The organism is Sphingomonas sp. PEI4, from assembly GCF_056679955.1.
Genome location: NZ_JBWXPI010000002.1, coordinates 113956 through 171626 on the forward strand (window position 1 = coordinate 113956; position 57671 = coordinate 171626).

Genomic DNA, 57671 nt, shown 5'->3' on the forward strand with positions numbered 1-57671 from the left:
CCGCGACCCCTCCGCGCTCGCCATGTACCTTCCGACCGGAGGCACGACCGCGGCTCCCAAGCTCGCGCGCCTGAAGCATCGCGGCATGGTCATGGCAGGGTGGATCGGCGGCGCGTTCATGGGCGCGCGGGAGGACGAAGTCATCGGCCTCGGCATGCCGCTGTTCCACGTCGGCGGAATGCTGATGCTGGGGCTGCGGTCGGTCGTCTTGGGACAGACCGTGCTGCTGCTCAGCCCCACCGGCTTCCGCGATCGCGGCATCGTCGCCAACTTTTGGGACATCGCCCGTCGCTTCCGCATGACGTCGGTGATGGCGACGCCCACAACCGCCGCGACAATCTACGCGTCTCCCGAAGATCACGACGGCCATTCGATCCGGACCTTCACGTGCGGTGGCAGCACGGTCCCGCTAGAACTCGGCAATGCGTTCCGGGCGCGCTTCGGCATCGATCTGCGCGAGGTCTGGGGCGCGACCGAATTCCACGGCTTCCTCGGCTGCCAGCCCAACGGCCCGCCGCCTTTGACGGGATCGGTCGGCCTGCGCACCCCGTGGCACGACGTTAAGGCAGTCGAACTTGACGAAGACAACCGGTTCGTGCGCGAAATGCCGCCGGGCGAGCAGGGGATAATCGTCGGCGCCGGTCCGTGCCTCGCGGACGGCTATGCGGACCGGAAGTTCGACGCTGGGTTCTTCGTGAAGGACGGTCCCGACGGCCGCATCTGGGGCTCGTCTGGTGATCTCGGACGCGTCAACGCCGAGGGGTACATCTGGATCGACGGCCGAGCCAAGGACGTGATCATCCGTGGCGGTCACAACATCGATCCGACCATGATCGAGGAGGCACTGAACAGTGCGCCAGGAGTCCTGCTGGCGGCCGCAGTCGGCTACCCCGACGCCAGCAAGGGCGAGCTGCCGGTAGCCTATGTGCAGCTGCGGCCGGACGCCGTACACGCGGCCGAGGAGCTGCTGGAGCATTGCCGGGCCCGCATACCGGAGCGCGCTGCCTGTCCCGTGGCGATCTTCCTGGTGGAGGTGATGCCTCTCACCGCAGTCAGCAAGATATTCAAGCCCGCGCTCCGTGAGATGGCGATCATCCACGCAGCGACGAACGCGGCGATTGTCGCCACCGGGATCGCGCCGATCGATGTGACGATCGTGAAGGACGGTGGAAGACCGCACGTCCGCGTCACGCTTCACTCGTCCGCATCGGCCGGGATGGTGCGCGCGGCTCTCTCAGGTTTCGGGTTCGCAAGCACGATTCACGTTTCCGACCAGGTCGGGGTGTGACGGCCACTCGCCATCACGCATTCTGCCGCCTCTGCCTCAACGGATGCGCGCTGCTGGTCGACGTCGAGGACAACCTCGCGGTCAAGATCGGCGGCGACAAGGACAATCCCGTCTACCGAGGGTTCACCTGCGTCAAAGGGCGTGAGCAGGGTCGCCTGCTCGCGGACGAACGCCGTCTTCGCCACAGTCTGAAACGCCAGCCGGACGGCTCCTTTCGCGCCATCCCGGTCGAAGATGCGATCGGTGAGATCGCGGAGCGACTGATGGAAATCGCTCGGCGTCATGGGCGGGCGGCGATCGCGGGCTATCTGGGCACCTACTTCGCTGCGTCCGCGGCGACGATGCCGTTCTTCGGGGGGTTCATGAGCGCGATCGGGTCACCGATGGCATTCAGCCCTGGCACGATCGACAAGCCGGGCAAAAAAATAGCCTTGGCGCTACACGGAGGATGGGCCGCCCCCGCGGTCGGATTTGACGATCCGGAAGTTATCCTGCTGCTCGGTTCGAACCCGCTGATCACCTTTACAGGCTTTCCCTACGGCAATCCCGGCAAGTGGCTCAACGAACGGCTTGCAGCTGGAACGCGGCTGATCGTGGTCGATCCGCGCCGCAGCGACGTGGCCCGCCGCGCCCATGTCCATTTGCAGGCGCGTCCTGGCGAGGACGCCGTCATCGTCGCTGCAATGATCCAGGTGATCCTCGCGGAAGGACTCCACGACCAGGCGTTCGTGGCGGAGCACGCGCGCGGGATCGATACTCTTGCCGCCGCCGTAGCGCCGTTCGCACCTGAGGCGATCGCCGCGCGGGCCGGGGTCGACGCGGACGACCTCAAGGCCGCAGCGCGGCTTCTTGGGAGCACGCGGCGCGGCTACGTCAACGCTGGCACCGGCCCCAATATGTCGGGTCGAGGCACACTCGTCGAATACCTTCTCCTCTGCCTGACGACCCTATGCGGTCACTGGCTTCGGGAGGGAGACTTCGTCCGGAACCCCGGAGCTCTCGCCGCCACGCTGCGCCCCCGCGCCCAAGTCCTCCCGCGGAAGCCCGCTTACGGTTTCGGAACCGACATGGGCGTCCGCGGACTTTCGAACACCGCAGCGGGAATGCCTACCGCGGCGCTGCCGGATCGGATACTGGCGGCGGGATCGGATCGGGTGCGCGCGATGATCAGCTGCGCCGGCAATCCGGTCGGCGCGTGGCCCGACCAGCCGAAGACCATCCGGGCGATGGAACGCCTCGAACTTCTCGTGCAGATCGATCCATGGATGTCCGCGACCTCCCGGCTTGCGGACTACGTGATCGCGCCACGGATCTGGCTCGAAGTCCCCGGAACGTCGCAGGTGCTCGATTGGCTTACGCGAAACGGCACAGGATACGGACAGGCAGATCCCTATGCCCAGTACGCTCCCGCTATCCTCGCCCCCCCACCCGGTTCCGATCTCATCGAGGAATGGCAATTCTTCTACGAGCTGACTCGCTCTATGGGTCTGGCGATGACGATTTCCCCGGACCTTGGGCCCGACATGATGCCAATCGAAGTCGACATGACGATCCGGCCCACGACCGACGAGGTGCTCGCGCTGCTTTGCCGCAATGCCCGGGTGCCCCTCGATACAGTTAAGGAGTTCCCCGGGGGAGCTCTCTTTCCAGGTGATCCGGTCCACGTTGCGCCTGGGGAATCGGACGAGAAGTTCGACCTCGAACGACCTGAAATGATGCGCGATCTTGCGGCGGAACAGGACCGTGCCACACTCACGGCGCGAAAATTTCGCCTGCTGTGCCGACGCATGATGCACGTTTACAACAGCTCGTTCGTCGGCGCCCTGCCGCCATCGTCGCGACCAAACAATCCCGTGTTCGTATCGCCGAGCGACCTGTCGGTACTGGGACTGGCCGACGGCGACCCGGTGTACGTCGTTTCGGATGCGGGCCGCGTCCCGGCCACCGTGATGACGGACGAGACGCTGCGTCCAGGTGCCGCATCGATGAGCTTCGGTTTCGGCGGACTGCCGCACGACGATCTCCGCTTCCGCTCAATCGGTAGCAACCCTTCCCGGCTCATTCGCAACGACGACGTCTACGACGCGTATTCGGGTCAACCGCTGATGTCCGATGTTCCGGTCGACATCGTGCCGTTCACCGACGGATAAGTGCCACGCGAAGGTATTCGCCACGTGCAGGCTACGAATCGAGGCACCGCTCGAGATTTGCGGTCGCGTCGGCCGCATCGGCGTGCTTGATTCGCGCGAATCGGCGCGCACTATTTGCCGTGCCGGCGGGGCGCCCACGCCACGACAGCACCACTTCGCCGCAGCGGCCCTAAAAAGGTCCCGAGCAAAGATTGTACACCAGTGAACTGAATGCTAGGACGCGAACGTAGGATCGAATGCCCAGCGCCAAGCTGGCGTCGAGAACGGCGGCAAAACCGGCGGCGGAGAGATGAATGACAAAGCAGTGCATCGTTGCCAGGCGATTTTCGCCCCTTCCTGCCAGACGAGGTCGCCTGCTATGACGACGGCGGTGAAAACGCTTCGGGAAAGTGGCGTCGTCATTACCGGTGGCTCGTCGGGCGTGGGCCTGGCGTCGGCGATCTCGTTGGCACGAGAGGCCGTGCGCGGGATCGTTCTGATCGGAAGGACGCAAGAACGGGGTGACGAAGCGGTAAGACTAGTCCGCGGAGCCGCGCCGGAGTGCGAAGTCACGTTCGTCGTCGCCGACGCCGGCACGCTGAAGGGAGCGGAGTACGCGGTGCAGCAGGCACGCGTGATCTTGGGCGATATCGACGTGCTGATCAACTCGACTGCCTCCAGCTACGTGCCGGATCTGCTCGTTCGGACGGATCCGGCGGACATCGAGCCCATCCTGCTGCGCCAGGTGCTGCCTCCAATGCTTATGACGCGGCTCGTTCTACCAATAATGCGCGAGTCCGGAACGGGTTCGATCATCAACATCGCCTCGGATGCCGCCAAGACCGCGACGCCCGGAGAAACCGTTGTGGGCGCGGCGATGGCGGCTATCGTCATGTTCTCCCGGACGGCTGCGATGGAGGCGAAGCGCGACGGCATCCGCGTGAACGTCCTCACACCCTCGCTGATAGAGGGGACGCCTACCGCCGAACTGGTGACCCGGGGCGGCTTTAGCGCGAAGCTCTTCGAGAAGGCGGCGGCGATGGCGCATCTGGGTGTCGCCGATCCCACCGATCTGGCCAACCTGATCGTCTTCCTCGCGGGTCCCGGGTCGCGGCGGCTCACGGGCCAGGCGATCAGCGTGAATGGCGGCATCTCTGCTGCGTGAACCGCCGATAAGAATCAGAAAACATACGAGGAGAGCGACGATGGCCGACTTGGAACTCAGGCTGCCCGATCCGCATATGGTGATTGGCGGCACGCGCGCCGGAGCCCGATCCGGGCAGACCATCAAGGTAGAGGATCCGGCGACCGGCGAGACGCTGACCGAGGTTCCCGGCGGCGACGCGGCCGACGTCGATGCCGCGGTCCGCGCCGCACGCGCTGCGTTCGAAGCGAAAAGCTGGGCTCGGATGCGGCCGCTCGACCGCGGCAGACTGCTTGAATCGATCGCACGCGCGATAGAGGAAAATGCTTCGGAGTTGGCTCTGCTGGAAAGCTTCGACAACGGCAAGGCCTATGCGCACGCGCTGGCGTTCGATATCCCTGCGGCGGCGGACACCTTTCGCTACTACGCCGGCGCCTGCGCTCGGCTCGAGGGCAAGGTCAACGCGATTTCGGCCGACGGCAAGCAGTATCACAGCTACACGCGCCGCGAGCCGCTCGGCGTGGTCGGCGCAATCGTACCGTGGAACTTTCCACTGGTCATGGCAGCGATGAAAATCGCGCCGGCGCTCGCTGCGGGATGCACCATGGTGCTCAAGCCGTCGGAGGTTACGCCGCTGACGGCGCTGCGTCTTGCCGAACTCGCGCTGGCAGCGGGCCTGCCGGAGGGCGTGCTGAACGTCGTCACGGGCTACGGGGACGTCGTGGGCCAAGCGATGGTCGAGCATCGTGGCATCAACAAGATCGCCTTCACGGGCTCGACCCGCGTCGGCAAGCACATCCTGCGGACCGCCGCGGATCAGGTGAAGCCGGTCACGCTCGAGCTCGGCGGCAAATCGCCCAGCCTGATCTTCGCCGACGCCGACCTCGACGCCGCAGGCCTCGGCGCGGCGCTTGCGATCTTCTTCAATTCCGGTCAGGTATGCGTAGCCGCCTCGCGACTGTTCATCGAGGAATCCGTGTTCGATCGCGTCGTCGAAGCAGTGTCCTCCGCCGCGAAAAGCTTTCAGATCGGACATGGGCGCGATCCCGGCACCATGCTCGGGCCACTCGTGTCGGCCGCGCAGCGCGACCGCGTCATGAGCTACATCAACAAGGGAGTCGCCGAAGGCGGCGAAGTCGTGACCGGCGGCAAGCGCCACGGCGACAGCGGATACTTCGTCGAGCCCACAGTGTTCGTGAACACGAAGCCCGACGCGACGATCGTACGTGAGGAGATCTTCGGCCCCGTCGTCGTCGCGACGCCGTTCCGCGACATCGATCAGGTCGTCGCCCAGGCCAACGACACGCCCTATGGCCTCGCAGCGAACATCTGGACGCGCGATCTTTCACGCGCTCACCTTACCGCAGCGCGCCTTCAGGCGGGAACCGTCTGGGTCAACTGCCATGCGATGATAGATCCGGCAGCGCCGTTCGGCGGATTCAAGGAGTCCGGTCTCGGCCGCGAGATGTCGGACGAGGGGCTGCACGCCTACACCGAGACCAAGACGGTCACCGCGCTGCTGGGAGATTGACATGACGGAGCTTCGGAACGCGCAGGCGGCGGTCGTCCGCGAAAAGGGCGGGCGGTTCGAGATAGAGGACGTCGAGGTGACTCTCTCGAAGCCTGACGATGTGCTGGTGCGGATCGTGGCGGTGGGCATCTGCCACACCGATGCGATCGTGCGCGATCAATACTATCCCTTCCCTCTTCCGGGCGTTCTCGGTCACGAGGGCTCGGGGATCGTCGAGCAGGTCGGCGCAAACGTCGCCGAAGTTGCGCCCGGCGATCACGTCGTGCTGACCTACATGAGCTGCGGCGTCTGCAAGACGTGCCGCAAGGGCGAGCCGACCTATTGCCAGAATTTTTTCGGATTGAATGTCGGCGGCGCACGTGCGGACGGCAGCACGGGCACGTGCGATCACGCCGGCCATGCACTGCATGACCACTTCTTCGGCCAATCCTCGTTCGGTACCTACGCGCTTGCCGACCGGCGCAACGTCGTCAAGGTCGATAAGGATGCGCCCCTCGAATTGCTCGGGCCGCTGGGATGCGGGATCCAGACCGGCGCAGGCGCGATCCTCAATGCGCTCGACGTCGGCGCAGGCGACAGCGTCGCGATATTCGGGGTCGGCGCGGTCGGGCTAAGCGCAGTGATGGCCGCGCGCGTTGCGGGAGCGACGATCATCGTCGCGATCGACCCGACGGATTCGCGGCGCGAACTGGCGATGGAGCTCGGCGCCACCCATGCGATCGACCCGACGGCCGAAGATCCCGTAGCCCGCGTGCAGGAAATCACCGGCGGCGGCGCCGAATACACTTTGGAGACAAGCGGCCGGCCGGAGGTGCTGCGTCAATCGATCGACGCGTTGGCGATCCGCGGCACCTGCGGAATCGTCGGCGCGCCGCCGCTCGGGACTGATGCGAGCTTCGACGTGAACATGCTGATGATACCCGGCCGCACGATCCGCGGCATCTGCGAAGGCGACAGCATCGCGCACGTCTTCATCCCGCAGCTGATAGAACTGCATCGGCAAGGCCGTTTCCCGTTCGACCGCCTGGTCCGCTTCTATCCTTTCGCTGAAATCAACGAGGCCATGGATGACGCACTGGCCGGTCGCACGATCAAGCCGATCCTGCGCCTGCCCTGATCCGTCGCCTTTCAATCTTGCTCAAACGACCAGGAGCTGTCCATGATCACCGCCGCCGATGTAGACTATCATCATCCAGAGGACGCCGACCACACCTATGCGGAAACCAACTGGTTCTGCTTCAACATCCCCGAAGAGCGGTTGCTTGCAATCATCTACACGGTGTCTCGTAAAGGGGTGCCAGCAATTTCGTGCGACGTGGCGATCTATGGAGCTCTTGTAGACAACCGCGCGGAAAGCCTGTATTTTGACTCGCAGCAGATGCTGCCTGCACCGGAGAAGCTGTCGAAATACACGCTGGCGAGCGGGCTCAGCGTAGAGGCAGTTAATCCGCCGCGCGACTATCGCATCGACTATGTTGGCTATGATGACACTGAGATCCACCTCGACTTCAAGGGTCTGATGGAGCCATTCGACATCCATGACCCTGAACACAGCCCGAAGGCCGCCAAGACCGTCGTCGACCAGCACGCTGGGGCGGGAATGGGTTCGGGCTATGGGGGTCATTTCGACCTGACGGGGCACTATACCGGCACGCTCAAGCTGCGGGGGAAAGAGTACAAGGTCGATTGCATCGAAACGATGGACCACAGCTGGGGCTCGCGGCCTGAGATCCACGTCCCATCGATGGGCTGGTCCCACGCGCACTGGGGTCCCGATTTTGCGATCAAATGGATCAACAAATGGGATCCCGAGGCCCCGCTCGACATAGCGCAGACGCTTGCGCACGGCTACGTCATGGAGGACGGCGTCGCCTACGGCCTGACCGACGCCAAGTATCTCACGACCCGCATGGGCGCGACGATCACGTCGATGGAGGTGGAGGTCACCGACAAGCGCGGAAAGTTCTTCCGCTTCGTCGGCACCGCCCAGGCCGGTGGTCCTTGGATCTGCTACATGAGCGCCCTCGTTGGGGCGTCGCTGATGCGATGGCAGCTCGACGACGGCCGCGTCGGGCATGGTCTCGCTTCCGAAATCCGGTCCATGCAGACCATGACGCGGATGTACGGTCGCCGCTGGAACGAGCCGTCGGCACACCTCACCGCATAGGCTTCATCAGAGAGCAGGGGCTCCGTCAGAGAGCCGGGAGAGGAATGAAGTATGACCGCTCACAAAGACAAGCCTTCTCCCGAATGGATCGGGCAGATGCGACGCAAATTTGTCACGGAACGCAGCGTAGACGCCGCGATGACAAGCAAGCTCGAGCGCAGGTCAGGCGCGGCCTTCGTGCCACTGACTCTAAACGCGATCGTCGCCGGACTGAAGCGTCTGATCGAAGGATCCGGTGCGTCGGACGTTGCTATCAGCGAAGCTCGCTGGTTGTCGGGCGGCGCTTCGAAGCTGCAGGTCGCCTTTTCGCTGGCTCGCGACGGCTTGCCGATCGAACGGATGGTCCTCCGAATGGAACCGGCGGAATCGCTTCACGAGACCAGCCGATTGCGCGAATTCCAGATGGTTCGTGCATTGCAGACGACCATGCCAATCCCACCGGTCTATTGGGTCGATCAGGAGGCTCGGTACCTGCCCTATCCCGGCTTGGTATACGGCTTCGCGCACGGCGTCACGAAGTCGAGCGACGCGCCTTCGGGGGTATCGGGTCTAGGCACTCGGATGCCGGAAGCCATTCGTGGTCGATTGGGCGGGCAGTTCGTGCGAGACTTGGCAAAGCTCCACACCTTCGATTTCCGCACTGCCGAATTGCCAGACTTCGACATCCCAAAGCCCGGAACGGAAAGTGCGCAATGGGCCGTTTCGTGGTGGGACCGCGTATGGGAAGAGGATTCGGACGAGCAGCTGCCGCTCGTCTCGCTCACTTCGGCCTGGCTGCATCGCAACGCTCCGTCCGTCGATCATCTTTCGGTGATTCACGGGGATGCTCGCGTGGGCAATTTCCTCTTCGATGAGAAGACGCTCGACATCACTGCCTGGCTGGACTGGGAACTGACGCGGATCGGCGATCGACATCAGGATCTGGCGTGGAGCACCAGTCGCGCCTTCGGCAGCTTCGCGGAGGACGGCAAGACCTTCCTCGTATCCGGTCTCATGCCGGAGGAGGATTTCTTCGAGGCCTACGAGCAGGCGTCCGGCTTGGCCGTCAATCGACGTTCGCTACACTACTATCAGGTCTTCAACGCCTACTCGATGGTCGCCATGACGCTCGGCACAAGCTACCGCGTCGCGCGGAACGGGAAGTCGCACCAGGACATCCTGCTCACGTGGCTGCTCGGCGTCGGCTACATGGTGCTCGACGACATCCGTACGCTTCTCGCAAAGGAACTGTAAGATGCAACTGCGTCCCGACATCCAGATCCCTAGCATGATGAAGGCGATGGTCGAGGTGATCACGCCCGCCATCGACCCTACCAACGAGCTCGCGATGCAGCAGGCGCAGCTGATGGTGGGACATCTCGCACTGATGATGCAGAACATGCCGCTGCAATACCGGGCCGACCGAGACGAACTTGACCGCCTCGTCGCCTATGCCCGCGACATCCGGGGAATGGGAGAAGGGGACGAAGCGCTCGACGCCGCGATCAACAGCGCGGCAGATGTGCTCGATCGCGGCCGAGCCGCACCCGACGAGCTCGTGGGCGCCATCCACGGCCTGACCGCAGCATTGGACGAGCCTATCCGATCTTTGGCGGACAACGACGACGCAAAGGGCCAAGAGGCCTTGATGCGCGCGACCTTGGACATGTCGGAGGTGCAACTGCTGCACGCGCGCTCCAGCCTACTGATGCAGGGATGGGAGCCGGAACCCGGCCTCGTGCCCGCAATCGAAACGCTACTGGCTCCCATCACCGTGAGGCCCGCCGATGAGCGATAGCACCGAGCACGCCGCACCAGGCCGACGCCTGCCGCTCGATGGTGCCGTCAACTTCCGTGACATCGGCGGCTATCGCGCTCGGGACGGTCGCGTGGTGCGATCGCACCGCGTTTTCAGATCCGATTCTTTAGCCGAGCTGACATCAGGCGATCTCGCCAGGATCGGCGCGCTGGAGCTCTCGACCATCTGCGACCTTCGGCACGAAACAGAACGATCAGCCAAACCCAACCGGTTCCCAGCATCCGCCGAACCTACGACGCGAGCCATCGGCTTCCTTGCGCACCGAGCCTACGAGATGGTCGCTGCGGCCCACGGCGCCGATGCCGACCCGGAAGTCCTCCGCGAAGATATCCGAGAAGCGTATCGTCACTTCGTCCGCGAGCAGGCGGACACGTACCGCACCATGTTCGAACTGCTGCTCGATGCCGACAACCTGCCTATGCTCGTACACTGCACCAGCGGGAAGGACCGGACCGGCGTCGCAATCGCACTAATCTTGATGGCCTTGGACGTTCCTGAAGAGACGATCATGGAGGACTACATGCTGAGCAACATCTATCGCCGCGACCTAGCCTACATGGGCGAAGGATCAATCAGGCCGGAGATGCTGTCAGTGATGATGGAGGTTGATCCCGGTTTCCTGGCGGCGGCATGGAGCGCAATCGACGACGACTGGGCCTCTCGCGACGACTTTATGACCCAGCGCCTAGGTCTCACTGCAGAACGCCGACTGGCTCTCCGCTCGATGTTGCTCATAGCGCCGAATGAAAGCCCAGAGCCGCTCTAGGACGACGCTCCGGAGACTCCACCAGCCTGCGCAGCTCCGCGTCTCAATCCGCGAGTGCGGCCGATCGAGCGGCCTCGAAACGTCGCATGTGCTTTCGCGGATACGGCTCACGCTCGTGCCGACGTAGGGGTCGAAAGGACCATGAACAGTGGCCAGACCGGCACAGCGCGGATCGATCGCTCGACCGTCTACCTGTGCCAGAATCGAGCCCCGCTGACGAGCAATCCGCACCGTTCGTCATCCGCGGGCGCCGGCGAATGAGATGGGGCCACCGAGATAGGCAGGGTAGCCGATGCTGGCCACTATGGCGTAGTCGATGAGCCGCCGCTCGGCGGCTGAGCGACCGGTCCCGAACGGCATGACGGCGGCGCTGATCCGTGCAACTGCAGCGCGAGCGGAAGCGCCTTCGGCAGTTTCGATCCAGTAGCCCTCGTGCGTCCGTTGTCGCTTCGGCGCACCAGCGCCGCCGAACCCCGCCGCGGCGAGCGCCTCGGCATCGTCGATGCCCGCGAGTTCGGCGCGCGCCGCTTGAACCGCTTCAGCTATAAAACCGGGCAGCGCGTCCTTGCGTCTCAGCCGGTCATATTCGGTCTTCGCGAGAAACTGCGTCTGGATCATGTCGCGCGCCTCGGGGCGCTGGATGAGTCCGGCGAAGATTGCCATTTCGGTCCGGATCGCGCCGTCGAAAACCTGTGGTAGTCCGAATTCGACGCAATCGAGGATTGCCAGCGGTGCCGGATAATGGCCAAGCGTCGCTGCGAGGACCGCCTTGCGAACCGGGGCGATGCCCGCTCCAATCGCCACCGTCGTGGGAACGTCTCGGTCGTCGCGATCCCAAGGCTGGATCGCCTGCGGATTGCCGAGCAGCCACGCCTCCGCCGCCGCGATCTCCTCGCCAGCGGCGACGACGACATCGACCAGCCCGGCCACTTGGGCCGCGTCGCCCGCCAGCTTCGCGCCATCCAGCAGGATCGGCATCGCCGCTTCAAGTCCGACCAGCCGCGGCAGGCGCTGCGTTCCTCCGCCGCCGGGCAGCAGACCGACGAGCGACTCGGGCAGCCCCATAGCAATCTTGGGATCGTCGACCAGCACGCGGTAATGCGCCGCCATCGCGAACTCGCAGCCGCCACCAAGCGCGAGTCCCGCGATCGCCGCCGCCACCGGCTTGCCGCTGGTCTCCAGCAGGCGCAACGCCGTGCTCAACCGAAAGAAGTGCGCGAACGCGACGTCGAACCGGCGCTGCGGCGGCGCCGCCATGATCATGTCGTAAGCTACGCCGAGTTCGTTCAGGTCGGCGCCAGCGCAGAACGCGTTGGCCTTTCCAGACCGGATCAGCACGCCGGAGACGTCTGCGGTCGTCAGCCAATGCGCAAACGCGCCGATATCGTCGATAGCGGCGTCGGAGAACACGTTCATTGTCCGCCCTGGGCAGTCGAAGATCAGATGGACCAAGCCGTTGTCGGCGAAGTCGAGGCGGAATTGGGTCAGCGTGGGCGCGTCGGTCATACGGGGGCTTTCGGTTGGAACTTGCGGAACTTGCCGGCATCGTCGCGCACCGGCGTGGATTGCAGGGTCAGCGCGCGCGGCCATTTGTCGCGGACGAGCCAGTCGGCGAGGAACGCACGCAGCGCCTCCAGCGTCATCGGCGCTGTGGTCTCCACTACTGCGTGGACGCGCTGGCCGAGATCGGAGTCCTCCTCGCCATAGACGGCGCAGGAGCGCACCTGGGGATGCCGCAGCAGCGCCGCCTCGACCTCGGCTGGCCAGATATTAACGCCGCCCTGGATGATCAGGTCGGTGCGGCGGTCGGCGAGGAACAGGTAGCCATCGGCATCGACATGCCCGCAGTCACCGACCGACTCCCAGCCTTCGGCAGTCGCGCGGCGATCCGCGCCGATATAACGGTAGCTCGACTGGGGCCCGCCTGGCGGCATCGCGAACACCTCGCCGGTTCCACCGGCTCCAACCTCGTTGCCTTCCTCGTCAAGAATGCGGAGCCGCGCACCACCGATCGGTCGTCCGACCGAGCCGGGCCGTTCGAGCCACTCTGTGCCGCCGATCCAGCAGCGCACCAGCCCTTCGGTCGCCCCATAGATTTCCCAGATGTGGTCGGGTCCGCGCCAGTCAATCCACGCGTGTTTCAGCCAGCCTGCCATCGGTGCCGCGGTATGGACGACCATCCGCCAGCCGGAGATGTCATGCGCGTCGCGCACGTTTGCCGGCAGCGTCCATATCCTATGGAGCATCGTGGGCACCATGATTGACCAGGAGACATGCTCACGTTCGATCAGCGCTAGCGCACCTGCAGCGTCGAACCGGTCCATCGTGACGACCGCGCTTCCCTTCCATAGCGCAAAGATAGCGGCGCTGAAGGGGGCGTTGTGATAGAGCGGCCCCGGAACCAATACGATCGCGTCGGCAGGAATGCCGATGAAATCGGTGCTGTCCGGGAAGCCCGCGGGCCGGCCGTCAACAATGACCTTGGGCGTGCCGGTGCTGCCACCGCTCGTGCAGGCCTTCCAGGAGGCAGCGACGTGGTCGAATGCGATCGATGGCGCGTCCGCAACCAGCACGTCCTCGGGCGTCAGGAACAGGCTGGGTTGCATCACCGCGAGGATGGCCTCGCGCTCGAACACGGGCAGCTTGCCCGATATCGGCGCCGGGGTCGCCCCGGCGCGGTAGATGCCGAAGGCGAGCGCAATGAACTCGGGCCCATTGGGTAGCGAGAAGGCGACTAGATCATCCGCGACGACGCCGCGTGCGACGAGCGTGCGCGCCCACGCCGACGATCGCGCATCGAGATCGCCGAACGTCCAGCGCGCGTCGCCGTGGACGAGTGCCAGGCGATTGGGCGGATAGCGCGCGGGAACATTGGCGAGCGGCTGCATCAGAAGCCAACCTTGTCGCCGCCCTTGAGGCTGAGGATCTCTCGGGCCTCATCCGGCGACGCGACTTCCAGTCCCAGCCCCTCGATGATCCGCCGCACCCGCGTCACCTGCGCGGCATTGCTCGGCGCGAGCACGCCCTTGTCTAGCCACAGATTGTCCTCAAGCCCGACGCGGACATGCCCGCCCATCGCCGCCGCCTGCGCTGCGACCTTCATCTGGCTCGCACCCGCCCCGAGCACCGACCAGCGATAGTTGTCGCCGAACAGCCGGTCAGCGGTGCGCTTCATGTGCAGCACCTCTTCCGGATGCGGGCCGATGCCACCGAGCAGCCCGAAGCAGGTCTGGATGAACAAAGGCGCCTGAACGAGGCCCTCGGTCCAGAAATAGTGAAGATTGTGCAGGTGCGAGGTGTCGTAGCATTCAAACTCGTATCGCGCGCCGGTCGCGTTCAACGTGTCTAGCGCGTAGCGGATGTCCTTGAAGCTGTTGCGGAAGACCAGATCGTGGCTGCCCTCCAGCATCGCCGGTTCCCACTCGTGCTTGAAATCCTTGTAGCGCTTCAGCATCGGGAACAGCCCGAAGTTCATGCTGCCCATGTTCAGGCTCGCGACTTCCGGCTTCCAGTGCTCGGCGGGCTTCACGCGCTCCTCGACCGACATGTAAGGCGATCCGCCGGTCGTGAGATTCACGACGACGTCCGACGATTGCTTGATGACCTTCAGAAACGGCTCGAACGCCTCTGGGCTTTGGTCGGGTCGGCCATCCTCGGGGTTGCGCGCATGCAGGTGGACAATCGCCGCGCCGGCCTCGGCCGCGCCGAGTGCGCTCTCGGCAATTTCGGTGGCGGTGACGGGCAGGTGCGGCGACATCGAGGGAGTGTGGATCGATCCGGTGATCGCGCAGCTGATGATTACCTTCGCCATTCGGCATCTCCTAAAGGTTGCGGGCGTAGGCCGCCCAATGTTCAGTAAGTGCATCGCGCATCGCCGGCGCGGCGATCGCGATCAGCGCCTTGGCGCGCGCTTGATGGCCGCGGCCGCGCAGGTCGGCAGCGCCGTGTTCGGTCACGACGACGTCGACGTCCATCCGGCCGAGGGACACCGGCCCCGCCGCCTTGCCTGGCGCGACGATCCGGCTGACGGTGCCCTTGCCAGCGCTCGACGGCAGCGCAACGATGCGGGTGCCGTGGCCGCGCGCTCCGCGCGCATAGTCAGACGCGCCGCCGGGGCCGGACATCAGGCCTTTCGGGGTCAATTCGGCATAAACTTGGCCGAACAAATCGACTTCGATTCCCGAGTTGATCGTAACGAGATTGCCGATGCGGGCGAGTACGTCAGCATTGTGCGTGATCGACACCGGGGCAAAGTTAAACGCCGGATGTCCGAGCGATGCGTATAGACGCGCACTGCCGATCGCAACTCCGACCGTCGCGTCCACCACCGCGCCAGCTTCGACCAGGTCCAGCAGGCCGTCGCCGAGCAGGCCGGTGTGCGCCTTGAGGTCACGCCTTCCGCGAAGCGCACCGAGGACGGCATCGGGAATTTTGCCGAGTCCCGTCTGCACCGTTGCGCCGTCGCGGACGAACGGCGCGACGTGTGCGGCGATCGCACGCGCGACCGCGTCGGGCTCCCCCGCCGACATCCCCGGCAATGCCTGGTCCGCCTCGACATAGGCAGTGAGCGCATCGAACGCGATGCCCGGATCTCCCGGCGTACGGGGCATCGAAGGATTGATGTGCGCGATGCGCACCGGGATTTCGCGCCATAGTTCGGCGACGAACGCGACCTCGGTGCCGAAGCTGCACATCCCGTGCTCGTCCGGTGGCGAGCACATGAAAAGCGCTGCTTGCGGTTTTCGGTGCCGGATCTCCACCAAGACGTCCTGGTAGCAGAGCGGCAGGAACTCCACTCGCTCTCCTTCGGCCCGCAGCTCGGGCGTCAGGAAAAAGGTGAGCACGCGCGAGGCTGGTCCTGCCACCCAGGTTCGCCGGTTCAGGCCGCCGACGAAAATGCCGCAGAACGTCATCGCTCCCAACGCCGCCCCGGCCATCTCCACCGCATCGGCAAGGATCGTGGATTCCGCCGAACAGGCCGAGACCAAGGTCAAACCGTCGGGCGGCAGGACGGCGGGGAGGTCGCAGGGATCGATGCGCTGCGGCATCACCTCTATCCGATCACTTCACGTATTTGTGGAAGTCGGGTTTGCGCTTCTCGGTGAAGGCGTTCACGCCCTCCTTCGACTCCGCAGTGTCGTAGAACAGCTTGACCGCGTTCAGCGCCAGCTGACTGATGCCTCGGATATTCTCGCTGTCCGCGTTGAACGAGCGCTTCGCGAGCGCAAGCGCGGTCGGCGACCGCTCGCCAATTGTTTCCGTCCAAGCGTTGACTGCATCGTCGAGTTCGGCGGCAGGCACGACCTTGTTGACGAGGCCCATCTCCATGGCCTCCTGCGCGGTATACTGCTGGTTGAGGTACCAGATCTCGCGCGCCTTCTTGTCGCCGACATGGCGTGCGAGGAGCGCGGTACCCCAGCCGGCGTCAACCGATCCCACCTTCGGCCCGACCTGACCCATCTTGGCGGTGTCGGCGGCGATGGTCAGGTCGCACAAGGTCGCGAAGACGTTGCCGCCGCCGATCGCGAACCCGTTGACGCGCGCGATCACCGGCTTGGGAATGTCGCGGATAATTGACTGCAACTCGTCGATCGGCAAGCCGACGATGCCGCGCCCGTCATACTGCCCCTCGTGCGCGGACTGGTCGCCGCCGGTGCAGAACGCCTTGTCGCCGGCGCCAGTCAGCACGACCGAAGACACGCCCTTGTCATCGGCGGCCAACTTGAATGCGGCGATCAGTTCCTCAATCGTCTTAGCCCGAAACGCGTTGTACAGCTTGGGACGATTGATGATGATCCAGGCGGCGCGGTTGCGCTTCTCGTAGATCACGTCTTCGAAGGTGGTCGGGTCAATCATTTGAAACTCCTGTTCTCTCGTATGCGATAAATGGCGCTTGAGCGTGCGACGGGCTCACCGTCCACGGTCATGATCGCCTGAGTGAAGAGCATCGTGCGCGTCCGCTTGACCAGCGTCACCGAAGCCTCGACCCAGCCGCCCAACGGGGCAGGCGCAAGGTAGTCGATCGAAAGGTTGATGGTTGGGATGATCTCTCGCCCCTCGCCGAGCACGACGAAATACGCCATCAGCTGAGTGTCCGCGAATGTCGCCATTGCGCCGCCGTGACAGACTCCGAATGGGTTCGTGTGACATTCAGCCACGCGGAATCCCATCCTATGCTCGGTCCGGTCTACATAGACCTTGCCGAATGCTTCGCCGAAACCAGATCCTACATCGAGCAATTCGAAACGTTCGGGCACGACTTCAACCATGGGCTGATCAGATCATGTTCATGCCACCGGCGACCGAGAAGGTCTGGCCGGTGATGAAGCTTGCGTCGTCGGACGCCAGGAAGGCAACGATGCCCGCATAGTCCTCGGGCTCTCCCATGCGCTTCAAGGGAATGCCGCGGACCATAGCGTCCTTCCACTTCACTGCCTGCTCGCCCTCGCCGAGCACGCTGGCCATCATCGGCGTGTTGGTCGGTCCCGGGCAAACGACGTTGAGCAGCACGCCCTTCGACGCGAGTTCACGCGCGACCGACTTGGTGAAGCTGATTAGCCCCCCCTTGCACGCCGAATAGACCGCCTCGTTGCTGGTGCCGACCCGGGCGGCATCCGACGCGATGTTGATGATCCGCCCGGCGCGGCGCTCGACCATCTTGGGCGCGACAGCGGCATGGGTGTGGAGCGGCCCGTAGAGGTTGATGCGGATGATCTTGTCCCACAGCGTCTTATCGGTGCTAAGGAACGGCGCGGGCTGATCCCAGCCGGCGTTGTTGACCAGCGTCCAGATCGGGCCAAGTTCGGCTTCGACCTGGTCGACTGCGGCGTTCACCGCGTCTTGATCCCCGACGTCGAGAGCGTAGGTCTTCATGGTAGCGCCCGCGCCCGCAAGCCCAGCGGTCTCCTCGCCTGCCTCGGGCTTCAGGTCGAAAATTGCGACTTTCGCGCCCTCCTCGGCCAGTCGCAGCGACAATGCGCGGCCGATACCCTGTCCGCCGCCGGTGACGATCGCCACCTTGCCTTCTAATCCACGCAACGCAATTCTCCTTAGTCTTCGAGTTCGTCGCTGCCCGCCATGGCGCGCAGCGTCTTCTTGATCTGAAGCATTGTCTCGACGGTCCCGATCAGCGCACCGTCGTCGATGTCGGCGATGATCTCCTGCTCGACCTCCTGGATGTTCGTCCGGATGGTGCCGAGAAACCTCGTGCCTGCCGATGTAAGATAGACGCGCTTGATCCGACCATCGCGCTGGTCGGCGCGCCGCTCGACGAAGCCCGAGGACTCCATCCGGTCGAGCAGGCCACCGATCGCGACCTTGGTAAGATCGAGGTCGGCAGCGAGCGCAGTCTGCGTCATCCCGTCGCGGCGTCCGAGGAACGAAAGCACCCACCACTGTGAGCGCGTGATGCCCACGGGCTTCAGCGCGCGATCGATGACGACCCTGCGCAGGCGGGAGACGTCGTGGATTAGGAAGCCGAGACGGACGCTGGTCGTGAAATCTTTGGGCACGGGGACACCTGCAACGGTTGGATCTCTCCAGCCGGTATCGGAATTCGGTCGCGTCCGCGCCAACATATTCACGATCAGGCGGCCTTGCGCGGCTTCAGCCGGCCCTTGAACATCTCTCGCGAGATGATCGTCTTCATTATTTCGATCGATCCCCCGGCGATCTTGACGATCCGCGCATCGGCATAGGCGCGCGCGATCGGGTATTCCCACATGTAGCCCCAGCCGCCAAATAGCTGAAGGCACTTGTCCGCGGTCTCGCAGTGGAGTTCTGCCGTAGTCATCTTGGCCATCGCCGCCGTGACCGCGTCGAGCTTGCCGGCCATGAACAGCTCGATGCACTTGTCCGTAAAGACGCGCGCCATGACGCTGCGCGCCTTCAGGTCGGCAAGAACGAACTGGGTGTTCTGGAAATCGGCGATCGACTGGCCGAATGCCATCCGCTCGGCGGTGTAGTCGACCGTCCACTCGATCATCACCTCGATTACCGTCGCCGACCGCACCGCCTGGGCAAGCCGCTCCTGGGACAGCTTGGTCATCATTAGCGCGAAGCCGTTGCCCTCCTCGCCCAGCATAGCGGAAGCGGGGATCCGCATGTCCTCGAAGAACAGCTCCGACGTGTCCTGCGCCTTCATTCCCAGCTTATCGAGGTTCTTGCCGCGATTGAAGCCGGGGGTTTTGGCGTCGACCAGGAACAGCGACACGCCCTTTGCGCCCGCAGCGCTGTCGGTCTTGGTCGCCAGAACGATCACATCACACATCTGGCCGTTCGAGATGAACACCTTTTGCCCGTTGACGATGAAGTCGGCATCGTTGTCGCCGGTCGCGGCGTTCGAATCACGCACCGCGCGGGTGCGCACCGCCTTCAGATCACTGCCCGCGTGCGGTTCGGTCATACCGAGCGAGCCGATCGCCTCGCCGCGCACCATTCTCGGCAGCCATTCGCGCTTCTGCTCGTCGCTGCCGAAGGTCAAGATGTACGTCGCGACTAGATCGGTGTGGATCAGGAAGCCGGGACCGCTGGCGCCCACACGCCACAGCTCTTCGTAAACAACCACGTCGAACAGATAGTCGAGCCCGAGCCCGCCATACTCCTCCGGCACGGTGCAGCCGAGCAGCCCCGCCTCGCCCGCCTTGAGCCAGAGCTCACGCGGCACGATGCCGTCCTCCTCCCACTGCGCATGGAATGGGACGATCTCCTTCTCCACGAACCTGCGGACGGTCTCCCGCCACATCTCGTGTTCTTCGGTGAAGATGCTACGTTCAATCATATCACACTCCCGCGTGCACGCCGTAACCGGCCGAGGGAGGCGATGCGGTCGAGCTCAGCAGCTCCAGAGAATTCAGTGTTGTCCACAGGCCCCTCCGATGTGGATCGTTAAATCACGATCTCACCAATAGTGAACCTGTTTACAAGTCGCGGCGTTCCTGTCAACAATGCGCCGTCAGAATAAGCGAAAAGGCGAGGATGCAGGACAGATTCATTTCGGAGATCGGCGGCTACCTGCCGATCCTGCGGCTCGACCGCGCAGCAGCCGCCAAGGCGCTGAAGTTCTCGGGGTTGGGCGCGCGCGGTGCAGGTCGCCGTGCCGTTGCCGGCTGGGACGAGGACGCGCTGACGCTGGCGGTGGAGGCCGCGCGCGCGCTGACGCCGGCCGAGCGCTTCGTGTTCGCCTCCACCTCGGCGCCGTTCTTCGACCGGTCGCAAGCGACGCTCGCCGCGTCCGCGCTGGGCCTGCCTGACACGCTGCGCACCAACGACGTATCGGGCTCGCGGCGCTGTGCGGTGAGCGCGCTGCTCGATGCGCTGCTCGGTTCGGGCGAGGCGATCGTCGCGGCGGGCGAGCGGCGCCCGACCCGACCCGGCAGCGCGCAACAGCTGTCCTATGGCGACGGCGGCGCGGCGGTCCGCGTCGGCGACAGCGGGGGCGCGAAGCTGATCGGCCATGCCAGCGTGTCGCACGACTTGCTCGACAGCTACACCTCGCGCGAATCGCCGACGCCGTACGTTTATGAGGAGCGCTTCGTCCGCGAGACCGCAGGCGGCCATGTCATCGTCCCCGCGATCCGTGCCGCACTCGCCGCTGCAGGGATCGAGGGCGCGGCAGTGACGCACGCCGCCGTCCACGAGCCGCTGGCGAACATGTGGCGCGACATCGCCAAGCCGCTCGGGATCACGGTCGCCAACCAGGCCGAGATGCTGACCGCGAACGCCGGCGATCTCGGCGCGGCGCACGCGATCTATGCGCTGGCGCTCGCCTTCGCCGTCGCGAAACCTAGCGACATCGTCCTCGTGGCCGGATTCGGGTCGGGCTGCGACGCGCTGCTGTTCGAGATGACCGGCCCGGTGCCCGGCGCGGACGGCGCCGCGGCGATGCTAGCGCACGGGCTAGCGACGCAGGATTATGTCCGCTTCCTGTCGCTGAGCGGCAGCCTCGATCTCGATTTCGGCGTGCGCGCCGAATTCGAACAGAAGGCGCAAGGGACGGTCGTCGAGCGCCACGGGCGAGACACGATCGGCTTCGTCGGGGGCCGCGACAGCACCGGCAACGTCCAGTTTCCCAAGAGCAACATCCCCGTCCGGCCCGGCTTCAACGCGCCCGAGGCGCTCGTCGACGTCCGTCTTGCCGATTGCCCCGCCAAGGTCGCGTCGGTCACCGCGGATCGGCTCAACTATTCGCCGGACCCGCCCTTCTGGTTCGGCCTCGTCCAGTTCGACAACGGCGCGCGCGTGCTGATGGAGATGACCGACGCGAACACCGAGGGTTTCGCGGTCGGCGATCGACTGGCGATGCGGTTGCGGATCAAGTCGGTCGATCGGCGACGGGGGTTTCGCACCTATTTCTGGAAGGCCGTGCCGGCAGCACGTCCTTCGCTGGAGAACTGACATGGCAACCGGAATCAAGGATCGCGTCGCGATCATCGGCATGGGCTGCACGCAGTTCGGCGAGCGCTGGGACAAGGGTGCCGACGACTTGATGGTCGAGGCGTTCGAAGAGGCGATCGCCGACGCAGGGATCGACCGCAGCCAAATCGAGGCTGCGTGGATGGGCAATGCGCTCGACAGCATCAATGTCGGCAACAGCGCGCTGCCGCTCGCGCACGCGCTCCGGCTCCAGACGATCCCCGTCTCGCGCGTCGAGAACATGTGCGCGACCGGAACCGAGGCGTTGCGCGCCGCGACCTATGCCGTCGCCTCGGGCGCGGTCGACTTCGCGCTCGCGCTCGGCGTCGAGAAGCTCAAGGACACCGGCTATGGCGGACTTCCGACCATGACCAAGGGCCTCGCGAACGACCTGTGGATGCCCTACGGATCGTCGCCGGGCACCTTCGCACAACTCGCAGGCGCCTATACCGCGCGCCACGGCGTCGATGCCGCAGACCTGAAGCGCGCGATGGGCCATGTGTCGTGGAAGAGCCACCAGAACGGCGCGCTCAACCCCAAGGCGCATCTGCGCAAGCCGATCGACATGGAAAAGATTCTCGCCGCGCCGATGATCGCCGATCCGCTCGGGCTGTTCGACTGCTGCGGCGTGTCCGACGGCGCCGCCTGCGCGATCGTCACCACGCCAGAGATCGCAAAGTCGCTGGGCCGCGCTAACCCCGTCACGGTAAAGGCGATCCAGCTGTCGGCTAGCAACGGCTGGGAGATGCAATACGGCGAATGGGACGGCGCGTCGGTGCGCAACACGCAGGTCGCCTCGCGGCGCGCTTATGCCGAGGCTGGAATCAACGCGCGCACAGACCTTTCCGTGACGGAGGTGCACGACTGCTTCTCAATCACCGAACTGGTGACGATGGAGGATCTCGGCCTCTCGGACGAGGGTCGTGCCCTGTTCGACGTTCTCGACGGCGACTACGACGCCGGCGGCCGCATTCCCTGCCAGATCGACGGTGGCCTCAAATGCTTCGGCCATCCGGTCGGCGCGTCAGGGCTTCGCATGGCGTACGAGGTCTACACCCAACTCGAGGGCCGCGCTGGCGCAAGACAGCGGCAGAACATGGATTTCGGGCTGACCCACAATCTCGGCGGCTCGCCGTTCAACAGCGTCGCCGCTGTCTCGATCCTCGGCCGTCTTAACTAAGGAAGCGTCACGTGGCAGGGCTGTATTTCGAAGATTTCACCATCGGGCGCGTCTTCACGCACGAGATCCGCCGCACCGTCACCGACATGGACAACATGCTGTTCTCGTCGCTGACCTATAATCCGGCGGCGATCCACATCGACCATGATTACTGCGCGAAGACCGAATTTGGCAAACCGCTGATGAATTCGATCTTCACATTGGGCCTCGTCATCGGACTGAGCGTGCAGGAAACGACGTTCGGCACCACGGTCGCCAATTTAGGCATGACCGACACGGTGTTCCCGAAACCCGTGTTCGCGGGCGACACGATCCGCTCGCAGACCACCGTCGTGGACCTGCGTCCGTCCAAGTCGCGCCCGGGCCAGGGCATCGTCACGTTTGAGCATGTCGGACTCAACCAGCGCGACGAGATCGTCTGCAAAACCACGCGCGCCGCGCTGATGCTGGCGAAGCCGGCATGAGGCTGCGCTCGCTCCTCTTCGTGCCGGGCGACAGCGAACGCAAGTACGCCAAGGCGGCAGGTGTCGGTGCCGATGTGCTGATCCTCGACCTGGAGGACTCCGTAGCGCCCTCGCAGAAGGACGCGGCGCGGACGATGGTCGCGGGGCTGCTCGACGACGTTGCACCTCGCGGATGGGCGTTCTTCGTCCGGGTCAACCCGTTCGACACCGGTCTGACACTCGCCGATCTCGCGGCGGTGGTGAAGCCCGGACTCGACGGCGTGCTCGTCCCGAAGGCCAACGGCGCGCACGACATTGATCGCATCGGCCACTATCTCGACGCGCTCGAGCAAAAGGCGGGGCTGCCGGTCGGCACCGTCAAGATCGCGGTGGTCGCGACCGAGACCCCAGCGGCGATGTTCGCGCTGGGCAGCTATGCGCCCGCGCATCCGCGGCTGGTCGGGCTGACCTGGGGGGCGGAGGACCTTGGCGCAGCGATCGGCGCGACCGGCAACAAGGATGCCGCCGGCGCTTGGACCTTCCCCTACCAGGTCGCTCGCGCGCAGTGCCTCTACGCCGCCGCAGGCGCAGGAGTGGGACCGATCGACACGCTATTCGCCGACTTCCGCGATGCGGAAGGGCTGGAGCGATCCTGCTGCGAAGCTCGCCGCGACGGGTTCATCGGGCGGATCGCGATCCACCCCGATCAGGTCGCCACGATCAACCGCTGCTTCAGCCCCTCCGACGAGGAACTGGCCGACGCGCGGAAGATCGTGGCCGCATTCGCCGCATCTCCCCAAGCCGGCACGCTCGGCATCGACGGAAAGATGTACGACATCCCCCACCTCAAGACCGCCCAGCGCACACTCGCCGCAGTCGGAGACCCAACATGAACCAGACACGGGCCCTGCCCACCGAAGACGACCTCGACACCATTCGCGAAGGCGTACGCGCCGTCTGCAAGCCATTCGGCGACGAATATTGGCTTGATCGCGACGACACCGGCGAATTTCCCAAGGATTTCCACCGTGCGATGGCCGATGCCGGCTGGCTCGGCATCACCATGCCGGAGGAGTACGGCGGCTCCGGACTAGGCGTGACGGAGGCGATGACCATGATGAACGAGGTCGCCGCATCGGGTGGCGGGTTCGCGGCGGCGTCCACGATCCACATCAACCTGTTCGGTCCGCACCCGATCGTCGTGAAGGGTACGCCGGAGCAGAAGGCGCGCTGGGTGCCACGGCTCGTGTCGGGCGAAGACCAGTGCTGCTTCGGCTTCACCGAACCTGATGCAGGGCTCAACACCACGCGCATTAAGACCTTCGCGCAGAAGGTACCGGGCGGCTACGTCGTCAACGGCCAGAAGGTCTGGACCTCGACTGCGCAGGTCGCCAACAAGATCATGCTGCTGACGCGCACCACGAAATTCGAGGATTGCGCGAAGCCGACCGACGGCATCACGATCTTCTACACCGATCTCGACCGATCGAAGATCGACGTGCATCTGATCCCGAAGATGGGCCGCAAAGCGGTAGACTCCAATGCCATCTTTATCGACGGTCTGTTTATCCCCGACGAGGATCGCATTGGCGAGGAGGGCAAGGGCTTTGGCTACATCCTCCACAGCCTCAATCCCGAGCGAATACTGATCGGCGCCGAGGCGATCGGCATCGGACGCGACGCCCTGCGCCGCGCGACGGCCTATGCCAAGGAGCGCGTCGTGTTCGACCGCCCGATCGGCCAGAACCAGGGCATCCAGCATCCGCTGGCCGAGCGCTGGATGTACCTCGAAAGTGCTTGGCTGATGGTCCAGAAGGCTGCCGCACTCTACGATCAAGGTTTGCCGTGCGGTGCGGAAGCGAACAGCGCTAAATTCCTCGCCGCGCGGGCCTGCCACGATGCCGCTTGGCAGGCGGTCGCGACGCATGGCGGCTTCGGCTACGCCAAGGAATATCATGTCGAGCGACTCTATCGCGAATCCGCGCTCACCCGCCTCGCACCGATCACCGAACAGCTGATCATGAGCTTCATCGCCGAGAAGGTCCTCGGCCTGCCGAAGAGTTACTGATATGGGAATGATGCAAGGCAAGGTCGCGCTGGTTACCGGCGCGGGACGCGGCGTCGGGCGCGGCATCGCACTCGAACTGGCAAAGGCCGGCGCAGCGGTCGTCGTCAATGATCTTGGCGTCTCGCTGACCGGCGATGAGGGCGCCGACGAAGGTTCACCCGCCGAACAGGTCGTGGCGGAAATCGTCGCCGGTGGCGGCAAGGCGGTGGCCAATCACGACAGCGTAGCCGACTGGGCCGGCGCTTGCGCGATGGTGAGGGCGGGCGTCGTCAGTTTCGGGCGCATTGACGCGGTCGTGAACAACGCCGGAAACCTGCGGGACGTGCTGTTCCACAAAATGAGCCCGGACGACTTCGACGCGGTACTCGCGGTCCACCTCAAGGGCAGCTTCAACACGTCCCGTGCCGCCGCGCCTTTCTTCAAGGAACAGGGTTCGGGCGCCTTCGTGCACATGACTTCGACCTCGGGGCTCATCGGGAACCTTGGCCAGGCCAACTACGCCGCTGCCAAAATGGGCATCGTAGGTCTGTCCAAGTCGATAGCGATCGACATGCAGCGCTTCGGCATCCGCTCCAACGCTGTCGCGCCGTTCGCCTGGACGCGGATGGTGAGCTCGATCCCGAACGAGACGCCCGAGCAGCAGAAGCGCGTCGAGGGTCTCAAGAAGCTCGTCGCCGAAAAGATCGCTCCGTTCGTCGTCGCCTTGTGCGCGGACGCGGGCGCCAAGGTGACGGGCCAGATCTTCGGCGTGCGCAACAACGAGATATACCTCTTCTCGCAGCCGCGCCCGATCCGCACGGCGCACACCGCAGATGGCTGGACACCCGAGACCGTCGCCGAGCGCGTGTTCGACCAGTTCGCAAACGACTTCTACCCGCTGCAAAAATCGGGCGACGTCTTCACCTGGGATCCGGTGTGATCGACGCAGCCGCCCTGCTAGCGCATGATTTCGGCGCGGTCCGGCAGAGCTGGGAGCCGCGCGATGCGATCCTCTACGCGCTCGGCGTCGGGCTCGGGTCCGACCCGCTGGACGAAGCCGATCTCCTATTTCTGGACGAGACGCGTCTGTCCGTACTGCCGAGCTTCGCGGTGACGCTGGCGTCGCCCGGCATGTGGATTCGCGACCCGCGCTTCGGCGTGGATTTCGCAAAGCTCGTGCACAGTGCGCAGGCGGCGACGTATCACGCGCCGCTGCCTGCGACCGGGGAAATCGTGGGGACGGCTCGAGTCGCCTCGCTCACCGATCGAGGTGAGGGCCGCGGCGCCGAACTCGTGGTCGAACGCACGATCGCCGACGCGGTCGACGGCCGCGTCTATTGCACGCTGCGCCAGACGCTGTTGCTGCGCGGCGACGGCGGCTTCGGCGGTCCACCCGCCGAACGGACGAGCGTCGCGGTGCCGGACCTTGCGCCCAATTACATCGCGAGCGTGGCTCTCTCGGAGCGCGCTGCGCTGATCTATCGCCTGTCGGGCGACTGGAACCCGCTGCACATCGATCCCGCAGCGGCACGCGCCGCCGGCTTCGAGCGACCGATCATGCATGGCCTCGGCGTATACGGTGCGGTAGCCGCTGCGGCATGTCGTGCCGTCGGCGCTTCGCCGACCGACTTGCTCCGACTGACCTGCCGCTTCGCTGGGGTCGTCATGCCCGGCGAGACGATCGACCTCGCACTGTGGCAGATGGCCGCTGGCTATTCCTTCGCCGCATCATCTGGCGCACGTCGCGTGCTCGACTCCGGGTTTTTGGAACTAAGGTAACTACGCCCGCAGGGTTTGAGACATTCTGCGACCATGCGTTCACCTTCTGGTGCAGCCTCAGCACCTCACTGCCATCTAGTTCCCAAGGTCATGTTGCTTTCAGGCTATTCGGCGAAGCTACGCAACCCCTGCATCATCATGAAACGTTGATGTCGAAGGGCGGCGATACCCCCCCTCCAACATCAAGCGTCACGGCACATTGAGAAGCACAGCGCGAACGATACGATCTGCCTACAGCTTCTCCGTCAGTTCGGGCACAATCTTGAACAGGTCGCCGACCAGGCCGATGTCCGCGACCTGGAAGATCGGCGCATCCTCGTCCTTGTTGATCGCGATGATGACCTTCGAGTCTTTCATGCCCGCGAGATGCTGGATCGCACCCGAGATGCCGACCGCGACATACACTTCGGGGGCCACGATCTTGCCCGTCTGGCCGACCTGATAATCGTTCGGCGCATAGCCCGCATCGACCGCGGCGCGAGACGCGCCGACGCCGGCGCCGAGCTTGTCGGCGAGCGGATCGATCATCTCGTGGAACTTCTCGCCCGATCCAAGCGCGCGGCCGCCCGAGACGATGATCTTGGCGCTCGTCAGTTCGGGACGCGTGTTCGCCGCGATTTCCGAACCCGCAAAGGTCGAGAGACCCTTGTCACCGGTTGATGCGACCGCCTCAATCTCGCCCGATCCGCCCTCGGTCGCAGCCTTGTCGAATGCCGTGCCGCGCACCGTGACGACCTTCTTCGCGTCTGACGACTGGACCGTCGCAATCGCGTTGCCGGCGTAGATCGGCCGCGTGAACGTGTCTTCACTCTCGACCGACAGGATGTCGCTGATCTGCATGACATCGAGCAACGCGGCCACACGAGGGGCGATGTTCTTGCCGTGGGTCGTCGACGGCGCGACGAACGCGTCGTGATGCCCCATCAGCTCGACGATCAGCGGGGCAACGTTCTCGGCGAGTGCATGCGCGAACGCCGCGTCGTCAGCGACATGCACCTTGCCAACGCCAGCAATCTTCGCGGCCGCCGCGGCGACACCGTTGACGCCCTGGCCCACGACCAGCAGATGGACTTCACCGAGCTGCGATGCGGCGGTCACTGCCGAAAGCGTGGCATCCTTGACGACCGCGCCGTCATGTTCGACCCAGACGAGCGTTTTCACTTTGAAATCCCCATGGCTGCGAGTTTCATCACGAGTTCGTCGACATCGGCGACCTTGATCCCGGCTGAGCGCTTGCCTGGTTCGATCACCTTCAGCGTGGTGAGGCGCGGTGTCACGTCGACGCCAAAATCGGCGGGCATCTTCTGCGCCATCGGCTTCGACTTCGCCTTCATGATGTTGGGCAGTGACGCATAGCGCGGCTCGTTGAGGCGAAGATCGGTGGTGATGATCGCGGGCAGCTTGAGCGTGTCCGTCTCGGCACCGCCATCGACTTCGCGCGTCACGTTGACCGAACCGTCAGCAATTTCGACCTTCGACGCAAACGTGCCCTGGCCCCAGTTCAGTAGGCCGGCGAGCATCTGGCCGGTCTGGTTGTTGTCGTCGTCGATCGCCTGCTTGCCGAGGATGACGAGGTCAGGCTTTTCCTCCTCGACGATCTTGGCGAGGATCTTGGCGACGCCGAGCGGCTCGACCTTGGTCTCGCTGACGACGAGGATCGCACGGTCGGCACCCATCGCCAGCGCGGTGCGGAGCGTTTCCTGGCTCTTCTGCTCGCCGATCGAAACGACGACGATCTCGGTGACGCCGTTGTCCTTCAGACGGATGGCTTCTTCGACCGCGATCTCATCGAATGGGTTCATGCTCATCTTGACGTTCGCCAGATCGACGCCCGTTCCGTCCGCCTTCACGCGAGGCTTCACGTTGTAGTCAAGCACGCGCTTGACCGGCACCAGCACCTTCATAGTGTTGCTCCAAATTCCTGTTGTACCTTCGGCACGCAATTGAAAAAGGCACGCCGAATTGATTTTCGACCTGGCTCGGTCTGCCGCCCCACCGATGATATCGCGACCGACCGAAAGGTTTTCCGCAATCCGTCTGGTGGAGCACGACAGACCGGGAACGGCCACACGTCTCCTGCGGAACGTAGCTGCGCATCACTTGGGGGTTCGTCGAATTTTTTCGCTGCTTCTCGAACCATTTGGAACGATGAGGTTTGAAGTTCTCTGGCTCCCGGGCTTGGCCTAAAATGCAAGCTGCGCGTTTCAACGGACGAAAGCCTTACGATCAGGAGGCTGCCCAGGAATGGCGACTGAAGCTGGTCGCTCGTCCCCAACTTCCGCCACGGGTACGTGGTCACGACCGATCGCGACCAGGCCACGCGCTCCGCACGGGTCCAGCATATCACCGACGTCGGACCGGAACGGCACATAACGTCGACAATCGTCGCGCCACATGCATCAGCGGCTTTGCTTGCTCGGTCATGCAGAGTGACCGTGCAGCATGGTCCCGTCGCTTCCGACGTCCCGCACCGTTTCATTCATCCAACCTCCTGGATCGGGCGTCGCGACCCATGTCTTCTGCGATCGGCCGTAGACGGACAGGCTCAGTTCAAAACTCGCTATCAGGTCATAAGCTAGTTTACAATACGGCGTCTTTGAGCCGCTGCACGGTTCATAATGCGCGTCGACCGTGCCGACGATCCTCCCACTATCGCGAAAGACCACACCTTTCGACTTGAACTGATCCGTCAGCCCTACCGCGCGCAAATGGTCCAAGGGCCCGACCAAAACCTCGAAGAAGCTCTACAGAGCTTAGATCGGTATATCTGCCTCGGCTGCGCGGGGCCAGATCGATAAGCCGTGAAAACTTCAATCGAGCGCTTGCGCTCTCGGCGGTCGGCAGTCGGCAGTCGGCAGTCGACAGCGAGACATCCCAGTGCGGGAGATAAGCCAGAGACAAGTTACGTCCCGGCCCCGAACCACGCGAGAACTCTTTTCCAGATGTGAGACCTAAACGTCGCCTCGCTATCCGAGCCAACCTGATGCGGCCGAGCCGAAAAGCTGGCCCAAGACCAATATTGCCTACGCTATGCCAAACCACATTTTATCAAAAGCATGCTCAGATTTGTAGGCGATGATCATGGATAAGCACCCGCGGCAATTCAACTTTGCATTCGGCCCAAAAAGTTACGCGAGCTTCTAAAGCGGTTGAGAGTTCGCATCGCCATCCTCTAAAGGAAGATCAATATCTTTCGCCTCATCGGAGGATGAAGCCGGATCGGTAGCGGGGGCCGGAGTTTTATCGATTTCATCGGAGCGCGCTTTGTCATCGTCGGTCATGAAATGATCCCTTCTGTCGATCGCTTACAACTATGGCGCAAGACCGAGGTTCCAATGCTCCGCAGCAGGAGGAAGGTGGAATCAGTCCTACGACCCGCGCGGCGCTGGGTTGACGAGAGTCATCAGCTTCCGAGCCGTAGCAACCCGCTTCTGACGACAAATTCGCCCGTGCTCGCCGCCGTGGCACGGCGAGACTGAGCGCAAGAGTACCGAATTGCCTCCCTTGGAGGAGGCATCCTCCGGCTTTGCCTGCAACGCGTTCTGTGGCAAACGTCGTGTGCTCGATTCCGGGCTCGTGGAACTGATGTGCTTCAAGAAGATCTCCTGGCACGGCGCGCTTTTCTGATGGCGAGAGCTATCGCGGCCGACGGACAAGGGGCCGAGGTTTCACCCTCCGACCGCTCCTCGTGACCGCTGCCGCAGACGTATCCAGGCCACGACGGCTGTCGAAGGAGACGCGGGTCGCCGAAATCATGAAGGCATCACGCGCCCTTTTCCGCGAACGTGGCGCTGAAGATTTCCTCACATCGGAGCTGGCCGAGCGCTGCGGAATCTCCGAGGGCACGATATACAAGTACTTCGCGAGCCGTCGAGATCTGCTGGTGCAAGTCGCGGAGGAGTGGTTTGAGGAGTTCCTCGAAGAGGGACATCCACACGACAGGGATCTCCCGTTCCGCGAACGACTATTGCAGGTCATTCGAAGAAATCTGACCATAATCCGCTCCGAACCGTCGTTGACGCGCTTCCTGCTTGCCGATCTTCGCGCCGACCCGGGTTATCGCTCGATGCGGATTTATGAGCAAAACCGTCGGGTGGGCCGGGGCATCACCGACATCATCAACGACGGGATCGCGAGCGGTGCGCTCCGCCCCGACGTCCAGGCACGCACGCTGCGAAACATGATCCAGGGCTGCATCGAATATCAGATCTGGTCCTACCTCCGCGGCGAGGGAGACTTTTCCGTCGAACAGTCAGCTCAAAATATCACGGACATCGTCGTGCGCGGAGTCGCCACGGAAACAGTTCATACGGGGGCGCTCGACGACGCAGTCGCACGGATCGAAGCAGCCGCGACGCGGTTCGAACGGCTTGTTCCCCCGGCTGAACTTGGACTAACGAGGTCGTCTCCGGGTTAGCGTCTCGTTGAACCGCGAGGCATCGCCTGTTGATCATGCAAGGGGCCATTTGGTGAGAGTGGCTCATTTGCCCGTTCCAGTTGCTCGTGCGGCCTTCTCAGGCTTGCTGCGAACCTATAGAGGCGATCCAGTCAGCTGGGGATTCCCGACGCGGCAGCGCCAAGTGAGCTTGACTCATTAGCGAGTAGCCACTAGATTGATAATACCAAGAAGCTGCCGGCCCCGGCATGATGCGAGCGAGCTCTTGCTTCGGCACAACGTGACGAGGCGTCGAGCATGGTTCGTTGAGTGGCTGATTCGAGGGCAATCCGTCGGGCCCCGGCAGTTGCAGAAGGGCTCGAGTAGCGTTGGAGTTTGTCATGAAAACGCATGTGATGGGCATCGATTTCGGCTCGACTACGGCGAAGGCTGTTATAATCGATCTCGATGGTGCGATTGTCGCGGCGCGCGTCTCCCACATGGGCGCGGTGAGCGATCAGGCAGTAAAGGAGGCGGTCGCTGGCGCCTTGGCGGAGGCAGGCCTGACACAGGAGGATATGGGGCGCACCGTCAGCACGGGCTACGGTCGTCGCATGCTCGATATAGCTGACAAAAACTTTACCGAGATCACCTGTCATGCCCGCGGCGCGGTTGCGATGGTGCCAGAGGCGCGCTTGGTCATCGACATCGGCGGGCAGGACAGCAAGGCGATCTCCGTCGACGCCAGCGGTTTGGTGGTCCAGTTCGCAATGAACGACCGCTGCGCCGCGGGATCCGGCAAGTTTCTCGAGGTGCTGGCTCGGGCCATGGAGATCCCCCTCGAGGAGATGGGAGATCTCGCGATGGAGGCGACGCAGGAGCTGAAGATCTCCAGCATATGCGCCACCTTCGCCGAAACCGAGGTAATCTCTCTACGTGCCGAGGGCAATTCGAAGCCGGATGTGCTCGGCGCCGTTCACGCCGCGATCGCTAATCGGACGATCGGACTTGTCAGCAGAATTGGCAAGATAGGTCCCGTGGTTATGACGGGGGGCGTCGCACGAAACAGGGCGGCAGTGCATCATATCGAGAAAATGCTGGGCTTGCCCATTATCCTACCGGCTCGTCCGCAGGTCGCCGGCGCATTGGGCGCTGCGCTCATCGGCCTTGACGACTATCTCGCGGAGCGGGCGAAGAACAGCAGACCAGCCGAAGACGATCATCTCGAGCAGGAGATGGCGTTCAGCGGGCTGTGCGCTCCGGCGTGCAAGGGCGATCCGACCGCAGCGCGCACCCTGGCGAAACTTGGTGCCGGAAACGGATAGCGCTTCCAGCGATGAGCCAGCGATGAGTGAGTCCCGTAAGGGCGACATCGCGCTCTGAGCATCGGATACGTATCCGGCAAATCAAATTTCGCTGATCTTCTTTGTCGACGGGAAAAACAATGGGCAGGGTAAATGAAATCCTCGAAATGCTGGGTCGGATAGCCGAAGACCCCAGGACGTACATCGAGAACTGGAAGCTGATCCACGGTCGCAAGGCCATTGGCATCCTACCGATGAACTTTCCGGCCGAACTCGTCCACGCAGCGGGCGCATTGCCGGTCGTCTTACAGGACAGCAGGGTGCCCATCACATTGGGGCGCAGCCTCATCTTCGAATACTACTGCGGCTACTCGCGCAGCCTCGTCGATCAGGCGGCCACCCATCAACTCGATATGCTCGACGGCATGTTCATCGTCGATCATTGCGTGGCGCTGCTGGGCGCGATGGACTCGGTGCGCTTCGCCCTGCCGGACATGCCGGTCTACCTTGCTCAGTTCACTGCCTCGATGGACGAGCCTTGGAGTCCGGCTCAGGTCCGGGGGGAAATAGGAGAGCTTCAGAAGAGGCTCGCAAGATTGTGCGAGTCCGACATTTCAGAATCAGCACTGCAAGGCAGCATCGAGCTATTCAATCGAGATCGTCGACTGCTTCGCGAGGTTTACAAACTACGGCGATCGGGACGTATCTCCATCAGCGCCGCGGAGATGCAGGTGCTGGTTAAGTCGGCGATGGTCATGGATGTCGAGGAGCATGGCATTCTGATGCTCGAGTTGCTCGGCTCCATCGAGATTGAGCGCCGTCCATCGAGCGAAGGCGTGCGCCTGCATTTCTCCGGACATTTCTGCCACGCGCCTCGTCCCGAACTGCTCGATCTGATCGAAAGCTGCGGCGCGACGGTCGTCGATGACGATCTCTTCACGGGCTATCGGTACATCTCGACCGACGTACCGACGGACGACGATGCCTTGTCCAGTCTTACCCGCTGGTACTTCGACCGCAACAACAACGTTCCATGTTCCACGCGCGCGCAGAAGACGGTAGATTGGGAAAGCTATCTACTTCAAACGGTTGCTGCCGACAGTTCGGAGGGGGTCGTCATCCTCATGCCGAAATTCTGCGAGCCCCACATGCTCTACTACCCGGAGTTGCGCAAAGCTCTACTCGATAAGGGTATTCCGCATCTTCTTCTCGAAACCGAGCACGAAGGACTTGCACTCGAGAATGTTCGAGTTCGAATGGAAGCGTTCGTCGAGACGATCAAGCGACGCTTGGCGGTGAGTCGTGAACTTGCGTAGTCAACTCAGAAAAGGAAGTCTACCATGTCTCTTATTCTAGGAAATCCGGAACCGAAGACGTTCATCCCGACTGCCAGTGCCCCGTCGAACCGGTTGCTGAGCACTCGCGCTGGCGGCGCTCTAGTCAAAGACTATTGGGACCGTCTGTTCACAGCTCGTGAACGTGGAGCGACCGTGGTCTGGTACAACGGTGCGGCGTTGAATCCGATCTTCCAAGCTGCAGGCATTGAATGGTGCCATGGGGAGGCTTTCGGAGCCAGATTAGCGGCCATGCATCTCGAAGGCCCCGCGCAGCGGACCGGCGAAGAGTACGGCTACAACAACGAGTTGTGCTCCTACGCCCGAACCACGCTTGGCTGCGCCGTACTGACGAAGCAAAACAACGAAGCCTCAACATCGCCGTTGATGCCGGCCGCCGACGTGTTGGCGAGCCGACTGCCCCCTCCCGATCTCTTTGTGAACGCCTACGCCGGCTGCAGCACCGGACAGCAGTGGGACGAGATCTCCTACCGACTGTTCAACAAGGAACTGCCGTTCTTCAAGGTTTCCTATCCGCTTCTTTGGGGGAACAATCCGGACGATGGTTATTTGAAGGGGGAGGAGTGGGAGCGGGGATCGCGCTACATCGCAGCACAGATCTACAAGCTCATCGAATTTCTCGAAGCATACACAAAGCGCAAATTCGACTGGGACGCGCTGCGCGAGTCGATGCACTACATCAAACGCGCAAGCGAGTTGAGGCTCGAGGCAATGGCGCTTTGCCGCGCCATGCCTGCTCCTGCGACGTTCTGGGATTGGATCGCCAGCATCGCGCCCATCAACTTCCTGCCAGGCAATCAGGCGCTCGTGGATTATTTCGCCGGCGTCAAAGCGGAGATCGAACAGCGATTAATCGACGGCGTCGCTGCGCTGCCGAACGAACGCTATAGGCTTGCCTTCGACGGCATCATGAACTGGAACAAGGTGGGCTGGCTTGCAAACAAGTTCGCGGAAAACGACGCAGCCGTCATGGTCGGTCGCTACACGCACAACTCCTTCTGGCACGAGCCCCAGCTCATCGATCCCGACGACCCCATCCTGGGCATGGCGCAGCATTATCTCCTGTGCCCGTTCAACCACAACGCGCGAACCTTGGGGCAGCTGCTTCTGCGGGAATGCGAAACCTACGGCGTCGAGGGAGTGGTGTTCCACGCCACGCGTACATGCCGATCGTCGTCGAACGGCCAGATGGTGATGGCGCAGATGGCTCAGCGGGCCGGCCTGCAGACCATGTTCTTCGAAGGCGATGTCGCCGACGAGTCCTTCTACAAGGACTCCGTACTGGAAAGTCGCCTGGAAGCTATGCTGGAGACAATCGACGTCCGCCGTGGCTTGAACTGAGGCTCAAATCGATCGAGCGACGTCCGAATTGACATGAGGGCGGCGATATCGGGAGTCAGCGTTGTGGATCAGCGCGAAAGTGGCCCGCGTCTTGAGCGAGGCAACTGGTGTGATCTTTTGCAAAGCACGGGTTATGAAGGGGTCCCGATCAGCGCCGATCGGGGCCCCTGGCTATGTTAAGCTTCGACGAAGATTCAATAGCTTGGTCGTGTCCCCGCTGGTGGTGTAGCTCAGCGGTAGTGAAGCTGACCGGTCGCGCGCTATCATCCAGCGCTGTAGCGGCCGGTCAGGTTCACGGGTGGCCATCGAAGATCTTCGGATAGGTTTGGGTTGCAAGACTCAACCAACGGAGACCTTCGATGACCGACGATACGATGAACCTGCAAGCGCTGGTGGGAAAGAGCGCGGATGCAGATTTCCTACGCGAAATGATTGGCTTTGCCGCGCAGCGGCTGATGGACCTGGAGGTCGGTAGTCTGACCGGCGCGGGTTATGGCGAGAAGAGCAGTGACCGCCTCGCGCAACGTAACGGTTACCGCGAGCGGGACTGGGAAACGCGGGCCGGCACCGTTGAACTGCGTATCCCCAAGCTGAGGACGGGCAGCTACTTTCCCGCCTTTCTGGAGCCCCGGCGCCTTTCCGAGAAAGCGCTAACCGCAGTCGTCCAGGAGGCATACATCCAGGGCATCTCGACCCGTTCGGTCGACGATTTGGTGAAGGCCATGGGTATGAGCGGCATCTCGAAAAGCCAGGTGAGCCGGCTTTGCGAGGAGATCGACGTCCGCGTGAAGGCGTTCCTCGAGCGCCCCATTGAAGGCGACTGGCCATACGTGTGGGTCGACGCGACGTACCTGAAAGTGCGTCAGGCTGGTCGGATCGTCTCGGTCGCGGTCACCATTGCGGTCGGCGTGAACGGTGACGGCAGGCGCGAGGTGCTCGGCATGGCGATCGGTGCGTCGGAGGCCGAGACATTCTGGACAGACTTCCTCCGCGGCCTCGCGCGGCGGGGCCTACGCGGCGTGAAACTCATCATCTCGGATGCCCACGAGGGCATCAAAGCTGCCGTCTCACGCGTGTTCAGCGCCACGTGGCAGCGGTGCCGCGTACATTTCGCGCGCAACGCTACGGCCCATGCCGGCAAGAGCGGGCGGCGCGTCGTCTCGGCCTTCATCGCCACCGCGTACGCACAGGAGACGCCCGAAGCCGCCAAGGGTCAGTGGCGCAAGGTCGCCGATCAACTCAGGCCCAATGTCCCCAAGCTCGCGAAGCTCATGGACACTGCCGAGGAGGACGTGCTCGCGTACATGTCGTTCCCGCCACAGCATCGCACCAAGCTGCACAGCACCAATCCACTCGAACGCCTCAACGGCGAGATCAAGCGGCGCACCAATGTCGTCGGCATCTTCCCCAACGAGGATGCCATCACCCGGCTGGTCGGCGCCTTGCTGCTCGAGCAAAACGATGAGTGGGCGGTTCAGCGGGGCCGTTACATGACACTGGAAAGCGTGACGCAATTGGGCGATGATACCACCGTCACGTTGTCGTCCATGACGGCGTAATCGACCCGGCCCTGCCCGGAGATCAAAGCGGCTACGCCGCTGAAGCTACACCACGCGGTGGGACACGATCGAAACTCGTTCCGCGTTCGTGCATTTACCACCCGAGTTCCACGTTCAGAGCTTACCTCAAGCCGCAGACGGTGCCGCATGTCCAAGCCTATTAAGATCGATTTCGTCTCCGACGTTTCCTGCCCATGGTGCATCATCGGCTTGCGCGGGCTCGAGGAGGCGCTGGCTCGCACTGGCGAACTGATTGATGCCGACATCACCTTCCAGCCGTTTGAGCTAAACCCGCAGATGGGCAGCAACGGGCAGAATATCGGCGAGCACGTTGCCGAGAAATACGGATCCTCGCCCGAACAGTCCGCAACGAACCGCGCGATGATCCGTGACCGCGCCGCCGATCTCGGCTTCACTATCAAGATGTCGGATACGAGCCGGATCTACAACACATTCGACGCCCACCGCCTGCTGCATTGGGCGCAGATGGAGGGCAAGCAGGTGGCGCTCAAGCATGCCTTGTTCGACGCCTATTTCACCAACCAACAGGACCCCTCCGATCATATGGTGCTGGCCGCCGCTGCCGCGGAGGTCGGGCTGGATCCCGCACGCGCCGCCGAGATCCTGGCCGGCGACCTGTACACGCTCGAGGTCCGCGCCGCCGAGCAGCTCTGGCAATCTCACGGCATCAGCGCAGTGCCCGCAGTCGTCAACAACGATCGCTATTTGATCTCGGGCGGGCAGCCGCCGGAGGCTTTCGAAAAGGCGCTGCGCGAGATCGCTGCCGCAGCCTGATCCTATCCGTAAATCACGACGAAAGACATAGTCCCATGCCCAGTCTGTTCGACCCCTACACGCTCGGCTCAATGGCCCTTGCCAACCGCATCGTGATGGCCCCGCTCACCCGCAACCGTGCCGCCGAAGGCCTCGTGCCCGGTCCGTTCGCTGCAGAATATTACGCGCAGCGCGCATCGGCCGGGCTGCTGATCGCCGAGGCAACGCAAATCTCGCAGCAGGGCCAAGGCTATCAGGATACGCCGGGAATCTATTCCGACGCGCAGGTTGCGGGCTGGCGCACCGTGACCGACCGCGTCCACGCCGCTGGCGGCCGGATCTTTCTCCAGCTCTGGCATGTCGGCCGCGTCTCGCACGCGGACCTCCAGCCCAACGGCGGCGCCCCGGTTGCGCCCTCGCCGATCCGCGCCGACACCAAAACTTACGTTGGCGGCACCTTTGTCGATTGCTCCGAGCCCCGCTCGCTCGAACACCACGAGCTTCCTGGCATCGTCGAGGATTTCCGCCGCGGTGCCGCCAACGCGATCCGCGCCGGGTTCGACGGGGTCGAAGTGCACGGTGCCAACGGCTATCTGCTTGATCAGTTCGCGAAGGACGGCGCCAACCACCGCGACGATGCCTATGGCGGCAGCATCGAAAACCGCGCGCGGCTGATGCTCGAGGTCACGCAGGCCGTCGTCGCAGAGGTGGGCGCCCAATGCACCGGCATCCGCATCTCGCCCGTGACGCCGGCCAACGGCATTTCGGACAGCGATCCACAGCCGCTTTTCGAGCACATTGTCGATGCGCTGAGCGCCCTCGATCTGGTCTATCTCCACGTCATCGAAGGCGCCACCGGCGGGCCGCGCGACATTGCGCCGTTCGACTATGGCGCGCTGCGCCGCCGCTTCGCCAACGCCTATATGGCGAACAACGGCTATACGCTCGAGCTCTCCAAGCAGGCACTAACCGCCGGCGATGCCGATCTCATCGCGTTTGGTCAGGCGTTCATCGCCAACCCCGATCTTGTCGAACGTCTCAGACGGAACGCACCCCTCAACGCAATCGATCAGGACACGCTTTATGGCGGCGGTGCCAAGGGTTATTCCGACTATCCAACGCTTGAAACGCAGGACGCCTGACGCGCCAAGGGCCGCACGATGGTGCGGCCTGACTCGCATCGTGCGCATTCGCACTGAATTATCCGTCAAAAGGCATGGCGCCGAAAGTCGCGCAGTGGAAGTGCCCTGGTTCGAAGGCTGTGATTCAGCGTCGAGCGAAACCCCGCTGGATTTCCGAAACCCGATCGAGACAGCGCCGGCCATCTCGAAAAGCGGCTTCGGTGCCCGAAGCGCAGAGGTGAGCCATACACTTTCCATCGCGTTGAACACGTTAGCCCCTCGTGGCTGGACAGGCACACGGCCCGTTCCCCTATCAGCACGGCAATGTGGACCCATAATAGATGGAATGTTGGACATGATAGCGTCGCCAGTCGGTCGGGGTCGCCCCCGCGAGTTCGACATTGATAAAGCACTAGCAGCGGCTTTGGCTGTCTTCTGGCACCTGGGCTACGAAGGCGCGTCGATGTCGGACCTTACCAACGCGATGGGCATGGGTAAGCCAAGCGTCTATGCTACCTTCGGCAATAAGGAAGCCTTGTTTCAAAAAGCTCTGGATCTCTACGAACGAGAAAAACTGACTTACATGACCTCCGCGCTGGTTGCGCCAACAGCCCGCGGTGTTGCTGATCGATTGCTGCGTGGAGCGCTCGACATGCAGTTGAGCCCGCAAAATCCAAAAGGCTGTTTAGGCGTCGCAGCCATGACGGCTTGCGGTGCTGAAGCGCAATCAATCAAGACAGAAGTCATCAAGCGCCGAGGGGTAGCCGAAGCGGCCCTTGTCAATCGATTCGAGCAAGCCGTAATCGATGGTGATGTTTCAGAAAAGTACACGGCCACGGCACTCGCTCGTTTTCTTTTCTCGCTACTTCAGGCTTTGGCGATCCAAGGTGGATCAGGTGCGACAAACCAGGAACTCACAGATTTAGTCGAAACTAGTATGTCAATTTGGCCGACAAGGTAAGCAATTGCGGATGAGTAAGAGAGGCAGTATCTCTCAGTTCGCGATCGTTTTTACGTAGAGGCGCTGTCGATTCTACCTTCGGCTACCGCTCCATCACCGGAACTGCCCGTATGAATGGACAATCCGCGCCCGGCACCGTCCCCGCGATCGATTATCTATCCGAAGCGCGCCGAAAAAAATTGAGGTGGACATCGTGCAAGTATGGGCGTCTCAATCCCTCATAAATCGCCGCGGCGACCCCGCCGACAAAGATCTCTTCGGATTAGGAAGTGGCATCGTGACATTGGTCCAGTCAACTATCTGGACCACGCTATGCGCAGTCGCGATGTCGAACGCAGCGGCGATCGCCGGTCCGGTATTCGCGGCCGCAGTCTGAGTGACAGAGAATTGATATTGGCCGATGATCGTCTTTGCGGTTTGGTCAAGAAGGATCGCATGGCCGTTAATATGGATGGCCGGCGCCATATCTGGACCTGTCGCGTAGCTGGCTTCGAAACGCTCGACCGAAACCGTCAGGAGCGCATCGGCACGTCCCGCACTTCCTCGGGTCGCGACGGCGATGTCGGGTGCCCTGGATGCTACGGTCTCTCCTATGGCGGCCGCATAAAGGAGGGGTGCAGCCGTCACCCACCGCATGTCCTTGATATATGACGTCGCATTGCCCTGGGTCGTGAGGATCCGGTCGCCGCTCGTTTCTGGCGAGAACTGTGGCATTGGCAGCGCGAGAATTCGCCTTGGGACAGCGGCCGGGCCCGACGCGTTCGCGCCCGGCGTCCTACCAAAGCGGTACAAAGCGTCGGGTTTCCCGCCGCCGAGCAGGGTGCCGACGCACCCGCTCAGTGCTAATAGGCTGGCGGCCGTCAGTGCTGCGCGGAATCCGTGACTGGTGCTCATTTCTGTAGTTCCCGTTCCTTACCCGCGCCCTTGATCAACGTCCCGCGCGGGTCCTGCTGGATCCGTCGGATCAGCGTGTCGAGGTTGTCGGACGTGTCCTGGAGGCTCCGCATCGTGTCCGCGATCTGCGGCAGCGTCGACGATCCGATTGTACTTCCCTGCGCCGAGATATCTGCGAGGACCCCTCGCGCCTGGGTCATGGTTGCCTTGAGGTCCGCTGCGGCATCGGCGGCGTTGGCAACGGCGCGTTTTCCGTCACCGTCCACCAAGCCCCGCACGCTGCTCATCGTCGCCTGCGCATCGGCCATCGTCGTATCGAACCGAGCCAGCGCCGATGCGGCATTACCAAACATGGCGCGGTTGGCAGAGAGCTCGCCCGACACCTGCTTCAGGTCACCCATCGCGCCGGTAAGGTTCGCAATGTTGCGATCCGAGAGCAGCTTGTTCACCCGGTCGAGCGCCATTGTGGCGTTCTCGACCATCTGTCCTCCGCCTTGCAGCAGCGACGCAAGCGCGTTCGGCTTTGAATGGATAATGGGCGGATGGTCGCGACTGACATCGCGCAGCAGTGGCTTGCTGTTCGACCCAGCGCTGATCGAAACGGCATTCAGACCTGAGATGCCCTGCATCTCCGTGCTGCCCAATGAGTCTGTGCGTACTGGCGTATCGTGGTCGATCTCCACGTCGACCAGAATCTTGGTTGCATCATTAGGCGCGAGGCGCACGTTCTTGACCTCACCGACCTTGATGCCGTTGAACTGGACTTCGCCACCCTTGCTGACTCCGCGGATCGGGCCCTGAAAGACGATACGGTAGCGATCGTTCTTATCTCCGACCTGGAAATTTCCGAGCCAGAGGACGAACACGATCCCGCCTATGACGAGTAGCGTGGTCAGCACACCGACCAGCGCGTAGTTGGCATGGCGTTCCATTAGCCGTTCTTCTCCTGCACAGCGCGCCCACGCGGGCCACCGAAATATGATTTGATCCAGGGGTGATCGGATCGCTCTAGCGCCTCGATCGTATCGATCGCGGCCACCTTGCGGTCGGCGAGCACTGCCACCCGGTCGCAATTCGCGTAGAGTGAGTCCAGATCGTGCGTTACCATGAAGACGGTCAGGCCAAGCGCATCGCGCAGCCCGCGGATCAACGCGTCAAATTCCTCCGCGGCGATCGGATCGAGCCCGGCGGTCGGCTCGTCCAGGAACAACAGTTCTGGGTCCAGAGCGATCGCGCGTGCCACGCCGGCCCGCTTGCGCATGCCACCGGAAAGCTCGGACGGCTTCTTTGAGCCCGCGTCATCAGCGAGACCAGCCAATCTGATTTTGAGTTCTGCAAGCCCGCTAAGGAAGGCTGGAGCAAACTTGGTATGTTCGATCAGCGGCGCCTCGACGTTTTCACGCACGGTGAGTGAAGAGAACAACGCGCCGCTCTGGAACATCACGCCGATGCGTTTGACGATCTCACGGTTCTGAACGCTGTCATGAATATGACGTCCGAGCACCTCGACGGTGCCCGCGTCGGGCGTCTTCAGGCCGAGGATCGTTTCGAGCAGAACAGACTTTCCGGTCCCGGATCCCCCAACTAGGCCAAGGATTTCACCGCGCCTGACATCGAGGTCGAGATTCTCGTGGATTACGGTCGATCCGAAAGCCGTACGCAGTCCGCGTATACGTATGACGACCTCGTGATCGGCTGTGCCACCGCTGGTAGCGTCTGTTGCGCCCTTCACAGACCTGCCTGCTTGAAAAGAACAGCGAAAAGCGCATCGAACATGATGATCATGAAGATCGACTGGACGACCGAACTGGTCACCTTGGCGCCGAGGCTCTCCACGTCGCCCTCGACTTCCAGTCCTTGGCGGCATCCAGTCGTCGCAACCACCAGTGCGAACAGCGGAACCTTCGCCATACCGACCCAAAATTGTTGGGCGCCAACAGAATCAACGAGACGCTGGAAAAAGAAGGTTGGTTCGATCTCCATCATTGTCCGTGCGACGAGCATACCGCCGACGATACCCCCTAGGTCGGCGACGACAGTCATCAGCGGCAACATGATCAGCGCAGCCAGTACTCGTGGGATTACAAGCGCGTCGAAGATATCGACGCCCATCACGCGCATCGCATCGACTTCCTGGTTCATCCGCATTGAACCGAGTTGCGCTGTGAAGGCTGAGGCAGAACGTCCGGCAAACAAGATCGCGGCAATCACGGGTCCGAATTCGCGCAGGATTCCGATCCCTACGAGCTCAACGGAATAGACCGTAACGCCGAGCGTCTGAAGCATGTTGCTGCCGACGAGCGCGAGCACGGCGCCAATGAAGAACGTCATTACCGCGACAATGGGCAGACCGCCCAACCCGGCTTGTTCCATTGTTGCGACCAGCGCCGTAGTGCGCAGGCGCCGCGGGCGAACAATTGTTCTACCGAGTGCCAGAACCAACTGCCCTAAAAACGCCTGCTCGCGGTAGAAGGTCTGACCGACAGCGACGACCGCGCGACCGATGCGCTCGAAGCTTTGCCATGCGCCCCCGTGGCGTTTCGGGGAATGGGCAGGCTTTTCCAGGACAGGACGGATTAGTCCCGCGAGCGCGGCGAGATCGGGCCGCATTTTTTCGTCGAGATTTATTTCGCGGTCGCTCCCCAAGGCCTGCACAATCGCGTACGCGCCGGCGGTGTCGAGCCGACCCAGGTCTTCGACATCAATCCGAATTGCGCCGGAATGACCATGGATGTCGCGGGTAAGCCTTTCCGCGATATTTCCGAGACGCATCGTGACCCAATCACCGCGAAGCAGCAGCAGCGGCGTGCCGTCACGGTCTTTTAGGTTATAATTGGCGGCGATGCCACTCAAGGACGTACACCCTGACGTTTGCATGCCGTTTTCGATGTAGCCAATTTTTAAATCCCTGCCGCAAGGGGACGCGTACCCAAAGGCAAGCGGCACGCTCCAACGCTAAATATACCAAATAGTAAACATAAATCTTTCGTTCAGGCCCCCGAATTGCATTATGTGCTATATGATGACCTCCTTTCGAGAGACGATAATGCTGTTAAACCCTGAGGTGTCCGGCATCGAGAGGAAGGAAGATGCCATGCAGTCAGCAAAGCGGAAGATGGGTCGTCCTACGGAGGAGGCGGCTGCGGCCTTGAAAGAAAGGCTCCTTGAACGCGCGCTGCATATGCTGTGCTTACACGGTATCGAGGGACTGCGATGGACGCGCTCGCGGAAGAAGCCGGCATCATAAAGCGTACTTGCGAAAAGCCGCCCTCCGGCTCCGAACTTCAATCGATCGATGCCCTCGGGTACGTCCTTGCGTCGGTAACCGGGCATCAGGGCAACGCTGGCACCGATCGAAAAACTCCCCGTGTCGATGGCCTTGACGCCAATGCCGTTGCGCAAATTGGCAGAGAATCGTCCCTCGGCAATGTCGACTATCGGGATCGGGAGAATGCGATAGTCGCTCGATCCTTGATAAGGCGACGTCGCGGCGACACCCGCGCCGATGACAACATGATCATCCTGTTGCGACAGTGACTCTCGGCTTGCAGTGTTCAGGTCCTTGCCAAGCACCGGCGAGGTTAGGATCGGCAGCGAGAACGAGGCTAAACCGGCATGACGACAGACAGCATTTTCATTGTTGGAAAACCTTTAGTATCTATTCAAGATTGCGTGTCTGGGCGTCGTCTCGCGTCAATGCAGAGAGCGCACCGAACACGCAATTTGGGATGTAGCTGGTCGCGTGTATAACCTTATCATGTAGCGAACACCCCGGCGGCTTACGCTTCCTGAACCGACGGGAAGCGCGAAAGTTGAGTTCCTGCGACTGGCTCCTTGCGACAGACCGCTTGATAAGATACGGATCAGTGTAATTACCGGGCCTTATCCCCGCTATGATTAGATGAAGGATGATCGCCCGGCATGTCCAGCCTACCTCTGCGTTTTCGACAGGCTGGATACCCGAAGGTGGCGCATGACGGCTGAGCCTCTGGAACGCGCGCCAGATTGGACAGACGAGGAACGGCCGTCGATGCCAGGCTCTGCGCCGTCGATCGCGCATGCGCCGCCTCTGCGCTTGGCGTATGCCGGCATTGGCGTACTGCTGGCTTTGACAGGCGGCCTCGGCAATGCCCTCGTCGGCGCGAATTTGCCGAACATTCAGGGGCATCTCGGTCTGACACCGACGGAAGGCGCGTGGATCCCTGCCGCCTATCTGATGGTCAATGTTTCGTCGAACCTCGTCCTGTTCAAGGTTCGGCAGCAGTACGGCCTTCGCCGGTTTGCCGAAGTTGGACTGCTCGCCTCCGCGCTGGTGTCGTTCCTGCACCTTTTCGTGGAAAGCTTCGGCATGGCGGTGTTCGTGCGCGCGGCAAGCGGCCTTGCCGCCGCGCCGCTCAGCGCGATGGCGACAATGTACATTTTGCAGGCGTTCCCCAAAGCGATGCTGGGCCAAGGGCTAGTCGTCGCGCTCGGCCTCTCGACTCTGGCGACGCCGCTCGCCTGGCTGATGTCGCCCGCGCTGCTGGACCTGGGCGAATGGCGTGGGCTGTATCTCTTCGAAAGCGGGCTGGCGATCATCAGCTGGGCTGCAGTGGTCGCGCTGAAACTACCGCGCAGTGTGCGTGTCCGCGTCATCGAGCCGCTCGATTACGTTACCTTCGCGCTTCTGGGGCCTGCACTGGCGCTGATCGGCGCGGTGTTCGCGCAGGTGCGTACGCAATGGCCGCCCGATCACCCGTGGATGGCCGCCGCCCTTGCGGCAGCGCTGCTACTGACGCTTGCAGCCTTCGCGCTGGAACATCACCGGACCAATCCGTTGCTCCAGACACGCTGGCTGGGGTCGCTGGGCGCACTTCGGTTCGCGCTCGGTGCGCTTGGCCTGCGCTTTCTATTGTCCGAGCAGACCTATTCGGCGACCGGCCTGCTGCGGACTCTGGGTATGGGGCCCGACCAGCTGCAGCCGCTCTACGCTGTCATGCTGGTTGGCATTGTGATCGGTATCGCGGTCAGTGCGCTCACATTCAACCAGAAGACGGTAGTGCCGCAGATCCTGCTGTCGGTAGTGCTGATCGCGGTGGGCAGCTTCCTCGACTACGGCGCTACGAGCCTCACGCGGCCGCAGAACATGTTCGTCAGCCAGTTCCTGCTGTCTGTGGCAGGCGCAATGTTCATGGGCCCCCTGCTGCTCGTTGGCATCATGCCCGTGCTGAAACGTGGCCCTGAATATATCGTGAGCTTTGTCGTGCTGTTCGCCATCGCGCAGAGCTTCGGCGGCCTGGCCGGGCCGGCGATCCTGGGCACAGTGCAGCAGTTCCGGGAGCACGAATATTCTGGCGTCATCAACGCGGGCGTCGATCCGACAGACGGCGTGGTGCAACAGCGCCTGCAGCTACAGGGGCAGGTGTACGGCCGTGTCGTCACCGATCCGGTGTTGCGCCAGGCACAGGGCATTGGGCAACTCGCCCAGGCTGCCACGCGCGAAGCTAATGTGCGCGCCTACAACGATGTTTTCCTTCTGAACGGGCTTCTCGCCCTTCTCTTCCTCGGCTGGTCGCTGGCGCACGTGATGCGCCTGGCGATCGCCGCCCGCAAGAACCCGCCCCCGTCCGCCCCCGCGGCGGCGGCATCGATGTGAGAGCAGCATGGCCGATCCGATCATCACCAAGGGCGACGGCAAGCCCGAGCAGCCTGCCCCGGCTGCGCCCGCGCTCGTGGATGCCCAGGGACGGCCTCTGACAGACGCTCAGGTCGCCGAAGCTCCTGCGACGGAGCCCGCACCCTCGAAGACGATCCGGACCGGCGGCGGGGTGCTCGCGATCATGGCGATCATTGCCGTGCTCGGGGTGTTGCTAATCCTGTGGGTCTGGCAGATCTGGCCGTTTTCCAGCACGGTTGTGACCACCGAGAACAGCTATGTGCGGGGCCAAATCACCGTGCTAGCACCCCAAGTAAACGGCTATGTCGCAGAGGTGATGGTCAACGATTACGACCGGGTTAAGGCGGGGCAGCCGCTGCTGAGGATCGACGAACGCATCTATCGCCAGCAGCTGGAACAAGCGCGCGGCCAGCTTCAGCTCGCCAAAGCCAACCTCGACAATGCGCGCCAGACGATCGCGCAGAACGTCGCTACCGTGGACCAGCGCCGGGCCGACGTGTTCGCAACGGAGGCCGAGCGCGACCGGGCGCAGGCTGACGACGAGCGCGTAACCGAACTGGCCGAGCGCGGCTCCGTATCGCTTCGCCAGCGCGACCAGACGCGCGCCACCGCGCGATCGGGCATTGCCAATGTCCGCAAGGCGGAAAGCGCGGTGCGCATCGCCCAGGAACAGGTGACGTCGGCGCGCGTCGAGCGCGAAGGGCTGACGGCGCAGGTTGCAACCGCGCAGGCTCAGGTTCGTCTGGCGGAAATCAACCTCGCTAACACCGTTATCCGTGCGCCGCGCGCCGGGCAGATCAGCGAGGCGAGCGTGCGGCAGGGCCAGTATGTCGCCGCGGGATCGCAGCTTTTGTTCCTTGTTCCCGAGACCCTGTGGGTGGTGGCGAACTTCAAGGAAACGCAGACCCGTTACGTTCGCCTCGGCCAGCCAGTGCGCTTCACGGTTGATGCTTTAGGCGATGACGTGCTGACCGGCCGGGTGCAGCGTTTCGCGCCGGCGACCGGCTCCGAATTCAGCGTGCTGCGCCCGGACAATGCCAGCGGCAACTTTACCAAGGTGGTGCAACGCATACCCGTACGCATTGCGATCGATCCCAATCAGTCGGTTGCCGGGCGGCTGCGGCCTGGCATGTCGGTCATCACCCGCATCGACACCGCCGGGGTGCCGCGATGATGCGGCGCGCGTTCGCTCTGTCTTCTGCGCTGTCACTCGCCGCATGCATGCCGGCGGAGCGCCCCGCCCCTGCGGCATCCGCGATCACGGCGCCCGCTGGCTGGCGCGACGGTGGCGCGAACACGGGGATTGTCGACGCCCGTTGGTGGCACGCCTTCAACGATCCGAATCTCACCGGGCTGGTCGAGACTGCGCTGGCTCGCAACACGGACGTACTGGCAGCAACAGCGCGCATCCAGGAGGCGGAGGCGAATGTCCGGTTGGCGAGAAGTACCCTTTTGCCGACGCTGAACGCCTCGAGCGGGTTGCAACGATCGCGCAGCTTTGGAGCAACCGGAGCTGCGACAAGCACCGCAATCCAGCCGTCGCTGGACGCCAGCTGGCAAGTCGACCTGTTTGGTCGCCTTGCCAAGCTCACGGATGCGGCACGTCTGCAATATCGTGCCAGCCAGGCTGATCGCGACGCTGTGGCCCTGGCGATGGCGGCACAGGTGGCGCAAGCCTATGTCGGCCTCCTCGCGCTCGACGCCCAATTGACCGTCTCGCGCGAGACGGTGACCTCGCGCGTGGAGGCGCTGCGGCTGGCCCAGGATCAGGCGCGGGTCGGCTACATCTCGCAATATGAACTGACGCAGGCGCAATCCGAATACGAGGCCGTGGAGCAGGCAATCCCGCAATTGTTGCTGGCGATCCGCGCGCAGGAGAACGCGATACGAACCCTGACCGGCGACCTGCCGGGGCCGGTGCCGCGCGCGAAGTCGCTGGCCCTTATCGCGCCGCCTTCGGTCCCGGCGACACTGCCGTCCGACCTGCTGGCGCGCCGCCCCGACCTTGCCAGCGCTGCGTTCGCCGTCGCTGCCGCAGACGCCAGTCTCGCCTCAGACAGGCGCGCCTTTCTCCCCCAGGTAGCTTTGTCCGCCAGCCTGGGACAGCTGCTCGTCAATGCACTCGATTATGATCCCGTCACGGTGTGGTCGATTGGCGGCAGCATCCTCGCACCGATCTTTCAAGGTGGCCGGCTGACGGCTCAGGTCGACGTATCCACGTCATTGCGTGATCAGGCCGCCTTCGCCTATCGCGGCACGGTTCTGACCGCCTTCCAGGAAGTAGAAACGGCGCTGACCGGCGTGCAGCACTATGACGAGCAGTTCCGGCGCGTGATCAACCGACGTAACATCCTGCTCCGCTCGGTCGGGCTCGCCACCGACCGGTATCGCGGCGGTTACGCCGCCTATCTCGAACAACTCGACGCGCAGCGCAACCTGTATAGCACCGAGCTCGAGGCGATCACCGTCCGGCAGGATCAGTTGAACAACATCATCACCCTGTACCGCGCCTTGGGGGGCGGTTGGTCCGCCACGCCAGCCGATGCCCGCACGGGAACGCAATAACGATCCCGTCAGGTATCGAACCGATGCCCATCAGCGCGGTGCCTATACCGTCTCCGGCTGTTTGCCGGCATCGGCACTGCGCAGCAGGTGCGCCGTGTTAACGAGCGCGAAGTGCGTGAACGCCTGCGGGAAGTTGCCCAGCTGGCGCCCGGCCCGCGGGTCATATTCCTCGGCGAACAGGCCGAGATCGTTTCCGATCCCCAGAAGTCGCTCGAACATCGTAACCGCCTCTTCCCGTCGGCCCTGCAGCAGCCACGCATCCACCAGCCAGAAGCTGCACGCCAAAAACGCCCCCTCGTCGCCGGGCAGCCCGTCCGCTTCATCGCTGTCGGTGCGATAGCGGTAAACGACCCCATCACGCAGCAAATCGGCCTCGATCCTTGCGACGGTGCCGCTCACGCGCGGGTCGTGCGCCGGCAGAAAGCCGAGCAGCGGAATTTGAAGCAGGGCCGCATCCACCCGATCCGCGCCGTAATACTGCACAAAGCTGTTGCTGGCGGCGTCATAGCCCTTTGCACATATCTCGGCATGGATTTCGTCACGCGCGACGCGCCAGCGATCGACGGGACCGGCCATGCCGAACTCCTCTGCGCTGGCGATCAGGCGATCGAACGCGACCCAGCACATGATCTTGGAATAGACGAAATGACGGGGCGGGCCGCGCACCTCCCACAACCCGGAGTCCGGTTGCCGCCAGCGATCCAGCAGGCATTCGGCGACTGCGCATTCGAAATCCCACGTCCGGTCCGTATCAGCCATGCCGATCCGCCGCGCTTCATAGAAGGCGCCGAGCAGCGAACCGAAGATGTCCAGCTGCAACTGATCGTGCGCGCCGTTGCCGACATGCACCGGTCGGCTGTTTTCAAAGCCGGGCAGGTGATCGAGCTCGTATTCCACCAGCCGCCGCTCGCCGTGCAGACCATACATGATCTGCACGTCACCGGGAGCGCCGGCTGTGGCGCGCATCAGCCACCAACGCCAGTCGCTCGCCTCCCGATGATGGCCGGACTGAGTCAGCGCGTGGATCGTCCATATGGCGTCACGCAGCCAGCAATAGCGATAGTCCCAGTTACGCACGCCGCCGAGGGCTTCGGGCAACGACGTTGTCGGCGCAGCGACGATGCCGCCAGTCGGCGCATAGGTGAGTCCCTTAAGCGTCACCAGCGATCGACGCACCGCATCGCTGTAAGGACCGTCGTAAGTACAGCCGGCGATCCAACGCTGCGCCTCGCCTTCCGTCTGGCGCAGCATCGCATTGGGGTCGCGCGGTAGCGGCGGCTCCTCGTGCGACGGAAACCAGTCAAGCACTGCGGCGACTTCCTGTCCCGCCGCGATCTCAAAGGTGGCGGCAGAGGATAGATTGTCCGGCGTCACCGCTACGGACGTATTCAGGCGCAATCCATTGCTGCCCGCGACGAAGAACAGCGCACCGTCGCGTTCCTGCACCCAGGGCGTGCTCTGGCCATAGTTGAACCGGACGCGTAGGTCGGTTTGCATGGCAACTCGGCCTTCGATGCCGCGCACAATCCGAACCAGTTCGTGGACATTGCCGGCCCCCGGACGGGGCATGAAGTCGATCACGACAGCACGACCGTCGTCGGTTTCAATCGTCGTCTCCAGCACCAGCGTGTCGGGCACATAGCGACGGGTGATACGCGCGCTCTCATCCGCAGCGCAGAGCAGCCAGCCACCATGATCTGCGGTGCCGAGCAGCGAGGCAAAGATAGCGTCTGAATCGAAGCGCGGCATGCACAGCCATTCTATCCGGCCGGAACGATGAACCAGCGCCGCACTGTGCGTGGAGCCGATCATCGCATAATCTTCGATCCGCCTCACAGGAGGCGCGTCCGACCCGGCGCTCACGCCCGATCCTCGTCTGGTGTGCCGAGCCGATGCCATTGCCGACCGTCACGGGCGAGCAGTGCGTCCGCCTCGGCTGGCCCGACGCTGCCCGGTGCATAGTCGGCCGGTTCGCCGCCAGCGCCCCACAGGTCGAGGAACGGCTGGATCGCACGCCATCCTGCCTCGATCGCGTCGGCTCGCTGGAACAGCGCCTGGTCGCCCGCCAAGATGTCGTGGAACAGCGATTCATAGCCGGTGAGGTGGCCGAGATCGTAGCGGTCGGCATAGCGGTACGACAAGGTCGCGGGATCGGTCGCGATCTCCATGCCCGGCTGCTTGATGAGGATGTTCATGTCGATGCCCTCATCGGGCTGGATCTGAAACACTAGTTGATTGGCCGGCAGGTGGCGCTGCTCGACGCCTGGAAATTGTGCGAACGGTACTGGGCGGAACGTCACCACCACCTCTGTATCGCGCGCCGCCATCGCCTTTCCCGTGCGCAGGTAGAAGGGCACTCCCGACCAGCGCCAGGTATCAACCAGAAGCTTCAGCGCGACATAGGTTTCGGTGCGGCTGTCCGCCGCGACGTTCGGCGCATTGACATACGCAACGAGATTGCGATCGCCGATCTCGCCTGCGGTGTAGCGTCCGCGGACGCTGTTAGACGCCGCGTCCTCGGCATCATAGACCCGGATTGCCTTCAGTACTTTTGGCCTTCTCGTCGCGTAGAGCCTCCGCGTCGAAACCGGCCGGCGGTTCCATCGCCACTGTTGCCAGCAGCTGGAACAGGTGGTTGGGCACCATGTCGCGCAGCGCGCCGGTGCCGTCGTAGAAGGCGCCGCGCGATCCCACGTCTACCGTTTCGGCCGCAGTGATCTGTATCGACTCAATTGACTCGCTGTTCCACAGCTTCTCGATCACGGTGTTGGCGAAACGGGTGGTGACGATGTTCTGCACCGTTTCCTTGCCCAGAAAGTGATCGATGCGGTATACCTGACTCTCCTTGGCGCAGGCGAGGATCTGCCGGTTGAGTGCGTGGGCGGAGTCCGTATCGTGTCCGAACGGCTTCTCGATCGCAACCCGCCGGAATGCGTCTGCCGTCTCCGCCAGGAGGTTGTGCGCTGCCAGCTTTTCAACGATCGGACCAAAGAACTTGGGCGGTACCGCCAGATAGAAGACGACATTGCCAGCTGTACGTTCCTTCAGAGCGTTGTAGAGCGCGTGGTCCCCAAAGTCGCCGCTCAAATAGTCGATGCGGCGCTTGAGGTCTTCCCAGGCCGCGCCCTTATTGATCGCGCCTTCGCCGCCCTTCGGTACGCTGAACGCACCTGGCCTGTCCCACAACATGGCTCCATCGCCGGGCTCGATCCCGATGCCCAGAATGGTATGGGTGTCGTCGAGCCAGCCTTGTCGACACAGCGAAATCAGCGCCGGCGTCAAGAGCCTGGCAGTCAAGTCGCCGGTGGCACCGAAGATGACGATCATTGTAGGCGGCAGCGGCTCGCCTCGTTGGGCGGAAGTCGAAGATGTCATCTGGGTTCCAGGGAGGAAGAGGCACGAAACGCGGTTCGGCCGCTGGCGTGCAGATTGGCAGGCGTTACGGTGCCGAGTTCGGCCCATGTCGGGCGGTAAGCCTAGGCTGCCTGCAGCCTCGGCAGCGACCGGTGTTCTCGCCAGCTTCGGAGCATTTCGATTTGCAGACGATCTTCATCCGAATGATGCGGCAAAGGCATGACACCGGTCACTGGTTGAATGGCTTCCTGGCCAGTGTCGGTGATCCGTGCATCCGCGATTACCTCCCCTTCGACGATGGCGCGCAGCAGATCGCGACCGCGTGCCACCCGGCTCTCGATCGTGCCCAACGCTACATGCTCTATAGCTGCCGCCTCCTCATAGCTGCGCCCTTCGACGCCGACGAGTTGCATCGATCGCTGCTGTTCTGGGGGCAGACTGGTCCAGAAACGCTGAACCTCCCTGAGCATGACGACGTTTTCCTGGTCACAAGCGACTGGGATATCGGGGAAGTCGTCGCCGAGCGTGTCGGTCTGGGCGACCTGCTAGTGTCGGACGTACGAAATGAAGCAATTGCGAAGGATGCGGTAAAGCCAAGCCTTGAAGTTCGTGCCGGCCACAAAGGTTTCGCGGCTGCGCCAGGCCCTCATCGATGTTTCCTGGACCAGATCCTGGGCGAGGTCAGGATTTCGCGCGAGCGAGGCAGCATAGCGCGACAGGCCGGGAAGCAGACTACACAGGTCCCGGTTAAATCGCGTTTGGTCGGGGTGGGGCGTCGGACTGACGTCCGACGCAGTGGAGAACAGCATATTATTCGGTGGCACGCGCGGCGCTCCCGTTGAGCGTACCCGGCAAGAACGCGCCGTCGGGATACTGCTTGGAATACTTATTTCGATATGGAGACGCCTGATCAGGGTACAAGTTCCAAAAACAGTGTCTTAAGGAGCCTTGCCGGTATCCCAGGCGCGGCCCATAGTAGTGGGCTTGCAGGAAGGGCGCACGCGAAGGCGCTTACATGGTTGAGCAGTGCGAGGTTTGACTGAGCTCGCCGCATAACCGGCAGAACAAGACCCGCGGACAGGCCAGCTGCGAAGCGGGCGAACCGTTCCGGTATGTTTATCATTGACCTCGCTATTGGCCGTAATTACACGTACGGGGATACTATCCGGCAGGGTTGATCGGGTGCAGTAGCAAACAGGACAATGGATGTGGCAGCCGTCGTGAGTGACAGTGCCGACACGGAACACAATGTTGTGGTCATGTGCGGAGCGTCGGCTTCCCCCTGATCGAGCGAGTTCCGTCTCGGCCTGGGTGTCGCGCAATCCAGAGTCGATGCACTGCGCAACCGTTTAGCCGGATCACTAGACCACGCTATTCCAGATCGAGTGTTCGCATGAACGAAGAAACTTCGCCCCCTGAAGACCGGTCCGACAAGAAGCCGGACGAAGAGGGTTCTCCCAAAGCTGCCGACAATCAGCAGGAAGCGGGGAGCAACGACGCAGAAAAACCCAAGAAAAAGCTCAGCGCTCGCGCGAAGATCATTCTGCTGCTGATCGCGATCATCGTTGTTGTCGCCGTGGTGATCTGGTTTGTGCACCATCAGACGGTTGGAAAATACGCTCAGGAAACAAATGACGCGTACGTTCAGGTCGACGCGATCACCATTGCGCCCAAGATCAACGGCTACATCGCCCAGGTCTTCGTCGCTGACAACCAGGAGGTAAAGGCCGGGGAGCCTTTGGTCCGCCTTGATGCCCGAGACTATCAGGCGCAAGCCTCGCGGGCGGAAGCGCAGATCGCAGAGGCGCAGGCCAACGCGGACAGCGCGCGTGCCTCCATCCGTGAACAATATGCGACGATTGCCCAGAGCCGCGCCCAGCTTGCCTCTAACCAGGTGAAGGCACGCTATGATGCGGGTGAGGTCGCGCGTTATGCCCCGCTCGCGGCGGCCGGCGCCGAAACGCGCTCGCAATTAGCACAGCTCAGTTCGGCTGCAGGCCAGTCGAACGAGAGCGCCCGCGCGACGGCCGCGCAGGTTGTTATGCAACAACGGCGGATCGGCACCTACCTGGCGCAGGTCCGCGAAGCGCAAGCGCAAGCGCAGGGCGCCCGCGCGCAATTGGCCGCGGCCAATGTTGACGTGGGCGCCACGCTTATCCGCGCCGCCACCGCCGGCCGGATCGGCAACAAGACGGTGACCGTGGGGCAATATGCGCAATCCGGCACTCGGCTGATGTCCCTGGTTCCGCTGACCAAGCTATACGTCACGGCCAATTTCAAGGAAACGCAGATCGGCCTGATGCGTGTGGGCCAGCCGGCAACGATCGAGGTGGATGCGCTTGAGGGCATCAAGCTGCGTGGACGTGTACAGAGCGTCTCACCTGGGACAGGCTCTCAATTCTCGTTGATCCCACCCAGCAACGCGACGGGCAATTTCACCAAGATCGTCCAGCGCGTGCCGGTTCGCATCGCCATCGAGGCATCGCCCGACGCCTGGAAGCTGCTGGTGCCTGGCCTGTCGGTCAACGTGACAGTGGACACGATCGGCGCCAAGGGTGATCTCGATCGCATCGAGGACCAGCAGGAACAGCTGGGCCGGCGGCACTGACGTGGCGGCTGCGGCGGGAGCCGGATCCAACGCGAACGCGTCCGTCGGCGAGAAGGCAGACGCCGCCGCATGGCTGGCGGTGCTCGCTGGTACGCTAGGCGCGCTGATGGCGACGCTGGACATCTCCATCGTCAATTCGGCATTGCCTACTATTCAAGGCGAAATCGGCGCAAGTGGCACCGAGGGCACCTGGATCTCCACCGCCTACCTGATCGCCGAGATCATCGTCATTCCGCTCTCGGGCTGGTTGGAGCGCATGCTGGGCCTGCGCACACTGCTGCTCGGATCCACGGTCCTGTTCACGCTCTTTTCGATCGTGTGCGGCACCTCGACTAGCCTTGGCATGATGATCGTCGGCCGCGCCGGGCAAGGCTTAACCGGCGGGGTGCTGATCCCGACGGCGCAGACCATCATCGCGCAGAGACTGCCGCGCAGCCAGCAACCGATCGGCACCGCGATGTTCGGCGTGACCGCGATCATGGGCCCGGTCATCGGACCGGTAATCGGCGGTTGGCTGGCTGAGAACATCAGCTGGCATTACGCCTTCTTTCTCAACGTGCCGCTTTGCGCCGGCCTTGTGATCCTGCTGCTGCTAGGCCTGCCGCACGAAAAGGCTCGGCTCGGCGAACTTGCAAAGGCCGACTGGCTTGGCATTGCCGGCCTCGCCTTCGGACTTGGCGGGATGACGGTGGTGCTGGAAGAAGGGCAGCGCGAGCAATGGTTTGACTCGTCCCTGATCCAGATCACGACCGCGGTGAGCGTGCTTGGTTTCATCTCTCTTTTCGCCGGGCAAAGGCTCGCCTCGCGGCCGGTTATCAAGCTGTCGCTGCTGTTGGACCGGCAGTTCGGTTCGGTGGCGATCATGGGCGTATTCGTCGGTGTGGCGCTCTACGGCACCTCCTATGTCATCCCCCAGTTCCTGGCCAACGTCGCAGGCTACAACGCGCTCCAGTCCGGCATCGTTGTCATGATATCGGGTATTCCCAGTCTGTTCATGATGGCGGTGATCCCGATCCTTCTCGCCCGGCTTGATATTCGGCTGGCCGTCGCCAGCGGATTGGTGCTGATGGGCGGTTCGGCCTTGATAAATGCGCAGCTCAACATCGAGTCGGTAGGACATGATTTCACCGCCGGCCAACTCATGCGCGGCTTCGGCCAGATCCTCAGCTTCATGTTTCTGAGCCAGGCAGTGGTGCAGTCGGTTCCGCGCGAGGACGCGGGCGACGCGTCCGGATTGTTCAACGCGATGCGCAACATGGGTGGCAGCTTCGCGCTGGCGGCGATCTCAATCCTGCAGGAAAAACGACTGTGGCTGCACGAACGGCGCCTGGAAGAGTCGCTGAGCGCGAACTCCTATGACGTGCAGCATTATGTGAACGCCAATAGCGGCCTCACCACCGCGGCTAGACAGCTCGAACAGCAAATCACGGGCCAGGCGTTTGTGATGACATACAACGATATCTTCTGGCTGATGGGCGTCGCGACTTTGGCGGTCATCCCGCTCGTCCTGTTCCTCCGGCCCCTCCCCAAGAACGCCAAGCCGGCAGCGGTGCACTGATGATGAAACAGACTATTCTTCTAGTCTCTGCCCTAGCCGTCGCCCCGGCCTTGCTGGCCGGCTGCACGGTTGGGCCGAACTATGCGGGCCCTCCACGAGCTGCGGCAGATGCTGTCGCGCGCGGCACTTTTGTTCGCGCCGGCGACCCGGCCTTCACGCCTGCGCCGGGTCTGGCCCGCTGGTGGGAAGCCCTGGGTGACCCGACGCTCACTGCGCTTGTCGATGACGCGCTGGCGCACAGCCCGCAGATCGACGTGGCACAGGCGACGATCCGCCAAGCGCGCGCCGAACTGCGAACGCAACAGGTGAACCAGCTGCCATCGGTAAGTGCATCCGCCAGCTACATCCACGCCAAGGTGCCTGGGATCGACATTGCGAACGCATCGGGTGGGGGCAGCGACGGAACGGACACGCAAGGGACCACAAGCACATCGGTCGACTTCTTCAATCTCGGCACCACCGCCTCGTGGGAGCCTGACCTGTTTGGTGGCGGGCGTCGCGGCGTCGAGGGAGCAAGGGCCACGGTAGCACAACGCTTTGCCGACCTCGCCGACGCTCAGGTGAGTCTATCGGCCGAGGTCGCGCAGGCCTATGTCAACGTACGCGATGTTCAGCAACGAGCGGACCTGAACGCGCAATCGACAAAGCTTCAGCAACAGGCACTGGCTCTAACCCGTCAACGATATGCGGCAGGTACGGCCACCGAGCTGGATGTTCAGCGATTGCAGAACCAGCTTAACCAAACCGACGCTCAGAATCTCCCGCTGGGTGCACAGCTTGATGAGTATCGCAATCAGCTCGCGGTACTCACGGGGCGCGCTCCCGGCGCGCTGGACGCTACACTGGCCACCAGGGTGCCCGTTCCCCTACCGCCCGCCAGCGTGCCCATCGGCAATCCAGCAACCGTGATCGCGCATCGACCCGATATACGATCGGCGGAACGCGCTCTCGCCGCCAGCTCGGCGCAGATCGGTGTCAACAAGGCCCGGATGTACCCGAACATAAGCTTCACCGGGCTGCTGGGGCTTGGCGGGACGTCACTCGGGGATGTGGTGGACCCTGACAAGTTCACGGCGCTGCTGGCACCTAGGCTTAGCTGGTCATTTCTGGACTTCGGCCGGAACCGAGCCATGGTCCGTCAGGCAGAGGCGCAACGTGACGTTGCGGAGGCGCAATATCGTCAAGCGGTGCTTGAGGCGCTGCAGGACGCGGAGACCAGCCTGTCCCAGTTCGGCAACCGACGGCAGCAACTCCTTCAGCTGATTGCAGCCGAGCGTGCCGCCTCGCGGTCCGCCCAGCTCAACGCCTTGCGTGTGCAGGCCGGCACCAGCACGGTTATCGATCAGCTGGATATCGAGCGGCAACGCTATTCGGCAACCATCTCGGTTGCTCAAGCAACGGCACAGCTTACCAGCAGCTACGTCGCAGTTCAAAAGGCATTGGGGCTGGGCTGGGCCGATCCGTCGGCAAAGCCCCCGGGCTGATGCTATACCATTCTGGAGGTGCTCCTTCAGAAGGAACGTGGCGTTCGTTTCATCGATTCCATTCGGCCGCTACGGTG

At 63.0% G+C, this 57671-nt stretch carries 50 protein-coding genes and 1 pseudogene (1 of these 51 running past the window's edge); 30 read left to right on the plus strand and 21 right to left on the minus strand.

The window, feature by feature from the left end; translation table 11 throughout:
* The 9 genes from AC1MLZ_RS19655 to AC1MLZ_RS19695 form a co-directional block, all read left to right on the plus strand.
* A protein-coding gene (locus AC1MLZ_RS19655; RefSeq protein ID WP_480961681.1) for an AMP-binding protein crosses the window boundary here: on the plus strand, positions 1 to 1288 show its 3' portion. It extends 644 nt beyond the left edge of the window; only the last 1288 of its 1932 coding nucleotides appear in the window; its start codon lies off the left edge, out of view; its stop codon occupies positions 1286 to 1288.
* Positions 1285 to 3438 carry a molybdopterin-containing oxidoreductase family protein gene (locus AC1MLZ_RS19660; RefSeq protein ID WP_480961682.1) on the plus strand — a complete coding sequence of 718 codons (2154 nt, stop codon included), beginning with the start codon at positions 1285 to 1287 and terminating at the stop codon, positions 3436 to 3438. The genes AC1MLZ_RS19655 and AC1MLZ_RS19660 overlap by 4 nt, the downstream gene beginning before the upstream one ends.
* A 358-nt stretch (positions 3439 to 3796) precedes the next feature.
* Positions 3797 to 4582, plus strand: coding sequence for an SDR family NAD(P)-dependent oxidoreductase (locus tag AC1MLZ_RS19665; RefSeq protein ID WP_480961683.1), 786 nt, complete (start codon positions 3797 to 3799; stop codon positions 4580 to 4582).
* 40 nt (positions 4583 to 4622) lie between these two features.
* Positions 4623 to 6092: an aldehyde dehydrogenase family protein gene (locus AC1MLZ_RS19670; protein WP_480961684.1), complete on the plus strand. Its 1470-nt coding sequence runs from the start codon at positions 4623 to 4625 to the stop codon at positions 6090 to 6092.
* Between the two features lies 1 nt (position 6093).
* Entirely contained in the window at positions 6094 to 7209 is a 1116-nt protein-coding gene (locus tag AC1MLZ_RS19675) for an NAD(P)-dependent alcohol dehydrogenase (RefSeq protein WP_480961685.1), read from the plus strand.
* A 42-nt stretch (positions 7210 to 7251) separates the two neighbouring features.
* Complete coding sequence (locus AC1MLZ_RS19680; RefSeq protein ID WP_480961686.1) at positions 7252 to 8259, plus strand: DUF7064 domain-containing protein; 1008 nt, start codon at positions 7252 to 7254, stop codon at positions 8257 to 8259.
* A 138-nt stretch (positions 8260 to 8397) separates the two neighbouring features.
* The gene (locus AC1MLZ_RS19685) at positions 8398 to 9492 is read left to right on the plus strand and encodes a phosphotransferase family protein (protein WP_480961687.1); all 1095 of its coding nucleotides are present in this window, start codon (positions 8398 to 8400) and stop codon (positions 9490 to 9492) included.
* 1 nt (position 9493) lies between these two features.
* On the plus strand, positions 9494 to 10036 hold the full coding sequence (locus AC1MLZ_RS19690; protein WP_480961688.1) for a hypothetical protein: 543 nt from the start codon (positions 9494 to 9496) through the stop codon (positions 10034 to 10036).
* The gene (locus tag AC1MLZ_RS19695) at positions 10026 to 10823 is read left to right on the plus strand and encodes a tyrosine-protein phosphatase (protein WP_480961689.1); all 798 of its coding nucleotides are present in this window, start codon (positions 10026 to 10028) and stop codon (positions 10821 to 10823) included. The genes AC1MLZ_RS19690 and AC1MLZ_RS19695 overlap by 11 nt, the downstream gene beginning before the upstream one ends.
* A gap of 237 nt (positions 10824 to 11060) precedes the next feature.
* Here AC1MLZ_RS19695 and AC1MLZ_RS19700 read toward each other — a convergent pair whose 3' ends face one another.
* The 9 genes from AC1MLZ_RS19700 to AC1MLZ_RS19740 form a co-directional block, all read right to left on the minus strand.
* Complete coding sequence (locus AC1MLZ_RS19700) at positions 11061 to 12329, minus strand: enoyl-CoA hydratase-related protein (RefSeq protein WP_480961690.1); 1269 nt, start codon at positions 12327 to 12329, stop codon at positions 11061 to 11063.
* Positions 12326 to 13711 carry an AMP-binding protein gene (locus AC1MLZ_RS19705; RefSeq protein ID WP_480961691.1) on the minus strand — a complete coding sequence of 462 codons (1386 nt, stop codon included), beginning with the start codon at positions 13709 to 13711 and terminating at the stop codon, positions 12326 to 12328. Before AC1MLZ_RS19705 ends, AC1MLZ_RS19700 begins: the two co-directional genes overlap by 4 nt.
* On the minus strand, positions 13711 to 14634 hold the full coding sequence (gene kce, locus AC1MLZ_RS19710) for a 3,5-dioxohexanoate:acetyl-CoA acetone transferase (protein ID WP_480961692.1): 924 nt from the start codon (positions 14632 to 14634) through the stop codon (positions 13711 to 13713). The genes AC1MLZ_RS19705 and kce overlap by 1 nt, the downstream gene beginning before the upstream one ends.
* 10 nt (positions 14635 to 14644) lie before the next feature.
* A complete protein-coding gene (locus AC1MLZ_RS19715) occupies positions 14645 to 15871 on the minus strand; it encodes an acetyl-CoA hydrolase/transferase family protein (RefSeq protein ID WP_480961693.1) in 1227 nt (408 codons plus the stop codon).
* Positions 15872 to 15884: 13 nt separating this feature from the next.
* Positions 15885 to 16679 carry an enoyl-CoA hydratase-related protein gene (locus AC1MLZ_RS19720; protein WP_480961694.1) on the minus strand — a complete coding sequence of 265 codons (795 nt, stop codon included), beginning with the start codon at positions 16677 to 16679 and terminating at the stop codon, positions 15885 to 15887.
* On the minus strand, positions 16676 to 17092 hold the full coding sequence (locus AC1MLZ_RS19725; RefSeq protein WP_480961695.1) for a PaaI family thioesterase: 417 nt from the start codon (positions 17090 to 17092) through the stop codon (positions 16676 to 16678). The genes AC1MLZ_RS19720 and AC1MLZ_RS19725 overlap by 4 nt, the downstream gene beginning before the upstream one ends.
* Positions 17093 to 17099: 7 nt before the next feature.
* On the minus strand, positions 17100 to 17861 hold the full coding sequence (locus AC1MLZ_RS19730) for a glucose 1-dehydrogenase (protein ID WP_480961696.1): 762 nt from the start codon (positions 17859 to 17861) through the stop codon (positions 17100 to 17102).
* 11 nt (positions 17862 to 17872) lie between these two features.
* Positions 17873 to 18334, minus strand: a complete 462-nt coding sequence (locus AC1MLZ_RS19735; RefSeq protein WP_480961697.1) for a MarR family winged helix-turn-helix transcriptional regulator — start codon at positions 18332 to 18334, stop codon at positions 17873 to 17875.
* A 74-nt stretch (positions 18335 to 18408) separates the two neighbouring features.
* Positions 18409 to 19602, minus strand: a complete 1194-nt coding sequence (locus AC1MLZ_RS19740; RefSeq protein ID WP_480961698.1) for an acyl-CoA dehydrogenase family protein — start codon at positions 19600 to 19602, stop codon at positions 18409 to 18411.
* A gap of 197 nt (positions 19603 to 19799) precedes the next feature.
* Here AC1MLZ_RS19740 and AC1MLZ_RS19745 point away from each other — a divergent pair, with 197 nt between their 5' ends.
* The 7 genes from AC1MLZ_RS19745 to AC1MLZ_RS19775 are packed head-to-tail and all read left to right on the plus strand — an operon-like array spanning position 19800 to position 26685.
* The gene (locus AC1MLZ_RS19745; RefSeq protein ID WP_480961699.1) at positions 19800 to 21218 is read left to right on the plus strand and encodes a hypothetical protein; all 1419 of its coding nucleotides are present in this window, start codon (positions 19800 to 19802) and stop codon (positions 21216 to 21218) included.
* Between the two features lies 1 nt (position 21219).
* The gene (locus AC1MLZ_RS19750; protein WP_480961700.1) at positions 21220 to 22416 is read left to right on the plus strand and encodes an acetyl-CoA acetyltransferase; all 1197 of its coding nucleotides are present in this window, start codon (positions 21220 to 21222) and stop codon (positions 22414 to 22416) included.
* A gap of 11 nt (positions 22417 to 22427) precedes the next feature.
* Positions 22428 to 22880 carry a MaoC family dehydratase gene (locus AC1MLZ_RS19755; RefSeq protein ID WP_480961701.1) on the plus strand — a complete coding sequence of 151 codons (453 nt, stop codon included), beginning with the start codon at positions 22428 to 22430 and terminating at the stop codon, positions 22878 to 22880.
* On the plus strand, positions 22877 to 23752 hold the full coding sequence (locus tag AC1MLZ_RS19760) for an HpcH/HpaI aldolase/citrate lyase family protein (protein WP_480961702.1): 876 nt from the start codon (positions 22877 to 22879) through the stop codon (positions 23750 to 23752). Before AC1MLZ_RS19755 ends, AC1MLZ_RS19760 begins: the two co-directional genes overlap by 4 nt.
* Entirely contained in the window at positions 23749 to 24927 is a 1179-nt protein-coding gene (locus AC1MLZ_RS19765; protein ID WP_480961703.1) for an acyl-CoA dehydrogenase family protein, read from the plus strand. Before AC1MLZ_RS19760 ends, AC1MLZ_RS19765 begins: the two co-directional genes overlap by 4 nt.
* A gap of 1 nt (position 24928) precedes the next feature.
* Entirely contained in the window at positions 24929 to 25846 is a 918-nt protein-coding gene (locus AC1MLZ_RS19770) for an SDR family NAD(P)-dependent oxidoreductase (protein ID WP_480961704.1), read from the plus strand.
* Positions 25843 to 26685, plus strand: a complete 843-nt coding sequence (locus tag AC1MLZ_RS19775) for a MaoC/PaaZ C-terminal domain-containing protein (protein WP_480961705.1) — start codon at positions 25843 to 25845, stop codon at positions 26683 to 26685. Before AC1MLZ_RS19770 ends, AC1MLZ_RS19775 begins: the two co-directional genes overlap by 4 nt.
* A 231-nt stretch (positions 26686 to 26916) precedes the next feature.
* Here AC1MLZ_RS19775 and AC1MLZ_RS19780 read toward each other — a convergent pair whose 3' ends face one another.
* The 3 genes from AC1MLZ_RS19780 to AC1MLZ_RS19790 all read right to left on the minus strand — a co-directional run bounded on the left by AC1MLZ_RS19780 (position 26917) and on the right by AC1MLZ_RS19790 (position 29966).
* Positions 26917 to 27846, minus strand: a complete 930-nt coding sequence (locus tag AC1MLZ_RS19780; RefSeq protein ID WP_480961706.1) for an electron transfer flavoprotein subunit alpha/FixB family protein — start codon at positions 27844 to 27846, stop codon at positions 26917 to 26919.
* Positions 27843 to 28589, minus strand: a complete 747-nt coding sequence (locus AC1MLZ_RS19785; RefSeq protein WP_480961707.1) for an electron transfer flavoprotein subunit beta/FixA family protein — start codon at positions 28587 to 28589, stop codon at positions 27843 to 27845. The genes AC1MLZ_RS19780 and AC1MLZ_RS19785 overlap by 4 nt, the downstream gene beginning before the upstream one ends.
* A gap of 1236 nt (positions 28590 to 29825) precedes the next feature.
* A complete protein-coding gene (locus tag AC1MLZ_RS19790) occupies positions 29826 to 29966 on the minus strand; it encodes a hypothetical protein (protein WP_480961708.1) in 141 nt (46 codons plus the stop codon).
* Between the two features lie 473 nt (positions 29967 to 30439).
* On the opposite strand from AC1MLZ_RS19790, the gene AC1MLZ_RS19795 reads away from it, so the two are divergent.
* The 8 genes from AC1MLZ_RS19795 (at position 30440) to AC1MLZ_RS19830 (ending at position 39475) form a co-directional block, all read left to right on the plus strand.
* Positions 30440 to 31102: a TetR/AcrR family transcriptional regulator gene (locus tag AC1MLZ_RS19795; RefSeq protein ID WP_480961709.1), complete on the plus strand. Its 663-nt coding sequence runs from the start codon at positions 30440 to 30442 to the stop codon at positions 31100 to 31102.
* Positions 31103 to 31461: 359 nt separating this feature from the next.
* Positions 31462 to 32385, plus strand: a complete 924-nt coding sequence (locus tag AC1MLZ_RS19800; RefSeq protein ID WP_480961710.1) for an acyl-CoA dehydratase activase — start codon at positions 31462 to 31464, stop codon at positions 32383 to 32385.
* 119 nt (positions 32386 to 32504) lie between these two features.
* Positions 32505 to 33680 (plus strand): 2-hydroxyacyl-CoA dehydratase subunit D, encoded by a 1176-nt coding sequence (locus AC1MLZ_RS19805; RefSeq protein WP_480961711.1) that lies wholly within the window; start codon positions 32505 to 32507, stop codon positions 33678 to 33680.
* A gap of 24 nt (positions 33681 to 33704) precedes the next feature.
* Positions 33705 to 35060, plus strand: a complete 1356-nt coding sequence (locus AC1MLZ_RS19810; protein WP_480961712.1) for a 2-hydroxyacyl-CoA dehydratase subunit D — start codon at positions 33705 to 33707, stop codon at positions 35058 to 35060.
* A 359-nt stretch (positions 35061 to 35419) separates the two neighbouring features.
* Positions 35420 to 36619 carry an IS256 family transposase gene (locus AC1MLZ_RS19815; protein ID WP_480958258.1) on the plus strand — a complete coding sequence of 400 codons (1200 nt, stop codon included), beginning with the start codon at positions 35420 to 35422 and terminating at the stop codon, positions 36617 to 36619.
* 147 nt (positions 36620 to 36766) lie between these two features.
* Positions 36767 to 37414, plus strand: coding sequence for a DsbA family oxidoreductase (locus tag AC1MLZ_RS19820; RefSeq protein WP_480961713.1), 648 nt, complete (start codon positions 36767 to 36769; stop codon positions 37412 to 37414).
* Between the two features lie 35 nt (positions 37415 to 37449).
* A complete protein-coding gene (locus AC1MLZ_RS19825; protein WP_480961714.1) occupies positions 37450 to 38535 on the plus strand; it encodes an alkene reductase in 1086 nt (361 codons plus the stop codon).
* Positions 38536 to 38860: 325 nt separating this feature from the next.
* Positions 38861 to 39475 carry a TetR/AcrR family transcriptional regulator gene (locus tag AC1MLZ_RS19830; protein ID WP_480961715.1) on the plus strand — a complete coding sequence of 205 codons (615 nt, stop codon included), beginning with the start codon at positions 38861 to 38863 and terminating at the stop codon, positions 39473 to 39475.
* A 210-nt stretch (positions 39476 to 39685) separates the two neighbouring features.
* Here AC1MLZ_RS19830 and AC1MLZ_RS19835 read toward each other — a convergent pair whose 3' ends face one another.
* From AC1MLZ_RS19835 to AC1MLZ_RS19855, 5 genes are all read right to left on the minus strand, one after another.
* A complete protein-coding gene (locus tag AC1MLZ_RS19835) occupies positions 39686 to 40369 on the minus strand; it encodes an ABC-type transport auxiliary lipoprotein family protein (protein ID WP_480961716.1) in 684 nt (227 codons plus the stop codon).
* Entirely contained in the window at positions 40366 to 41235 is an 870-nt protein-coding gene (locus tag AC1MLZ_RS19840; RefSeq protein ID WP_480961717.1) for an MlaD family protein, read from the minus strand. Before AC1MLZ_RS19840 ends, AC1MLZ_RS19835 begins: the two co-directional genes overlap by 4 nt.
* Positions 41236 to 41300: 65 nt before the next feature.
* Positions 41301 to 42101: an ABC transporter ATP-binding protein gene (locus tag AC1MLZ_RS19845; RefSeq protein ID WP_480961718.1), complete on the minus strand. Its 801-nt coding sequence runs from the start codon at positions 42099 to 42101 to the stop codon at positions 41301 to 41303.
* A complete protein-coding gene (locus AC1MLZ_RS19850) occupies positions 42098 to 43222 on the minus strand; it encodes an MlaE family ABC transporter permease (RefSeq protein ID WP_480961719.1) in 1125 nt (374 codons plus the stop codon). Before AC1MLZ_RS19850 ends, AC1MLZ_RS19845 begins: the two co-directional genes overlap by 4 nt.
* A gap of 162 nt (positions 43223 to 43384) precedes the next feature.
* A complete protein-coding gene (locus AC1MLZ_RS19855; protein WP_480961720.1) occupies positions 43385 to 43942 on the minus strand; it encodes a MipA/OmpV family protein in 558 nt (185 codons plus the stop codon).
* A 457-nt stretch (positions 43943 to 44399) separates the two neighbouring features.
* Here AC1MLZ_RS19855 and AC1MLZ_RS19860 point away from each other — a divergent pair, with 457 nt between their 5' ends.
* From AC1MLZ_RS19860 to AC1MLZ_RS19870, 3 genes are read left to right on the plus strand one after another with little or no spacing between them, the layout of a single operon-like run.
* Complete coding sequence (locus tag AC1MLZ_RS19860) at positions 44400 to 46004, plus strand: MFS transporter (RefSeq protein WP_480961924.1); 1605 nt, start codon at positions 44400 to 44402, stop codon at positions 46002 to 46004.
* A gap of 7 nt (positions 46005 to 46011) precedes the next feature.
* Positions 46012 to 47199 carry an HlyD family secretion protein gene (locus AC1MLZ_RS19865; protein WP_480961721.1) on the plus strand — a complete coding sequence of 396 codons (1188 nt, stop codon included), beginning with the start codon at positions 46012 to 46014 and terminating at the stop codon, positions 47197 to 47199.
* Positions 47199 to 48590: an efflux transporter outer membrane subunit gene (locus AC1MLZ_RS19870; protein WP_480961722.1), complete on the plus strand. Its 1392-nt coding sequence runs from the start codon at positions 47199 to 47201 to the stop codon at positions 48588 to 48590. Before AC1MLZ_RS19865 ends, AC1MLZ_RS19870 begins: the two co-directional genes overlap by 1 nt.
* A gap of 42 nt (positions 48591 to 48632) precedes the next feature.
* Here AC1MLZ_RS19870 and AC1MLZ_RS19875 read toward each other — a convergent pair whose 3' ends face one another.
* The 4 genes and pseudogenes from AC1MLZ_RS19875 to AC1MLZ_RS19890 all read right to left on the minus strand — a co-directional run bounded on the left by AC1MLZ_RS19875 (position 48633) and on the right by AC1MLZ_RS19890 (position 52753).
* A complete protein-coding gene (locus AC1MLZ_RS19875; RefSeq protein ID WP_480961723.1) occupies positions 48633 to 50489 on the minus strand; it encodes a glycoside hydrolase family 15 protein in 1857 nt (618 codons plus the stop codon).
* Positions 50450 to 51965, minus strand: a pseudogene (gene zwf, locus AC1MLZ_RS19880) (glucose-6-phosphate dehydrogenase). The gene AC1MLZ_RS19875 and the pseudogene zwf overlap by 40 nt, the downstream one beginning before the upstream one ends.
* A gap of 101 nt (positions 51966 to 52066) precedes the next feature.
* Positions 52067 to 52414 carry a sigma factor-like helix-turn-helix DNA-binding protein gene (locus AC1MLZ_RS19885; protein WP_480961724.1) on the minus strand — a complete coding sequence of 116 codons (348 nt, stop codon included), beginning with the start codon at positions 52412 to 52414 and terminating at the stop codon, positions 52067 to 52069.
* A 75-nt stretch (positions 52415 to 52489) separates the two neighbouring features.
* Positions 52490 to 52753 (minus strand): sigma factor, encoded by a 264-nt coding sequence (locus tag AC1MLZ_RS19890; RefSeq protein ID WP_480961725.1) that lies wholly within the window; start codon positions 52751 to 52753, stop codon positions 52490 to 52492.
* Positions 52754 to 53337: 584 nt separating this feature from the next.
* On the opposite strand from AC1MLZ_RS19890, the gene AC1MLZ_RS19895 reads away from it, so the two are divergent.
* The 3 genes from AC1MLZ_RS19895 to AC1MLZ_RS19905 are packed head-to-tail and all read left to right on the plus strand — an operon-like array spanning position 53338 to position 57594.
* Entirely contained in the window at positions 53338 to 54552 is a 1215-nt protein-coding gene (locus AC1MLZ_RS19895) for an HlyD family secretion protein (protein WP_480961726.1), read from the plus strand.
* 1 nt (position 54553) lies between these two features.
* The gene (locus tag AC1MLZ_RS19900; RefSeq protein WP_480961925.1) at positions 54554 to 56110 is read left to right on the plus strand and encodes an MDR family MFS transporter; all 1557 of its coding nucleotides are present in this window, start codon (positions 54554 to 54556) and stop codon (positions 56108 to 56110) included.
* The gene (locus tag AC1MLZ_RS19905) at positions 56110 to 57594 is read left to right on the plus strand and encodes an efflux transporter outer membrane subunit (protein ID WP_480961727.1); all 1485 of its coding nucleotides are present in this window, start codon (positions 56110 to 56112) and stop codon (positions 57592 to 57594) included. The genes AC1MLZ_RS19900 and AC1MLZ_RS19905 overlap by 1 nt, the downstream gene beginning before the upstream one ends.
* Positions 57595 to 57671: the final 77 nt, after the last annotated feature.

Excerpts from the sequence above, each read along its gene's own strand:
- AC1MLZ_RS19665 (WP_480961683.1), top strand. The coding sequence starts at position 3,797 with ATGACGACGGCGGTGAAAACGCTTCGGGAAAGTGGCGTCGTCATTACC.
- AC1MLZ_RS19670 (WP_480961684.1), top strand. The coding sequence starts at position 4,623 with ATGGCCGACTTGGAACTCAGGCTGCCCGATCCGCATATGGTGATTGGC.
- AC1MLZ_RS19675 (WP_480961685.1), top strand. The coding sequence starts at position 6,094 with ATGACGGAGCTTCGGAACGCGCAGGCGGCGGTCGTCCGCGAAAAGGGC.
- AC1MLZ_RS19680 (WP_480961686.1), top strand. The coding sequence starts at position 7,252 with ATGATCACCGCCGCCGATGTAGACTATCATCATCCAGAGGACGCCGAC.
- AC1MLZ_RS19685 (WP_480961687.1), top strand. The coding sequence starts at position 8,398 with ATGACAAGCAAGCTCGAGCGCAGGTCAGGCGCGGCCTTCGTGCCACTG.
- AC1MLZ_RS19690 (WP_480961688.1), top strand. The coding sequence starts at position 9,494 with ATGCAACTGCGTCCCGACATCCAGATCCCTAGCATGATGAAGGCGATG.
- AC1MLZ_RS19695 (WP_480961689.1), top strand. The coding sequence starts at position 10,026 with ATGAGCGATAGCACCGAGCACGCCGCACCAGGCCGACGCCTGCCGCTC.
- AC1MLZ_RS19700 (WP_480961690.1), bottom strand. The coding sequence starts at position 12,329 with ATGACCGACGCGCCCACGCTGACCCAATTCCGCCTCGACTTCGCCGAC.
- AC1MLZ_RS19705 (WP_480961691.1), bottom strand. The coding sequence starts at position 13,711 with ATGCAGCCGCTCGCCAATGTTCCCGCGCGCTATCCGCCCAATCGCCTG.
- kce (WP_480961692.1), bottom strand. The coding sequence starts at position 14,634 with ATGGCGAAGGTAATCATCAGCTGCGCGATCACCGGATCGATCCACACT.
- AC1MLZ_RS19715 (WP_480961693.1), bottom strand. The coding sequence starts at position 15,871 with ATGCCGCAGCGCATCGATCCCTGCGACCTCCCCGCCGTCCTGCCGCCC.
- AC1MLZ_RS19720 (WP_480961694.1), bottom strand. The coding sequence starts at position 16,679 with ATGATTGACCCGACCACCTTCGAAGACGTGATCTACGAGAAGCGCAAC.
- AC1MLZ_RS19725 (WP_480961695.1), bottom strand. The coding sequence starts at position 17,092 with ATGGTTGAAGTCGTGCCCGAACGTTTCGAATTGCTCGATGTAGGATCT.
- AC1MLZ_RS19740 (WP_480961698.1), bottom strand. The coding sequence starts at position 19,602 with ATGATTGAACGTAGCATCTTCACCGAAGAACACGAGATGTGGCGGGAG.
- AC1MLZ_RS19745 (WP_480961699.1), top strand. The coding sequence starts at position 19,800 with ATGCAGGACAGATTCATTTCGGAGATCGGCGGCTACCTGCCGATCCTG.
- AC1MLZ_RS19750 (WP_480961700.1), top strand. The coding sequence starts at position 21,220 with ATGGCAACCGGAATCAAGGATCGCGTCGCGATCATCGGCATGGGCTGC.
- AC1MLZ_RS19760 (WP_480961702.1), top strand. The coding sequence starts at position 22,877 with ATGAGGCTGCGCTCGCTCCTCTTCGTGCCGGGCGACAGCGAACGCAAG.
- AC1MLZ_RS19765 (WP_480961703.1), top strand. The coding sequence starts at position 23,749 with ATGAACCAGACACGGGCCCTGCCCACCGAAGACGACCTCGACACCATT.
- AC1MLZ_RS19770 (WP_480961704.1), top strand. The coding sequence starts at position 24,929 with ATGGGAATGATGCAAGGCAAGGTCGCGCTGGTTACCGGCGCGGGACGC.
- AC1MLZ_RS19785 (WP_480961707.1), bottom strand. The coding sequence starts at position 28,589 with ATGAAGGTGCTGGTGCCGGTCAAGCGCGTGCTTGACTACAACGTGAAG.
- AC1MLZ_RS19790 (WP_480961708.1), bottom strand. The coding sequence starts at position 29,966 with ATGACCGACGATGACAAAGCGCGCTCCGATGAAATCGATAAAACTCCG.
- AC1MLZ_RS19795 (WP_480961709.1), top strand. The coding sequence starts at position 30,440 with ATGAAGGCATCACGCGCCCTTTTCCGCGAACGTGGCGCTGAAGATTTC.
- AC1MLZ_RS19800 (WP_480961710.1), top strand. The coding sequence starts at position 31,462 with ATGAAAACGCATGTGATGGGCATCGATTTCGGCTCGACTACGGCGAAG.
- AC1MLZ_RS19805 (WP_480961711.1), top strand. The coding sequence starts at position 32,505 with ATGGGCAGGGTAAATGAAATCCTCGAAATGCTGGGTCGGATAGCCGAA.
- AC1MLZ_RS19810 (WP_480961712.1), top strand. The coding sequence starts at position 33,705 with ATGTCTCTTATTCTAGGAAATCCGGAACCGAAGACGTTCATCCCGACT.
- AC1MLZ_RS19815 (WP_480958258.1), top strand. The coding sequence starts at position 35,420 with ATGACCGACGATACGATGAACCTGCAAGCGCTGGTGGGAAAGAGCGCG.
- AC1MLZ_RS19820 (WP_480961713.1), top strand. The coding sequence starts at position 36,767 with ATGTCCAAGCCTATTAAGATCGATTTCGTCTCCGACGTTTCCTGCCCA.
- AC1MLZ_RS19825 (WP_480961714.1), top strand. The coding sequence starts at position 37,450 with ATGCCCAGTCTGTTCGACCCCTACACGCTCGGCTCAATGGCCCTTGCC.
- AC1MLZ_RS19830 (WP_480961715.1), top strand. The coding sequence starts at position 38,861 with ATGTTGGACATGATAGCGTCGCCAGTCGGTCGGGGTCGCCCCCGCGAG.
- AC1MLZ_RS19835 (WP_480961716.1), bottom strand. The coding sequence starts at position 40,369 with ATGAGCACCAGTCACGGATTCCGCGCAGCACTGACGGCCGCCAGCCTA.
- AC1MLZ_RS19860 (WP_480961924.1), top strand. The coding sequence starts at position 44,400 with ATGCCAGGCTCTGCGCCGTCGATCGCGCATGCGCCGCCTCTGCGCTTG.
- AC1MLZ_RS19865 (WP_480961721.1), top strand. The coding sequence starts at position 46,012 with ATGGCCGATCCGATCATCACCAAGGGCGACGGCAAGCCCGAGCAGCCT.
- AC1MLZ_RS19870 (WP_480961722.1), top strand. The coding sequence starts at position 47,199 with ATGCGGCGCGCGTTCGCTCTGTCTTCTGCGCTGTCACTCGCCGCATGC.
- AC1MLZ_RS19875 (WP_480961723.1), bottom strand. The coding sequence starts at position 50,489 with ATGGCATCGGCTCGGCACACCAGACGAGGATCGGGCGTGAGCGCCGGG.
- AC1MLZ_RS19885 (WP_480961724.1), bottom strand. The coding sequence starts at position 52,414 with ATGCTCAGGGAGGTTCAGCGTTTCTGGACCAGTCTGCCCCCAGAACAG.
- AC1MLZ_RS19890 (WP_480961725.1), bottom strand. The coding sequence starts at position 52,753 with ATGCTGTTCTCCACTGCGTCGGACGTCAGTCCGACGCCCCACCCCGAC.
- AC1MLZ_RS19895 (WP_480961726.1), top strand. The coding sequence starts at position 53,338 with ATGAACGAAGAAACTTCGCCCCCTGAAGACCGGTCCGACAAGAAGCCG.
- AC1MLZ_RS19905 (WP_480961727.1), top strand. The coding sequence starts at position 56,110 with ATGATGAAACAGACTATTCTTCTAGTCTCTGCCCTAGCCGTCGCCCCG.